Raw genomic sequence first — 57,671 nt, 5'->3', positions numbered from 1 at the left:
AGGTCTCCGCCGGCGGCTTGGTGGTGCGCAAGATCGGCGGTCGGCTCGAGGTCGCCATCATCGCCCGCTACAACCGCGGTGGCCGGCTGGAGTGGTGCCTGCCCAAGGGCCACCCGGAAGGCGTGGAGTCGCACGGTGAGGCGGCCATCCGTGAGGTCGAGGAGGAGACCGGCATCGCCGGAGACATCCTGGCCTCCCTCGGGGCCATCGACTACTGGTTCACGGTGTCCAGCCACCGGGTGCACAAGACCGTGCACCACTTCCTGCTGCAGGCCACGGGCGGCGCGCTGACCACGGAGAACGATCCGGACCACGAGGCCGTGGATGTCGCCTGGGTGGATCTGGACGTGTTGAACGCCAAGCTGTCCTTCCCGAACGAGCGCCGGATCGTGGACCTGGCACGGGACGTGCTCCCGGATCACCTGGACGGGTTCGACGACCTGCCGGAATCCCAGCGGTGAGCAAGGACACCTCCACCGCGACGCCGGACACCCCGGGCCGCGGTCAGGGCACCGGTGCGCCGGAGACCAGCACCGCACCCGCCGCCGTCACGGACAACACCGCGAGGGCCAGTGCCATCATGGCCGCAGGCACCCTGGTCTCGCGCATCCTCGGCTTCGTCCGGACCGCACTGCTGGCCATCGCCATCGGTTCCACCGCCATGGCCGCGGACATCTTCGAGTCCGCGAACACGATCCCCAACATCATCTACATGCTGCTGGCCGGCGGCGTGTTCAACGTGGTGCTGGTCCCGCAGCTGATCAAGGCGGCCCGGGCCCCGGACCGCGGCTCCGACTACACCTCACGGCTGATCACCCTGGCCGTGCTGGTGATGGCCGGTTCCACCGTGGTCATCACCGCGGCGGCCGCGCCCATCATGGTGGCCCTGACCAGCAACTGGTCGGAACCCATGCTCGCCCTGGGGACCGCGTTCGCGCTCTTCACGTTCCCGCAGATCTTCTTCTACGGCGTGTACGCGGTGGTCGGCCAGGTCCTCAACGCCAACGGCCGCTTCGGCTCCTATATGTGGGCCCCGGTGGCCAACAACGTGGTGGCGATCGGCGTGATCGGCCTGTACCTGGTGATGTTCGGGTCCTTCCAGGCCGGTGGCGATCAGCTCGCCGAGTGGAGCACGGCCCAGACCGTGCTGCTGGCCGGCGGACACACGCTGGGCATCGTGGTGCAGGCCCTCATCCTGTTCATCCCGCTGCACAGGCTCGGGCTCGGCTTGCGGCCGAAGTTCGGCTGGAGGGGCATGGGGCTGCGGTCCACCGGCAAGCTCGCCGGTTACACCCTGGTCACCATGATGGCCGGCAACGTCATCAACCTCCTCGTGGCCCGCCTCGTCTCCGGTGCCACGGAGGCGCGGTCCTCCATCGGCGAGGCCGCTGGGGCCGGAGGGCCCTTCGAGGGACTCGACCCGGCCGCCGTCGAGGCCTCCATCCCCGGCCTCTACGCCCTGAACACGGCCCAGCTGATCACCGTGCTTCCGCACTCCGTGTTCGTGCTGTCCCTGGCCACCGTGCTGTTCAACCAGCTGACCCGTTCGCTGCATCAGAACGACGTCACCGGGGCTCTGGCCACCGTCAGCCGGGGCCTGCGCAGCTTCTCCGTGCCGATGATGTTCGCCATGGTGGCGATCCTCGTGCTCGCCGGGCCCCTCGGTCGGATCTTCGGAGGTTCCTCGGCCACGGCCACGGCCTCCGGTGTGGCGATCGGGCAATTGCTGATCCTGCTGGCCCTGGGCATGCCGTTCCGCTCAGCCCACATCTACCTGACGCGGCTCTTCTACGCCTCGGAGAACGCCCGGATCCCCATGTTCGTCCAGGTCGGCATCGCCCTGTGCACGCTCGTCATCGCCTACGTGGCCTCGGTCTTCATGCCGATGTGGTCCATGGCCTACCTGATGGTCTCGGTGTTCACCTTCCTGCACATGGTCCAGTTCGTCTGGATGCACCTCCTGGTCCGCCGTCACTACGGGGACTACGGGTCCGGCCACGTGCTGGACACCTACATCCGCACCGGGGTGGCCGCCCTGGCGGCCGGTGCCGCCGGCGCCCTGGTCCTCTGGTTGATGGGCGGTTATTCGGGGGGGTTCCCCTGGATCTCCATCGTCACCTCACTGGTGAGCTGTGCGGTGGTCGGGGTGGTGATGGCGGTGGTGTACTTCCTGCTGCTGCGGGCCATGCGCGTGCCTGAACTCACCGACTTCCTGGGCCCTCTGGCCCGCCGGATTCCCGGTCTGGCCCGGTAATTTCCTGCGGCACCGTTCGGCGGTTCACCGCAGGACAGCGTGCTGACAGCCGTAGCATGGTCCCGACCGCACCCCGGCCCATCCGTGGCCTGCCATTGCCCGCAGTGGCATCTTCAGGCACCCCGTCCACCCGGACGGCCACCACGAATCCACGGATCCGGGCCACTGACCTGGAGGAACACCGTGACACAGCCCATTGAAGAGGGGATGGTCCTCGGAGGCCGCTACCTCATCACCGGACATGTGCTGACGTCCGCCGATCAGGACATGGTGCTGGACGGCCGGGACCAGGTGCTGAATCGGGATGTCTCCATCCTGGTCGCTTCCGCGGCACACGCCTCCCAAGTGGCCGCCTCGGCCCGTGAACTCGCGACCGGTGAGCGCCAGGGCACCGTCCAGGTCCTCGACCTCGGCCTCAGCGAGGGCCGCACCTACCTCATCGCCGGCGGCAACCCCTCCGCGGAGGACCTCCTGAGCATGACCAGTGAGCAGCAGGTCTATGTGGAGCCGTTCTACACCGACACCCTCGGGTCCGAGATCTTCGGTGAGGCCCGCACGTATGAGCCCCAGGTCTACGAGGACGACGAGGAGTACTACGAGGACCTGGATGACGGCCTCGTGGAGGAGGAGACGGAGAAGCGCCGTCCCAAGTTCCTCCGGGGCATCTCCGATCGGCTGAGTCAGCGGCTCGGCTCCGAGGACGCCGCCCAGGACGCCGTGGCCGGAGGATCCGGTGGCACAGGGGCCGGCGCAGCCGGGGTGGCCGGCGCCGCGGGTATCGCCGGTGCGGGTGCCGCCCGGAACGCCCAAGGGCACGACGCCGGCTCCCCTGAGGAGCCGGAACCGTACCGTGCCGCTGTGCTCCGGGAGGACGAACAGCCCCTGCCTGAGTCGGTCAGCGACGACGACTGGACGGGTACCCAGGACGAGGTGACCGTGGATCGTGATCGCGCCACGGCGCAGAAACCCGCGCCCGCCGCTGAGCCGGTCGTTGAATCGGCCGATGAGCCGGTCATTGAAACAGACCAGGAACCGGTCGTTGAAACGCACGAGGAACCGGCCTCCGAACAGGACTCCGAACAGGAGGCCGAGCAGGAGGCCGAGCAGACCCTGGAGCCGGTCGCTCCGCAGGACGAGGCGACGGACCAAGCCACAGACCAAGGCCCCGAGACAGACGAGACCCCCACCTCCGCCGTCGCCTCCCCGGCGATCGGCCGGCACAGCCCCCGGCCGGAGAAGGACCAGCAGCAGCGGGCAGCCGATCGGCCCAAGGTGACCCTCTGGGAGGACGACGAGCCGGAGCGGGAACGTGACCGCGCCGTGAGCGCGGGGCTGGCCGCAGGTGCGGTGGCTGGCGGGGTCGGCGGGGCTGCAGCCGTGGCGCACCCGGGTGGCTTCGATCCTGAGGAACCCGCATATGAGGACCTCGACGAGGACGCGGAGTTCGGCGACGACTACGACGAAGAGGACGAGGAGGACAAGCCGACCGGCTCACGCTGGCTGGTCGGCGGCATCCTGGTCCTCCTCCTGATCCTGGGCGCGGTGTTCGCCTTCAACATCCTGGGCAACAACCGCAGCCCGGAGGCCGGAGGGGAGTCCTCCGGTGGTGAATCCGGAGCCCAGTCCGGGAGTGCCTCACAGGACTCGGCCCCGGACTCGGAGCTTCCGGACCCCGTCATCGTCGGCGCCACCCGCTTGGTCCCGGATGACCCGGCCTTGAGCGCGGAAACCGACAACACCCTGCCCAACGCCGTGGACGGCAACCCCGCCACCGCCTGGCAGACCTACTCCTTCGCCCAGCCGTCCTTCGGCGGTTACGCCTCCAACCTGGCACTGGTCATCGAACTGGAGGAGCCCAGCGCGGTGTCCCAGGTGGACATCACCCAGAACAACGGCAGCGGCGGTTCATTCTCGGTCCTGCTCAGTGACAGCCCGAGCCTGGACGGAGCACGCCAGATCGCGGAAGGTTCCTTCACAGGACCCGAGGTCAGCGTGCCGGTTCCGGCCGACGAAGGCGGTCCGGCGGAGGCCCAGTACGTCATCCTCAACTTCACCGAGCTCCCACAGCTGTCCAACGCCTCAGGCAACCTGCCCTACGGCTTGCGCATCGCGGAAGTCGCCGTCGAGTAGTCCTCATAGTCGGCGCCCTCCGGCCCTGCAGATCCGTCTGGCGGAACGACCGGGGTAAACGCCCGGCATACCCACCTAGGATGGGGTCTGCGCCAGCCGGGCTGGTGCAGACCGGCGGGACGGTCCAGGGGGGCCGTGCCCACCACGGACCGCCACCTGGGTGGAGTGCGCTTGGAATAGGTTCCTCCCAGGGGGTGTTCCATCCATCAGAGTCCCCATTGCCTACCGTGAAGGAATCACTGTGACCGAGGCTGTAGAGTCCACCGACGCCGTCCGGGACGTCGTCATCATCGGATCTGGTCCTGCGGGTTACACCGCTGCCATCTACGCTGCGCGGGCCAGCCTGAACCCACTCGTGGTCGCCGGATCCGTCACGGCCGGTGGCGAGTTGATGAACACCACGGACGTGGAGAACTTCCCCGGATTCCCGGAGGGCATCCTCGGGCCCGAGCTCATGTCCCAGTTGGAGCAACAGGCCACCCGCTTCGGTGCCGAGGTGCAGTACGAGGACGTCACCGAGGTGGATCTGAAGGCCTCCCCGAAGGTCGTCACCTTGGGCAACGGCTCCGTGTATCGGGCCCACTCCGTGATCCTGTCCACCGGTTCGGCCTACCGTGAGCTCGGTGTGGAGGGCGAGAAGCGCTTCTCCGGCCACGGCGTGAGCTGGTGTGCCACGTGCGACGGCTTCTTCTTCCGGGACCAGAACATCGCCGTGGTCGGTGGCGGTGACTCCGCCATGGAAGAGGCCCTGTTCCTGACCAAATTCGCCTCGACGGTGACCGTGATCCACCGGCGTGATGAACTCCGTGCCTCCAAGACCATGGCGAACCGGGCCCTGGCGCATGAGAAGATCCGGTTCGTCTGGGACACCGAGGTGACCGGGCTCGAGGGCGGAGAGAAGCTCAAGACCCTGAACCTGCGGAACCTGAAGACCGGGGAGGAGTCCAGCATGGATGTCACCGGCCTGTTCGTGGCCGTGGGATCCGATCCCCGGACCGCGCTCGTCAAGGACCAGCTGAACCTGAATCCAGACGGGACCATCCATGTGGAGCACCCCAGCAGCCGGACCTCCCTCCCCGGTGTCTTCGCCGCGGGAGATGTCACCGACCCCACCTACCGCCAGGCGATCACGGCCGCTGGCAGCGGCTGCATCGCCGCGCAGGACGTGGAGCACTACCTTGCGGACGTGAAGGAGTTGGCGGCCAGCGCCGTCTAGACCTTTCCGTCCGTACCATCCCTTCCAATCCCATCAGGAGGAACCATGAGCACCATTGACGTCACCGACCAGGACTTCCAGGAAAAGGTCCTGAATTCGGACAAGCCCGTCCTCGTCGACTTCTGGGCCGAGTGGTGTGGCCCCTGCCGCATGCTCAGCCCGATCCTGGAGGAGATGGCCACCGAGCACTCTGAGAAGATCACCGTGGCCAAGCTCAACGTGGATGACAACCCGCAGGCCGCGTCCACCTATGGAATCACCAGCATCCCCGCGGTCATGGTGTTCCAGGGCGGTCAGAAGGTCGCCACCTCGATCGGCGCCAAGCCGAAGCAGGTCCTTGAGACGGAGTTCGCCGAATACCTCAAGTGAGTGAACGCCGCTGACACTGGCGGAAAAGTACGGCCCCGGTCCTGATGGACCGGGGCCGTACTTTGTCTTATACCTGTCAGAGTGCTCGAGCGTCATGATCTAATAGACAGTAGAGGCTAACTATCATTCGATTCTGACTGACCGATCAGGTCCATAATCCGGTTGAGATCGTCCACGGAGGCAAAGTCGATGGCGATCTTGCCCTTGCGGGCGCCGAGGGTGATCTTCACGGACGTGTCGAGTCGGTCGGTCAGAGAGTTGGCCAGGTAGTCCAATCGCTCGTGTCGATCAGCTCTCTTGGCCCTCGACTGAGGCTTCACCTGACGCACCCCGTCCTGCAACGACACCAACTCTTCCGTGGCACGCACGGAGAGGCCCTCCGACACGACCTTCTGGGCCAGCCGCTCCATCTCCGCCGGATCCACCAGGGACAGCAGTGCACGAGCATGACCCGCAGACAGGACACTCGAGGCCACCCGACGCTGCACCAACGGGGGCAGCTTCAACAGTCGAAGCGTGTTGGTGATCTGCGGTCGCGAACGCCCGATCCGGGAGGAGAGCTCCTCCTGTGTGCAGTTGAAGTCCTCCAAGAGCTGCTCGTAGGCGGCAGCCTCCTCCAGCGGATTGAGCTGACTGCGGTGCAGGTTCTCCAGCAGGGCATCGCGGAGGAGATCCGTATCCGCCGTATGACGCACGATGGCCGGGATCTCGTCCAGTCCCGCCGCCTGGGCCGCTCGCCACCGACGCTCACCCATCACCAGTTCGAATGGAGAAGGCCCCTCCACCTCACGGACGACGATGGGCTGAAGCACACCGACCTGACGGATGGAGGCCACCAGCTCGTCCATGTCACCCTCGTCGAAGACGTCGCGGGGCTGCCGCGGATTCGGATGGATCTCCGCAACCGGGATCAGCCGGAGTTCGGCGTCCCCAGCAGATCCCATCGACTTGCCCCTCTGGGGGGTCAGACGACGGTCCGTCGCAGCGTCAGATGCCCCATCGGTCGAGGCGCGACCCTCGGAGTGCTCTACTTGGGACTCTGAAACAACCTGGGTTGATTGAGCTCCAAGGTCGGTGCCCGGCGTAGGAGTCCTACTACCCGCCTGGGAGGCCTTGCCGCGAGCCTGGAGGGGAGGCATGGTTGCCCGTTGGCGCGTCCTCCGAGCCCCTCCATCCGCCCCCAGGAGGTCGACGTCCTCCCCGCCCCTCCGGTCCGGAAAGAAGACATCCACGGGCCGGCGTGTTTCACGTGGAACTGCACGGGTCTCCTCCGCGGGTGACCGCCCGCTCAGGTATCGACTCGTCAGATCGGGCTGGCCCTGCTGTCCACGCCCGTCTCCCGCTGGAGCGGGGGTGTCTTCAGACGAAGACGAGTCCGCGTCTGGTGATTCCTGGGACTGCTCGGCGTCAAGTGAGATCTCCACGGGGTGGCTACTGTCCGACGTACTCGGCTTCTGACTCGTCTCCAAACCGGGCGCTTCGTCTCCGGCTGATCGCACACTGCCGGTTGAGTCCGGCCTTCCGGCGCCGAGTACCTCGTCCGTCCCCTGGTCTTCAGAGACCTCTCCACTGCGCGCCGCGTTGTCCGAGTCCTCCACGGGAGCGGTGCTCTGGATCAGGGCCTCAAGCCCGCGACCCAATCCACGTCGGTTCTTCTTCACACAGACTCCTCACTCGATGCCAGACAACGTCCACCATTCTACTGTTGTTTCACGTGAAACCGCAGTCGCATCTCCATACCCAACGGATACGAACCCGGCCAGAGGCCTCGCTAACACGCACTCTTGTTCGAGCGTTACACCTCGTGGTCCGTGCCATCAAATGCAACTGTTGCCCGGTGCTATCAGTGCTAGATGGAGCCGTACATCATGACATCAGGGCTAGCCGAAGGACGAGGCCTTGTTCAGATGTGAATGTCATCCCTGACCTCTGCAGGCCTTGTGCTTGATCGTGCTCCAACATCAAGGGCGGGATTGCGCGAGGCCGTTTTCTCCCTCGGCGTCGTTTCACGTGAAACGGCCGACGTTCCACGTGAAACATGGAGGGTCCCACGTAAAGCAGCGGTGTTCCACGTGGAACGGGGTCTTCCTCACGTATAGCGGTGCTGGTCCACATGGACCGGGGTGTGCCTCACGAAAGCGGGAGCGTTCCACGTGAAACTCATGGCCCTGCATCGGTAAAGAGGACCCTCGGTCAACGGCGGGGGGCAACACCGTACCGAACGGAGCCAATCTCAGGCGTCGGCGCATGGACCCAGGTGTTCGACGGGAAGCCATCTATCAGCCCCGGCCAGATATGTCCCTTCGAACAGAGCGAAGGCGGTTCCACGTGAAACACGAGGAGACAGCGTCCTGCCCACAGCACGGCCAACGACCACCGTCCCACAACGACAGATGGCACGGAGCCGAAGAGCATCAGTCACTCTCGGACGAGCAAACGCGGTATACCCCTGCTCGCCATGCGGCTAAGAGGGTGAGCCCCAAAAGGCGGGTGCGCACTACAGCCGGTGTGTCTCAAAGGCCGGCGCGCCCGGAAGGCCGACCGCACCAGGTCATTCCCGGCCGGTCAGGAGCAATGTGAATCTGCGTGAAGAGTTAGGAACTAACCATGACGTCAAGAGGACTAGTGACATGCATTTTCAGGCCGGGTGCTGTCTCATCGCCCAGGCACTGCATGATGGATCCCACCCCGGAAGGTCAGCCCTGTCCCGGACTGCATATTCCGGCCTGTACAGGGCGGCAGCAACGCGCCGTAGTCGCGATATCGGTTGCTTCGAGGCCTGATGGTCCACAACCACCAGCGAGGCTCCGCATACGCTCTTGCGATCACGTCAGGCTCTCAACCTGCTGCGGTCACGGATGTTCCACGTGAAACACTTCCGAGACATGACATCGTCGGCGGCCGATCGTCATGTGGTCCGTCGTCGCCACTCCGGTTGGACCCGCTAGGGACAACCGAAGCGTGCCGACGTGCATATCGGCTCCATATTGACTGTTGGCTCGCCGTCATGGTCGGTAGGGGGAATCTGAGGCCCCCGAGGATGAACAGCCGGGTCAAGTTCCTCAGAGGCGGGCTCGTCGCTGTATGGATTGGGGTAATCACGCTTGGAAAGGTTGAGCCACAACAGAAGTGAGCACATTTGCAACCAGTCGACGGGTTCAGATCCCTATGGCTTCTAGGGATCTCCGCCCAGGACAGGGTCGAGGGTAGGGCAGGCATAGTCAATCACCGTCCACCCAGGGCTGCGGCATCCTCGCAACCGCCGACCCTCGGTCGAGTACCAACCTGTTCCCAACTCGCGTGGCCCATACACGGAGTTGAACCCTGACCTCATGTTTCACGTGAAACAGGGCCTGGGTCACCGCTCGGAAACTCACCCACCGCACCGATGCGCCGTCACCGGTAGAGGACCCCGACCAGGCCCCGCGGAAGTGCACCGAGCAGGCCAACCAGATCAGTCACGCGCCCCATAGGGAGGAATACAGCTACGACCTCACCGCTTCACGTGAAACGCTTCCAGCGCCGGGCTGTAGCCGTATAGACCAATGACCCGTCGGACAACCATCCCGGGTTGTTTTAGTGATTCGCCCGTCAGCGGCCCTTGGCGTGTCCGCGGTCCGCGATCTCGGTCGCAGCCTCACGGTACGAGAGGGCCCCGGTGGACTGAGGATCGTATGTCAGCACGGTCTGCTGGAAACTCGGGGCCTCAGAGATCCTCACGTTCCGGGGAATCACCACGTTCAGGACCTCCTCCGGGAAGTGCTCACGCACTTCGTCCGCCACCTGGGTGGACAGGTTCGTCCGCCCGTCATACATGGTGAGCAGGATGGTCGACACCTCGAGGGTGGAGTTCAGATGCTTCTGGATCATCTGGATGTTGTTCAGGAGCTGGGAGAGCCCCTCCAAGGCGTAATACTCGGTCTGGATCGGGATCAGAACTTCGTTAGCGGCCACGAAGGCATTGACCGTCAACAGGCCCAGGCTCGGTGGGCAATCGATGAACACATAGTCGATCCGCGGCAGACCTTGGGTCTCCCGGTAGGCGAAGTACTCCTTGAGGGCGCGAGACAGTCGCTGCTCCCGTGCCACCAGTGAAACCAGTTCGATCTCTGCACCCGCCAGGTCGATGGTGGCCGGAGCCACCACCAGTCCATCCACGTCCGGGCAGGGCTTGACCACATCAGCCATGGGGAACTCGTCGATCAGGACGTCGTAGACACTGTCCACATCCGAGTTGTGGGGGATCGCCAGGGCGGTGGAGGCATTGCCCTGCGGATCGATGTCCACCACCAAGACCTGCATCCCGGCCCGCGCCAGAGCGGCTGCGAGGTTCACCGTGGTGGTGGTCTTCCCGACGCCCCCCTTCTGATTGGACACCGTGATGATGCGTGTCTTCTCAGGTGGCGGCAGCCTGCGCCCCTTCAGCTTGTCCCGCCGTCGGTTCTCCTGGGCCAGTTCACGCGCGAGCGGGGTCTCCATCTCGTCCACCACGGACGCATCCACGGCGGTACCGGTTTCCCGTGAAACATCCGACTCATTGGTCAAGAGAACAACCTCCCGAGGTTGATAGACGGCGAGACAATCCTGAAGCCGTGGGATACAACCACTCCAGCCTACTGGTCAGCGTCGGGGCCCGACGCGCACCCGGACCACGGTGGTCGGTTCAGCGAGCAGATCCTGGCCCACCGTCTCGATCACCGGTGTCGAAGCCTTGACCTTCTTCAGGACCTTCGCGGCGGCAGCGATCTCGTTGCCGGCGCTCTTGCCCTTGATGGCCAACAGCTCACCGGATCCCTGCAACAGTGGAATGGTCAGGGGGATGAGGGACTTCAGGGCCGAGACGGCCCGTGCCGTCACGATATCGACCGCGATGTTGCCCACGACCTGCTCGGAGCGGGCCCGCACCACATCAACGTTCTCCAAACCGAGGTCCTCCACCACCATGTCCAGCCAAGCGACCCGTCGTTCCAGCGGCTCGATGAGGATGAACTGACTGTCGGGCCGGGCCAAGGCCAAGGCCAGGCCGGGGAGTCCGGCACCGGAGCCGACGTCGGCGACCAGCGCCCCCTCCGGGAGGAGGTCTCCGACCACGGCGCAGTTCAACACGTGCCGCTCCCAGAGTCGAGGCACCTCGCGGGGGCCCAGCAGACCCCATTCGATCCCCGTGGAGGACAGATGCTCCACAAAGCGGACGGCCAGGCCAAGACGATCCCCGAACAGCTCTTCAGCCGCAGTGCGCAACCCACCCTCCAGCGCCGGCGGCTCCTGGTGCTCGTGCGGCACAGACGACGCCTCTGGGGAGACCGGCTGCCCCTGATCCTCGGGACCCCCACCGGGGACGTGATCACTCACCGGAGGAGACCACCACGTGACGGCGAGGGCCTTCGCCCTCCGACTCACTGACCATCCCTGCTGCGGCGATGACGTCATGCACGACCTTGCGCTCGTAGGCGCCCATGGCCGCGAGGTGCACCGGGTCTCCGCTCTCTCGCACTGACTCGATGGCGTCCTGGGCCACCTTCTCCAGTTCCTTGGCGCGGTTGGCCCGGTGTCCGGCGACGTCCAGGACGAGCCGTGACCGAACACCCGTGGATGAAAGAACCGTGAGGCGGACGAGTTCCTGCAGGGCTTCCAGTCCCTGGCCGTCCCGGCCCACGAGGTCGCGGAGGCGGTCGTCGCCCTCCTCCGCGATGACGGAGACATAGGTGCGGCCGTTGCGGACCTCGATGTCGATGTCGCCGTCCAGGTCGGAGATGTCCAGCAGTTCCTCGACGTAGTCGGCGGCGATATCCCCCTCCTCCTCGAGGCGGCGGGCGGTCGAGGAGGACTCGTCCGCAGCCATGGCCTCAGTATCGGTGGCGGGGAGGCTGGCCGCAGCTTCGTCCACAGTTTCAGGGGTGTTGTCCCCAGAGTTATCCACAGCGGGATCCACCACCGCTTCAGCGGCCTGGGCGGCGTCCGGAAGGGTGGTCTCTACCGGATCCGGGGTGTCATCGGACGGCACGGCTGATGCATCGGTCACGGCTATCTCCTCTTCTTGGTCTTACGCTTGGGCTGGTGGCGCTGACCAGTCTGCTGCGGTTTGGCGGCCTCTGCCTCAGCCTTGGCTGCGGCCTCCTGTGCGGCCTTGCCCACGGGGGGCAGTCCCTTGACGGCACGACGCTCGTTCAGCTCACGCTCGGCCTGGGACCCCGGGGTGGGGTTGTTGCGGATGATCCACATCTGCTGGCCCACGGCCCAGAAGTTGGTGGCGGTCCAGTAGATCAGCACACCGATGGGGAAGTTGATGCCACCGATGCCGAAGACGAGCGGGAGGATGTAGAGCATGAACTTCTGCGACTGGGCGAACGGCCCGGTCATGGCAGCCTCGGACATGTTCTTGCTCATCAGCATCTTCTGCATGAAGAACTGCGAGCCGGACATCAGGACGATCATGATGATCGCCACGATGAGGACCGCCACTTCCAAGTTCTCGCCGGTGGACCCCAGGAACGTGGACTGCATGGGAGCGCCGAGGAAGATGGCCTCGCCGAAGGAACGCACCTGTTCCACCGACAGCGCGGCCTCACCCTCACCACGCTCAGCGGCGCCCCCCGCCTCGGTGAGGATCCGGAACAGGGCGAAGAAGAACGGCATCTGCACGAGCATCGGCAGACAGGCGGCGAAGGGGCTGGTCCCATGTTCCTTGAACAGGGCCTGCTGCTCCATGGCCATGGCCTGACGGGACAGCTGGTCCGTCTTGCCCTTGTACTTGGCCTGAAGCTTCTTGATGTCCGGCTGCAAGGCCTGCATGGCCCGCTGCGACTTGATCTGCTTGACGAACAGGGGGATCAGCGCGCTGCGCACGATGATCACCAGCAGGATGATGGAGAGCGTCCAGGTGAACCCGCTATCGGGGTCCATGCCGATCCAGCCCAGTCCGGTGTGTGCTGCGCCCAGGATCCAGGACATCACCCACTTGAAGGGCCAGAGAATGATTTCGAGGAAGTCCATGGTCTCCTACTGTTCCGCCGGAGGATCCGGTGGGATGACGGGATGGTTTAGGTCAATGATCTTGGGTTGGCGCCCCGGCGGCCAAATCCTGCGGCCCGGCGGGACCGCGTCCACGCCACCCCTCGACCACGGATGGCAGCGGGCCAGCCGGTGCGCGGTGAGGAATGAACCCTTCACCGCGCCGTGCACGTGCACGGCCTCGAGGCCGTAGGCCGAACAGGACGGGAAGAACCGGCAGACCGGACCGTAGATCGGCGAGATCACGGCGCGGTAGGCCATGAGCATCCAGGCCAACAGCGTAGAGGGCAACGCCCGCACCATGTTCCACTGGATGGCCCCGGGCTGCGTGATGAAGGGAGACTGTTCGGTCATGCCGGCGTTCCGGTCTTCCCGGGACGACGCCGGCCGGCAGCCTTCCGCAGGGCGCCCACCATCGCGGAGTCCACGTCCTTCTTCAAGTCATCCCAGGCAGCAGTTGCCGACGGCGGGAGGGCTCGGATGACGACGGTCCCGGCGGGGTGCCCCGCCAGGGGACCGCTGAGCTGCTCGGCCACGGCGGCCCGGAGCCGGCGCTTGACGCGGTTGCGGACCACGGCATTGCCCACGGCCTTGGAGACGACGAAACCCACGCGCACCGGTCCTGCGGAGGACTCGATACCCGTGGGTTCGGGGAGGTGTGCGGACACGACAAGGTTCCGGCGCCCTGTCCGGGCACCGGAACGCAGTGTCTGGGAAAAATCCGCGGGGGTGCGTACCCGTTTCGCGCGGGGCAGCACGCCTATCGTCCGCTCAGGCTGATCGGCCAGAGCCGGATCAGGCGGACAGTTCCGTGCGGCCCTTGGTCCGGCGGGTGGCCAGGATGGCGCGACCGGCGCGGGTACGCATCCGGGCGCGGAAACCGTGCTTCTTGGCCCGGCGGCGGTTATTCGGCTGAAAAGTCCGCTTGCTCACTTTGATCTCTCCACAACGTGTGTATGCGCCCGGACCCGTTGTACCTGGGGGAAGAACCGGTAGACGCTCTGACTAGGACTTCCTCGCGCTCGGACACCGGTCCACTTCCAGGTGGGCCTGATGGTGTCCGCCGGTTGACTGTGCCCTGTGGATGGTCCGCACGGGGCGGACGTTTCAGAGCACGGTTGAACAACCCCGCGGGGACCTATCAAGTTTAGGGATACAGCCCCATCGCGGTCAAATTACCCGCTCCCGCACCCGGGGACCCCGACCCGCTAGCCACCCCGCACCCTCGGCAGGTACTCTGCCCAAAGTTATCCACTGCCTGTGAATAACTTTGTGGATTGTCGGTAGACTCGGCTCGAACGCCAACGGAAGGACCCCAGCCCCCCATGGTTGCAGATGAGGCCGTCAGCAGCTCGTGGCGCAAAGTGGTCCGCACCCTGGAGGAAGACCACCGGGTGACCCCCCGCCAGTTCGGGCACGTCGGCCTCGCCCAGCCTCAGGGACTGATCGGCAGCACCCTCCTGCTCGCCGTGCCGAACGAACTGACGCGTGAAGTCCTGCAGACACATCTCAAGGACCCCTTGGCCGAGGCGCTCCAGAACGTGTTCCGCACCGAGATCCTGTGCGCCTACTCCATCGACTCATCCCTGCTGTCCCCCCTGGTGGAGGATTCGCCGCTGCCCCCCACCCCGGCAGCTCCCCTCCGTGAGGCGCCCCGAGCCGGCTCGGCCGCCTCGCCACACGCCCCGGCACCGTCGTCCGCTCCCGCTCCGGCGCCGCCGTCGACCTCGGACGAGACCAGTCGACTCAACCCCCGCTACCACTTCGAGACCTTCGTCATCGGCTCCTCGAACCGCTTCGCCCATGCTGCGGCCAATGCCGTGGCCGAGGCGCCCGCGAAGGCGTACAACCCGCTGTTCATCTATGGGGACTCCGGTCTGGGCAAGACCCACCTCCTGCATGCGATCGGCCACTACGCCCGGCACCTCTACCCAGGACTGCGCGTGCGGTATGTGAACTCGGAGGAGTTCACCAATGACTTCATCAACTCGATCCGCCATGACGAGGGTGCCAGCTTCAAACAGCTGTACCGCAACGTGGACATCCTGCTCATCGACGACATCCAGTTCCTGGCGGACAAGGAAGCCACGATTGAGGAGTTCTTCCACACCTTCAACACGCTCTACAACAACAACAAGCAGGTCGTGATCACCTCCGACCTGCCCCCCAAGCAGCTCTCCGGATTCGAGGAGCGCTTGCGGTCTCGCTTCGAGTGGGGCCTGATCACGGACATCCAGCCACCAGACCTGGAGACCCGGATCGCCATCCTGCGGAAGAAGGCCGAGGCCGAGGGGCTCACGGCGCCCCCCGAGGTCCTGGAGTACATCGGCTCGAACATCTCCACCAACATCCGTGAGTTGGAGGGTGCGCTCATCCGGGTCACCGCATTCGCCTCACTCAACAAGCAGCCCGTGGACATCCAGCTGGCGGAACAGGTGCTCCGGGATCTCATCACCCATGAGAACGCCCACGAGATCACGGCGCCGACCATCCTCAATGAGACCGCGGCCTACTTCAACCTGACCATGGAGGAACTCACCTCCAAGTCACGGACCCGGACCCTCGTGACGGCCCGCCAGATCGCCATGTACCTGTTACGTGAGCTGACGGAGATGTCCCTACCCAAGATCGGGCAGGAACTGGGCGGCCGCGACCACACCACGGTGATCCACGCCGACCGCAAGATCCGTGAGTTGATGGCCGAGCGCCGCACGATCTACAACCAGGTCACCGAACTCACCAACCGGATCAAGCACCAGCAACGCGCCCGCTGAGAACCAGGTCCCGCTCCCAACCTGACTCGTGCCATTTCCCTATGGCGCAGATTCTTCGACCAGCTTCACGAACCGGCTCTGTTCGAACGAGTAGTGACAGACCACCCGCCGCTCCCTGCCCTTGGCATCGGCAGCCATCGTCCTGATCGATTCCTTGGCCAGCCGGCCGCGGAGTGGTTCCCGTGCTCCGGGAAATCCAGCGTGGTCGTAGGGGCCGCGGTGATCCGCGAGACCACCCAGCACTGCGGAAGCCACCCATCAGTGCCCCACCCGAAGCAGTCACCAGCAACGCGCCCGCTGAGAACCGGGTCCCGCTCCCAAGGTTGAGCCTTAACGGCAAGGTCCCTCCACAGCGAGAACCCCGGCATCAGGGCCAGCAGTCCTCGTTGTCCACAGTCATCCACAGATATCCACAGGCCGCGGAGGGCCGTTTTGCAGAGCAACCCACAGCTGTGGATAACCCTGTGGACAGTTAAGTGGACCACCCGGGCGATTCTCTGGATAACTACAGGCTTCCCTGTGAATTCACGAAAAGTCGTTCTTCAGTTGTGCACCGACCATGCACAGGGCCGACGGGCGGCGTCCACCGAGAGGTCCACAGGCACAATGGCTGAAACACACGGCTGGATCGGGTTATCCACAGTATCCACAGGACTTACTAACACTACTAACCCCTGTTAAGAATGAATCCCAAGAACATTCACCCTTCAGCCCTCCCCGGTCCACCCCGCAGGTAGCCGAACAGCGCAGGACAACCTCAGGACTCCATCAGCCCGGTCGCAGCATCAACCACATCGAAGGCTCAAATACCAACATTCGTCCCTCCGGCGAGTCACGGTAAGCTGACACAGCACCCGGCATCGGCGTGTGTACGAAGGATGCCCGGCGGGGGTATCCCCAAGACGTTGACCACCATCACCTGCCGTCTACGAGAAAGGCGGAAACTTCTGTGAAGTTCACCGTTGAGCGAGACATCCTGACGGACGCCGTCTCCTGGACCGCACGCTCCCTGTCCCCTCGCCCCCCGGTGCCGGTGCTGTCTGGTCTGCTGATCACCGCCGAGGACCAGCTCGTCTCCATCGCCGGTTTCGACTACGAGACATCGGCCCAGCTGGAGATCGAGGCGGACATCGAGACGCCCGGGAAGATCCTGGTCTCCGGACGCCTGCTCAATGACATCGTCCGTTCCCTGCCGGCAGCTCCCGTCACCGTGGAGACGGACGGTACGAAGGTCATCCTGACCTGCCGCAATTCCCGTTTCGCGCTGGCCACCATGCCGGTCGAGGAATACCCGACCCTGCCGGAGATGCCCGAGACCGCCGGCATCGTGGACGGCGACGCCTTCGCCCATGCCGTGGCCCAGGTGACGGTGGCCGCCTCCCGGGATGACACCCTGCCGATCCTGACCGCCGTGAAGTTGGAGATCGAGGGCGATCGCATCACCTTCCTGGCCACGGACCGCTACCGGCTGGCCATGAAGGAACTGAACTGGTCCCCCGCCGACCCGTCGATCTCCACGTCCCTGCTGGTCAAGTCCAAGACGCTGAACGAGGTCGCCAAGTCCTTGGCCGGCGGCGGCGAGTTGCAGCTGCGCCTGCCCCAGGAGTCCGCCACCTCCGACCTGGTCGGCTTCGCCTCCGGGGGACGCCGCACCACGAGTCTGCTGGTGGACGGCGAGTACCCGAAGATCCGGGCCCTGTTCCCCGAGACCAGCCCCATCCACGCGGTGGTGCCGACGGCCCCGCTGGTCGAGGCGGTCAAGCGGGTGGCCCTGGTCGCCGAACGCAACACCGCCGTGCGCATGGTCTTCTCCGAGGGACAGGTCACCCTGGATGCCGGTGCCGGCGACGACGCCTCCGCCAATGAGTCCCTGGACGCCGAGCTTGAGGGTGAGGAGATCACCGTGGCGTTCAACCCCTCCTACCTGGGTGAGGGCCTCAACGTCATCGACTCCCCCTACGTCCGGTTCTCCTTCACCACGGCACCCAAGCCGGCCCTGATGACGGCTCAGCAGGAGCCGGACGCCCCCGAGCAGGACGACTACCGGTACCTGGTGATGCCGGTGCGCTTGGCGAACTGACCCGTCTGCCCCCGGACGCCAGCGCCTCTCCCCGTGTATCTATCCCACCTCTCCCTGACCCAGTACCGCTCCTATGTCCAGGCCGATCTCGCCCTGGTGCCGGGGCCCAATGTGCTGGTGGGATCCAACGGGGCCGGCAAGACCAACATCGTCGAGGCGGTCGGCTACCTGGCCACCCAGGCCTCGCACCGGGTCTCCCATGACACCCCACTCGTGCACTTCGGCGCTTCGCAGGCCATCATCCGGGGGCGTATCCACCGCGGAGAGCGCACCGTGTCCCTCGAGGTCGAGATCAATCCGGGGAAGTCCAACCGGGCGGCGGTCAACCGCGGTGCACCGCAGCGGGCACGCGACGGGCTGGGGCTGCTGCGCTCCGTGCTGTTCGCCCCCGAAGACCTGGCCCTGATCACCGGGGACCCCTCCGTCAGACGCCGGTTCCTGGACGATCTGGTGGTGCAGTTGCGGCCGGCCCTCGGAGATGCCCGCAGCGACTACGACCGGGTCCTGAAGCAGCGGAACGCCCTGCTGAAGAACGCCAAGCTCTCCGGGAAGTGGACCGAGGACCATGGCCACACCCTGGCGGTCTGGGATGAGCACCTCGCCCGGGCCGGCGCCAGAGTCCTCAACGGCCGCCTGCACGTGCTGCAGATGCTGGCCGGACCCCTCACCGAGTCCTACACCGCCTTGGCCGAGGGGCGGAAGACGGCCGGATTCAGCTACGAATCCACCGTGCCCCTGGCGGCCGGCCAACACCAGGAGGTCCCGGACGAGCAGATGTTGCACGCGGCGCTCCTCGCCGAGCTCGAGTCCCATCGCAAGCCGGAGCGCGATCGGGGGGTCACCCTGGTGGGACCGCACCGGGATGACCTGGCCCTCACCCTGGGCCCGGCACCCGTCAAGGGCTATGCCTCCCACGGCGAGACCTGGTCCATGGCACTGTCCCTCAAACTGGCCAGCTACCAGGTCCTGGTCGCCGATGACCCGGACCCGGATGCCCGTCCCGTGCTGATCCTGGACGATGTGTTCGCCGAGCTGGACGCCGATCGTCGAAGCCGTCTGGCCGCCTTGACCGCAGGGGCTGAGCAACTTCTGGTGACCGCGGCCGTCGCAGGGGACATCCCCCAGGAGCTGGACGGTCCCTGGATCGGGGTGGTCCTCGGCGATGAGGGCAGCGAGATCGAGCCATGAGCCGCGAACCATGACCAGCGATGAGGGCACTCAGCCGGAGCGCGAGGGGTCACCGGACGGCATCGAGGATGAGCCCGATGCCGCCGTCGTGGCACTGAACCGGGTGCGGCAGGCGGCTGAGTCCCGGGGTGAGGTGCGCCGGCGGCGCCCCGCCCCCAACAGTCGCGGTACTGCCGGGACCACTGCGAGACCCGGGAGTCTCGGCGGGTCCGGCCGGGGCCGGCGTCGTGATCTGGATGCCCGGGACCCGCGGATGGTGGGGGACGTGTTCGGCCGGCTTGTCACCGAACGCGGGTGGTCCTCCCCGGTGGCTGTGGGTTCCGTGCTGTCCCGGTGGGACGAGCTGGTGGGGGCGGACATCGGACTGCACTGCCGGCCGGAGAGCTTCGAGAACTCCGTGGTGACCGTGCGGTGTGACTCCACGGCTTGGGCGACCCAGCTCAAGCTGCTCACCCCGGCCCTGCTGCAGCGCTTCGAGCAGGCCCTCGGCCCGGGGATCGTCACGACCCTGCGGGTCAACGGCCCGGCCGCCCCGTCCTGGCGCAAGGGACCCCGGGTGGTGAAGGGCAGGGGACCTCGGGACACGTACGGCTGACGCTGTCCTGGAGGCGGAACCCGTCAACGGCGATTTGGCGATCTAGACCCCCGGTGGGTGAACCGGGACCGGATAGTGGCTTCTTGAGTCCACCGCAACGTCGGTTCTGTCCCTTAGAAGACCTGTTTTGTCCCCGGAGTGGCCCGAATGGGGCGGCGAAACGACGCTCCGGGGGGTAGAATGTGAAGGAAACGTGCCGAAGTGGGATATCCCCTCGCCCAGCGTGCAGGGGTCCGCGTCGGCACGCGTGTTGTGCAGTCCAGTCCCACCACCAGAGGAGCCGTAGACGCCCGTGGCCGAAGAGAACAACGGCACAGATCAGAGCGGCATTCCGCAGGATCCCGCAGTCGAGGGCTCCGAGCCGGCGCAGACAGCGGAGGTGGTGGAGGCGGACAGCGTCACCTCCACGCAGATCACCGAAGCGACCCGCAAGGTGGAGCATGAGTACGGCGCCGGGGACATCACCGTCCTCGAAGGACTGGAGGCGGTCCGCAAGCGTCCGGGCATGTACATCGGTTCCACCGGCCCACGCGGCCTGCACCACCTGGTGTACGAGGTCGTGGACAACTCCGTGGACGAGGCCTTGGCCGGTTACTGCGACACCATCCACGTGACCCTGCAGGCCGACGGCGGCGTGAAGGTCCAGGACAACGGCCGCGGCATCCCCGTGGAGATGCACCCCACCGAGGGCAGGCCCACCGTGGAGGTCGTCATGACCATCCTGCACGCCGGCGGCAAGTTCGGCGGGGGCGGCTACGCCGTCTCCGGCGGCCTGCACGGCGTGGGCATCTCCGTGGTGAATGCCCTGTCCTCCCGCGTGAAGACGGAGATCCAGCGCGAGGGCGCCGCGTGGCAGATGAACTTCGCCGACGGTGGCGTGCCGCAGGGCGAGCTGATCAGGCTCGGGGACACCGAGGAGTCGGGGACCACCCAGACGTTCTACCCGGATGCCGGGATCTTCGACACGGTCGAGTTCGACTTCGAGACCTTGCGGGCCCGCTTCCAGCAGATGGCGTTCCTGAACAAGGGCCTGCGGATCACCCTGACGGACGAGCGCGCGATCCAGACCAACGAGATCCAGCAGGACGAGATCGCCGGGGACGCCGACGGTGACGGAATCCCGGGGACTGCCGCGGACCTCGCCGTCGAGGCCGAGACGGACGCGGAGCACCACGCGGACCTGATCGGCGAGGAGATGCCCGCGCCGAAGAAGCGGATGGTGGACTACCAGTACGAGAACGGGTTGCTGGACTACGTCCAGCACCTGAACGCGAACAAGAAGGTCGAGATGGTCCACGAGGACGTCATCGCCTTCGAGACGGAGGACACGGACCGCAAGATGGCCGCCGAGGTGGCCATGCAGTGGACCACGGCCTACTCCGAGTCGGTCCACACGTACGCCAACACCATCAACACGCATGAGGGCGGCACCCACGAGGAGGGCTTCCGCGCCGCGCTGACCTCCCTGGTCAACCGCTACGCGCGGGACAAGGAGATCCTGCGGGCCAAGGATGACAACCTCTCCGGCGACGATGTCCGCGAGGGCCTGACCGCCGTGCTCTCCGTCAAGCTCTCCGAACCGCAGTTCGAGGGGCAGACCAAGACCAAGCTCGGCAACTCCGAGGCCAAGGGCTTCATCCAGAAGATCGTCACGGATCAGCTCGGCGACTGGTTCGAGCGGAACCCCGGTCCGGCGCGGGACATCATCCGGAAGTCCCAGCTGGCCTCCCAGGCCCGCTTGGCGGCCCGCAAGGCCCGGGACAACGCGCGCCGGAAGTCGCCGTTGGAATCCTTCGGGATGCCCGGAAAGCTCGCGGACTGCTCCTCGAAGAACCCCGTCGAGTGCGAGGTCTACATCGTGGAGGGCGACTCGGCCGGCGGTTCGGCCAAACAGGGCCGCAACCCCGGCACCCAGGCCATCCTCCCCTTGCGCGGCAAGATCCTGAACGTGGAACGCGCCCGCCTGGACCGGGCGCTGTCCAACGCCGAGGTCCAGGCGATGATCACCGCCTTCGGCACGGGCATCGGTGAGGAATTCGACATCACCAAGCTGCGGTACCACAAGATCGTGTTGATGGCGGATGCCGACGTGGACGGCCAGCACATCACCACGCTGCTGCTGACGGTGCTGTTCCGCTATATGCGCCCGCTGATCGAGAACGGCTTCGTGTTCCTGGCGCAGCCGCCGCTCTACCGCATCAAGTGGTCCAACGCCCCGCACGGCTACGTCTTCTCGGACGAGGAGCGGGACCAGGCGCTGGCCGCCGGCGCGGCACGCGGCTGGCGCTACCCGAAGGACAACGGCATCCAGCGGTACAAGGGCCTGGGCGAGATGGACTACCAGGAGCTGTGGGACACCACCATGGATCCGGAGCACCGGACCCTGCTGCAGGTCACCATGGACGATGCCGCCGCGGCCGACGAGGTCTTCTCCATGCTGATGGGAGAGGACGTCGAATCGCGCCGGAACTTCATCCAGCAGAACGCCAAGGACGTCCGTTTCTTGGATATCTGAGCCGACCCCTCACCCCGGCGGGCTGCCGCGGGACGGTGCCGCCCGCGCGTCGGGCCCCTCCGCCGTAGCCCGCCTCAGCCGGAATCCGGCCCCATGACCACACAGAATCGAGGACCACGTCCGTGGCTGACGAGCAGAACCCCGAGCACGAGACCGAGAACACACCGGATCCTGAGAACCCTGAAAACCCTGAGCGGCCCGACGACGGCCCGGCGGCTTCCGCGGTCGAGGGGACGGTGATCGCCCCGGCGCTCTCGGATCATGACAAGGTCGAGCAGGTGGACCTGCAGACCGAGATGAAGCGGTCCTACCTCGACTACGCCATGGCCGTGATCGTGGGCCGTGCGCTGCCGGACGTCCGGGACGGCCTCAAGCCGGTGCACCGGCGCGTGCTCTACGGCATGTATGACGGTGGTTACCGCCCCGACCGCTCCTTCAACAAGTCGGCCCGCGTGGTCGGCGAGGTGATGGGCAACTACCACCCGCACGGCGACTCGGCCATCTACGACGCCCTCGTGCGCCTGATCCAGGACTGGGTCATGCGGTACCCGCTGGCCCTGGGGCAGGGGAACTTCGGCTCCCCGGGCAATGACGGCGCGGCCGCCCAGCGTTATACCGAGACCAAGATGGCGCCGATGGCCATGGAGATGGTCAGGGACATCGCCGAGGACACGGTCGACTTCCAGGACAACTACGACGGTAAGCAGCAGGAACCCACCGTCATGCCGGCCCGGTTCCCGAACCTGCTGGTCAACGGCTCGTCCGGCATCGCCGTGGGGATGGCCACCAACATCCCCCCGCACAACCTGCGCGAGGTGATCGACGGGGTCCAGTGGTACCTCGAGAACCCGGAGGCCACCCGCGAGGAACTGCTCGAGGCCATGATGCAGCGCATCAAGGGGCCGGACTTCCCCAGTGGCGCCCAGATCCTGGGCCGCAAGGGCATCGAGGACGCCTACCGCACCGGCCGCGGCTCCATCACCATGCGTGCCGTGGTCAACGTCGAGGAGCTCCAGAACCGGACCTGTCTGGTGGTCACCGAGCTGCCGTACATGGCCAACCCGGACAACCTCGCCGCCAAGATCGCCGAGATGGTGCGGGACGGCAAGCTCACCGGCATCGCGGACATGCGGGACGAGACCTCCGGCCGCACGGGGCAGCGCCTGGTGATCGTGCTCAAGCGCGATGCCGTGCCCAAGGTCGTGCTGAACAACCTGTACAAGCACACCCAGCTGCAGGAGAACTTCTCCGCGAACATGCTGGCCCTGGTGGACGGGGTGCCGCGCACCCTGTCCCTGGACGGATTCGTGCACCACTGGGTGATGCACCAGATCGAGGTCATCGTCCGGCGTACCGCCTTCCGCAAGAGGAAGGCCGAGGAGCGTGCGCACATCCTGCTGGGGCTGCTCAAGGCCTTGGACATGCTGGACGAGGTCATCGCCACGATCCGCGCCTCCGCCAGCGCAGATGCGGCCCGTGAGGCTCTGATCGCCCTGCTGGACATCGATGATGAGCAGGCCAAGGCGATCCTCAACATGCAGCTGCGTCAACTGGCCGCCCTGGAGCGTCAGGGGATCCAGGACGAGTACAACGAGCTGCAGGCGAAGATCGCCGAGTACAACAAGATCCTGGAATCCCCGGAGCGCCAACGCGAGGTGGTCTCGGTGGAGCTGGCCGAGATCGGGCAGAAGTACGGGGATGACCGCCGCTCCGAGATCATGTACGGCTATGACGGGGACATGTCCATGGAGGACCTCATCCCCGAGGAGGAGATGGTGGTCACCATCACCCGCGGCGGCTACATCAAGCGCACGCGGATCGACAACTACCGCGCGCAGAACCGCGGGGGCAAGGGCGTGCGGGGTGCCACCCTGCGCGAGGACGACGTGGTGGAACACTTCTTCACCACCTCCACCCACCACTGGATCCTGTTCTTCACCAACCTCGGCCGGGTCTACCGCATCAAGACCTATGAGCTGCAGGAGGCCGGCCGGGATGCCAAGGGCCAGCACGTGGCCAACCTGATGGCCTTCCAACCCGAGGAGCGGATCGCCCAGGTGCTTCCGCTGGCTGACTTCGGACGCGCACCGTACCTGGCCCTGGCCACCCGATCCGGGCTCGTCAAGAAGACCCTCCTCGCCGACTACGACACCAACCGCAGTGCCGGGGTGATCGCCATCCGGCTGCGCGAAGGCGACGAGGTGGTCTCCGCCCAGCTGGTCTCGGAGGAGGACGACCTGATCCTGATCTCCAAGAACGGGCAGTCCCTGCGGTTCAACGCCACCAACGAGGCCCTGCGCCCCATGGGACGTGCGACCTCCGGGGTGACCGGCATGAAGTTCCGCCCGGGTGACGAGCTGCTGACGGCGGACGTGGTCCGAGAGGACGCCTTCGTCTTCACGGTCACGGACGGTGGCTACGCCAAGCGCTCCTCGGTGAACGAGTACCGAGTGCAGAACCGCGGCGGCCTGGGGATCAAGGTCGGCAACTTCGTGGAGGACCGCGGCGAGCTCGTCGGAGGCCTCGTGGTGGAGGAGGGTGACGAGGTCCTGGTGGTGATGAACTCCGGCAAGGTGGTCCGCTCCGCTGTCACCGGTGTCCCGGCCAAGGGCCGCAACACCATGGGCGTGATCTTCGCCAAGCCGGACAAGAAGGATCGGATCATCGCGGTCACCCTCAACAACGAGAAACAGCTCAACGGCGCGGACGCTGAGAATGAGGACGGCCTTGAAGGGGATGTTACCGAGGGTGAAGTACCCTTGGACTCTGAGACGGCCGCCCCCGCCAGCGCGGAGGGGACCGACACGACCGTGACAGCCACCGAATCCGCACCGGTCGAATCCGATCCGGATGCGGAGATTGACGGAGGACAGTAGTGAGCACATCCGGAACACCCCGCTCCGGAGGCCAGCGCCCGGCCGGCGGTTCCGCGGCCCAGGGAGCCGCGCCCCGCGGACCGCAGCAGCGAACCTCGAGTCAGGGCGCCCGTCAGGGCAGCCCACGCTCGCAGGCCCCCCGTCCCGCGGGAGCCGGACCGGCCAGGCCCCAGCGGCCGGCCCAGCGGCCCAGCCAGCAGGGGCTCGTCCGCCCGGCGCCCAAGGCCAAGGTCCGCAAGGCCCGGCTCCTGGTCTCCAAGGTGGATCCCTGGTCGGTGCTGAAGATGGCCTTCCTGTTGTCCGTGGCCTTGGGGATCGTGACGGTGGTGGGAGCCGTGGTGCTCTGGACCGTCATGGACCTCACGGGGATCTTCGACCAGGTCAACGACCTGCTGGCCCAGGTACTCGGCTCCGAGGGTGGCTCCTTCACCGTCCAGCAGTTGATCTCGCTGGGTCAGGTGGCGTCCTTCGCCACCATCATCGCCGTGGTCAACGTGGTGCTGCTGACGGCCCTGAGCATGCTCGCGTCCGTGCTGTACAACATCTCCTCCACCCTCGTGGGTGGCATCGGCGTCACGCTCACCGACGACTGAGTCCGGCACGGTGAGGACAGTACGAACCGGTTCGTACTGTCCTCACCACGCCTCGCCACGAGGGGTGGGACGGATTCGTCCGTCTCCGACGGAGGCCGATCGGAGCTCGATTTTGACGGTCGGCCGGGCTGGGGTAATGTTGATTCTCGTTCCGAGGAAGCGATGACATCGCGTTTCTCGAGACATCAGGGCGTATAGCTCAGGCGGTTAGAGCGCTTCGCTGATAACGAAGAGGTCCCAAGTTCAAGTCTTGGTACGCCCACCCACGCAGTTCCCCCATCCGGCCGTGCGGCCGGGGAAGGTGGCACCATGAAGCCGGTAGTCCGTCTGGCCGTCGTGGCAGCCGGCATCGCCGCTGTGCTGGGAGTCCGCTCGTGGCGTGAGAACGAGCGCGGCAAGCAGGTCTGGAGCTCGGCCACGGATGCGCTGGACAGTCCGGGTGCCGCAGGCGAGGATCCAGCGGAAACTGATAACTGAAGACCCCTCGGGGGCATGGCGCAATTGGTAGCGCACCTGCTTTGCAAGCAGGGGGTTAGGGGTTCGAGTCCCCTTGCCTCCACCGAACGAAAGGGCCCGGGACACCGTGAGGTGTCCCGGGCCCTTTCGCGTGCCGACGGTGCCGGTGGTCACCGCGCCGAGAGCGGCCGAGAGGCAAGGGGCCGTCAGCTCCGAGGAGGGCTGACGGCCCACACGCTCACTCTGCGGACTTCGGGGTGGGGATGCCCTGGACCTTCTCCTCGGCGCCGTCCACGCTGTCCACGGTGGCGTTGCCAGCCGCGACGCTGGGGGCCGGGGTTCCGGCCGTGGCGGCGGGGGCTGCCGGGACGGAGGGGGCCTTGGCGGCCAGGTCGGGATCGGTGCCGGTGCTGGCCGCCGGTGCGGTGACCGGCTGCTTCGGCAGAGGTGCCGGGGCAGGGGTCTTCCAGGGATCCTCGACCGGCTTGGTCAGCTGCCAGACGGCGACGGCGGCCGCACCGGCGGCCACGACGATGCCGGCGACGAGCCAGCCCTTGCCGCCCTTGTTCGCCTTCTTGGCCTGCTTCTTCAACTGCTTCTCAGCGGCCGAGGCGTACTGCTCGGCGGCCTTCCGCAGCTTCTTGACGGCCTTCTTGTCACCGGTGATGTTGATCAGCGCGTTCTCGACGGCCGGGGAGATCTTGGCACCATGGGCGGCCTTGGAGGCCTGGCCCGCGACGCCGGCGAGTCGGGCTGAGGCGGCGGGGAGGTATTCACCCTCCACCTTGCTGCGGGCCTGATCGAAGGCCGGTGACAGCCGATCGAGCTGGGCCTGGACCTGTGGTGAGACTTTATCCACGGCATCGGACCAGGCGGAGTTGGCCTGGGCCAGACCGGCCTTGACCTGCGGGCTCAACTTCTCCACGGTCTCCGCCATCTGGTGGGAGGCCCGCTCACCGGCCATCCGGCCCTGGACCTTGCCCTCACCCAGACCACGTTCCGCCCAGGCCAGTGCGGCCTCGACCTTCGGTGCGGCCCAATGGGCGGCGTGGTCCACTCCGGCGTTGAAGCGGTCCTCAATGCTCGGAACAGTCGTCTTCTTGCTCATCTGAACCTCCATGACGTGCGGCTGTGCACTGGTTTGTGCCGGCATCCCACCGGTCAGCCGGTCCTGTCTCTAGCCTACGGGTTCGACGCCCGCACGGCACGGTGGTCATGGGCGCTGTGATTCGGCCCTGCGCGAAGTCACCGCCTCGACTGCCGCTGTGCGGGTCCGGGGGCCACCGGTGATGGAAGAATGGCGTTCATGACAGCCATTGCAACCCACATTGCCACCATCAAGACCACTGCCGGGGACATCCTCGTTGAGCTCTACGGCAACCACGCGCCCAAGACCGTGAAGAACTTCGTCGGCCTGTCCACCGGCGAGCAGGAATGGAAGCACCCGGAGACCGGTGAGACCCACAACGGCACCCCGCTGTACCAGGGGACCGTCTTCCACCGCATCATCAAGGACTTCATGATCCAGGGCGGCGATCCGCTGGGTCAGGGCTTCGGTGGCCCCGGCTACCAGTTCGATGACGAGATCAGCCCCGATCTGGACTTCTCGAGCCCCTACAAGCTGGCCATGGCCAACGCCGGTCTGCAGAACGGCCGCGGCACCAACGGTTCCCAGTTCTTCATCACCACGGTTCCGACCACGTGGCTGCAGGGCAAGCACACCATCTTCGGCGAGGTGAAGGATGAGGACTCGAAGAAGGTCGTCGACGCCCTGAACGCCGTTGCCACGGATGGCCGGGACAAGCCCCTCGAGGCCGTCTCCGTCGAGTCCATCGAGATCAAGGAAGCCTGAGTCTCCTTGTCCCACCAGACCTCGGGCGGTCCGGATGGCGGGGCAGGCCGGCAGTTGCCGGTCTGCCCCCGGCATCCGGACCGCCCTTCGTTCATCCGCTGCCAGCGGTGCGGACACCCCGCCTGCCCTGAATGCCAGCGGCCGGCCGCCGTCGGGATCCATTGTGTGGACTGTGCGGCCGGGCGCGGCCCGGCAGAGCCCGGCGGCACCAGCCGTTCCGCAGCCCAGGACGGGATGCCCGACGACGGCCGGGCCGGGTTCCGGCCCGGCGTCACCCCGGCAGGTGGACCCCAGACCGGATGGAGCCGACCCGCCCCACCTCAACGCAGGCCGCACGCGGGCCGGGCGTCCCTGGGTGGGCAGCCGTGGGTGACGTGGACCATGATCGGGCTGTGCGTGGTGATGTACGCCCTGCAGTGGATCACCTCGGGGCAGCGGGTGGGCATCACCGAGCAGTTCTTCTACGCGGGCGTCTTCACCTCCGCCGTGGAGGTGGAGCCGTGGCGCATGCTGACCTCGGCCTTCCTGCATTCCCTGGGCAACCCGCTGCACATCGTGTTGAACCTGTACACGTTGTGGCTCATGGGCCGCATCCTGGAACCCGTCCTCGGGTGGCCCCGCTTCCTGGCGCTCTACCTGATCTCCGCGTTCGGTGGTTCGGTGGCGGTGCTGTTGCTGTCCAACCCGTACATTCCGGTGGTGGGCGCCTCAGGGGCCGTGTACGGGCTCTTCGCGGCCCTGTTCATCGTGATGCGCAAGACCGGTGGCAAGGTGACGGGGATCGCGGCGCTGATCGGCGTGAACCTCGTGATCTCCTTCGTCCCCGGCGCCAACATCTCCTGGCAGGGCCACGTGGGCGGACTGATCACGGGCGCGGCGGTGGCGGCCGTGCTCGCGTACCTGCCCCGGCGCCCCCACGGGCCGGGATGGTCCGTCCGGGTGACCGGACGGGCCGCCACCGTCCAATGGGTGGCCCTGGCCGCCATCCTGGTGGTGCTGGTGGTCCTGGCGTTGATCGGCATGGGGCGGTTGAGTGAGCCCGCCCTCATCCAGTACTCGTTGACCAGGTAGCGGCGGACTCTCGTCGGATCCCAGACCGACATATGGCAGACGGATCCGAGAGATCTCCCTGCTGACACGGACCCGTGGGGCCCGCCCTGACCGGCCGGCCCCACGGGTCCTCTGCGTTGAGGACCCATGGACACGGAGTTGATGCGTCGGTCCGTGAACCAGCGTCCTGCTCCGTACTTATCCACAGGGTTATCCACGGATGTGGATGGAATGACACCGTTGTCATTCGGTCGCAGAGTTATCCACAGGGGTTATCCACACTGTGGATGAATCACACCAGTGTTGTTCACACTGTGGATAGCGATGTGGATAATAAACCCCCATGTCAACCGGGGAATTGACGTGCACGGTCGGGCTGGGGATAACTCGGGCGTTTTGCGGGGGTCTCGCCGGGGGTCTTCCACAATGGAGAGGGAGCGAGGAGGATCGAGCCATGGTTGACGGCGGAGACGTATCCACAGGTCGGCAGGGCGATTCCACAGGTTCCTCCCGCGACCTGGCGGACCAATTGCGATGGCACTGGGAGCAACAGCTCTCCCGGCGGCTGGAGGGCATGACCGACGAGGAGTACCACTGGGAGCCGGCACGGGGCTCCTGGGGACTCCGGCAGCGCGGGAACCCTGGACCGGACCACCCCGGGGCGGTTCAGGCCGGTAGCGGTGAATGGCTGCTGGACTTCGCCTTCCCCGAGCCGGACCCGGCGCCGGTCACCACGATCGCCTGGCGGATGGCACATGTGCTGGTGGGAGTCCTCGGCGTCCGCCTGGCCAGTCACTTCGGGGGCCCAGCCATGGACTACTTCACGTATGACTACCCCGGCACGGCAGAGGACGCCTACGGCCGGTTGGCGGACGCCGTCCGGGACTGGTGCGATGCCGTGGAGGGGCTGGACCCCTCAGCCCTGGGCGCGCCGGTGGGCGAGGCCGAAGGGCCGTGGGCGGAGCACTCGATGCTCGAACTGGTGCTGCACATCAACCGTGAGGTCATCCACCACGGTGCGGAGATGTGCCTGCTGCGGGACCTGTTCCGCGCCGAACGGATGTGAGGGCGGGGCAGGGGCCGGCGGCCGGGTGGCGGCGGGTCGGCCGGAGGCCTAGCGCCAGCGGGTGGTCATCAGGAAGCCGACGCAGGCGATGCCGAAGCCGATGCCGATGTTCCAGCCACCCGCCTGCGGGATGGGTGCGACACCCATGGTGAGGTAGTAGATGACGATCCAGATCAGGCCGACGATCATCAGACCGAACATGATGACCTTGTACCAGGTGGGCAGCGGCCCGGGTTCCTGCTCCTGAGCACGGCGTTCAGCCCGCTGCTGGGCTCGACCGGCCCTCGCGGCCTGGGTGTTGTTCTGGCCGGTCTTGCGGGACTTGGACTCGGGCACGTCGATTCCTGTTCACGATCGGTCGGTCACCTCGCCGCACCGGAACCGGCCACGGCGTAGTCTGCTTCTGACGAAGACATCCGGGCCAGTCTAGCGGCGAACACCGCCCCACCAGCCGGACCACCCCGGTCGGGAGGTGCCACGCGCCACCCGGGCCCGGTCCAGACCACTGATGCTCCCCGACCACCTCCAGACATGATGGGACCTTCCGCATGACCTCCCCGACCGCCACAAACCCCTCGGCCGCCCGGATCCTCGTGGTGGACAACTACGACAGCTTCGTCTATACGCTCGTGGGCTACCTGCGGGAGCTCGGGGCGGACACCCTCGTGGTCCGCAATGACGCCGTGAGCCTCGAGGAGGCGGCCGAGCTGGCGGTCGAACGGGACGGGATCCTGCTCTCACCGGGGCCGGGAACCCCGGCCGACGCCGGCGTCAGTGTGGCCCTGGTCCGGTGGGCCGCCGCGCAGTCCAAGCCGCTCTACGGTGTCTGCCTGGGCCATCAGGCGATCTCCGAGGCCTACGGGGCCACCGTGACGCATTCCCAGGAGCTGATGCACGGTAAGACCTCCCGCGTGTTGCACGCGGCCCATCCCATGTTCGCCGGCGTGCCGGACCCCTTCACGGCCACCCGGTATCATTCCCTGGCGGCTGTCCGCGCCACGGTCCCCCAGGAGCTGGAGATCACCGCCGAGACGGAGGGTGGGATCGTCATGGGGGTGGCCCATCGGACGGCACCGTTGTGGGGCGTGCAGTTCCACCCCGAATCCGTGCTCACGGAAGGTGGCTACCGGATGCTGGGCAACTGGCTGGAGTCCCTCGGTATGGTCGGCGCGGCCGCCCGGGCGGACACGCTCTCGCCGCTGGTCGGCTGACCGGGGTCCGCTAACCGTTCGGGCCGCGCCCGTTGTTGCTGCCGTTGCCCGGCCCGTTGCCGTTGCCGTTGTTCCGGCCCGGCCCGGGTGCGGCCGCAGCCGTCTCACTCGGGGACTCCGAGGCGCTCTCGGACTCGCTCGGTGAGGGCGAGTCGGACGGGGACGGCGAGTCGGACGGGCTGGGGGATTCACTCGATGGCGGCGGGCTGGGGTCTGCGGGGGCTTCCGCCACCTCGACGGTGACCGAGGAACCCTGGGGTACCTCCGTGCCCTCAGCCTGTTCCTGAGCGACGACAGTCCCCGGCTCGATCGGTGCCTCGCGCTCAACCCTGGACATCGTCATGCTCAATCCGAGCTCGTCCAGGGCGGCCTTGGCCTCCTCCTGGGTGCTGCCGACGAGGTTGGGAACCGTCACGTTGCCGGAGGACATCTGCAGCTCGACGGAGGATCCGGCACGCACGGTGGCCCCGAGCTCGGGGGAGGTCCCGACCAGCCGGTCCCGAGGTACATCGGCGGAGGGGACGTAGCGCACGGAGGAGATGGACAGGCCCAGACCCTCGAGGGTGTCCCGGGCCGTGGCCTCGGACTGTCCGGCCAGGTCCGTGGGGATCTGGATCTGTTCCGGTCCCATGGAGATGAAGAGGGTGATCTCCTGACCCTTCTGGGCGGTGGCCCCCTCCGCCGGTTCGGTACCGACGGCCAGGTCCCGGGGGACCTCGCTGTCATGCACCTGCTCCAGGATGGGACGGAGTTCAGCGGAGGTCAGGGCGTTCTGCGCCTCGATCTGGGTCAGGCTCGCCACGGGGGGAACCGTGACCTGGTTGGCCTCGAGATTGCGGCGGTTCAGCTCGTCCATGAGGAACCATCCACCGGCCACGGCGCCCAGGGCAAGGATTACCACGAGGATCGGCACCCAGATTCGGTGGCCCCGGCGCTTCGTGGGGGTGCGGCCGAGGGGGGGTGCCCCGCCCAGATCCAGCGGATGCCCGGTGGTCTCGGCCGCCTCGGACGGGGTGGCAGCGGTGGGGGTGTCCCGGCGGCCCGGCCCGGCGGAGGCCGAGTGGTACTCCTCGGCAGGTCCGCTCCCGACGGCGGCCATCGCCTGGGTCGGTGCCGTCGGGTCCTGCACCGCAGAGGTCACGGAGGCCATGGCCTCGGTGGGGTGGTCCGCGTCGGCACCGGTCAGTCCGGCCCCGATCGCTCCGGCCGCCGCCGAGGCCGCACTCGTAGGCCGGGGTGCGTGGCCGGCGTCGGGGTTCTCCAGGGACCGCGCCAGGGCAGCCCGGAACTCGAGTCCGGACTGGAAACGTTCCACGCGGTCCTTGGCCAGGGAACAGGCGACCACGGCGTCGAGGGAGGCAGATACCAAGGGGTTGAGGGTGGAGGGGGTGGGCGGTTCTTCGTTGGCGTGCTGATTGGCCACGGCCACGGAGGAATCCCCCACGAAGGGTGGCCGGCCCGTCAGGAGTTCGAAGAGCAGGCAACCGGCAGAGTACAGGTCCGAACGAGAATCGACAGACTCGCCGCGGGCCTGCTCCGGGGACAGGTACTGGGCGGTGCCGACCACGGCCTGGGTCTGCGTCATCGTGGCGGCCGAGTCGGCGAGGGCCCGGGCGATGCCGAAATCCATGACCTTCACCGCGCCGGAGGTGGTGACCATGATGTTGGCGGGCTTGATGTCCCGGTGGACGATTCCCTGCTCATGGCTGTAGTTCAAGGCGGTCAGGACCTCAGAAGTCCACTCGACAGCCTGTTCCACGGTGATCTCGCCATGGTCCAGCAGGTATCGCAAGGTGCGGCCGTCTACGAACTCCATGACGATGAAGGGGCAGACGACACCCTGGTAGGCACCATCCTCGAACTCTTCCTCACCCGTGTCGAAGACGGAGACGATGTTGGGGTGGTTCAGTGCGGCGGACGACTGGGCCTCGCGGTGGAAGCGGGACTGGAACTGCGGATCACGGGCCAGAACCGGTCGCATCAGCTTGATGGCCACCTTGCGGCCGAGCTTCTGGTCCCGTCCCTGATGCACATCGGCCATGCCACCCTGGCCTATGAGCTCACCGACCTCATACCGGCCGTTGAGGATGCGTTGATGCGGCACTGTGGTTCGTCCTGTTCTCGCCATAGCCATAGGTCCTTGGATGGAACGCCCGTCAGCCTACGCCGCGGGGGCTCCATCCGGGGCGACCGGCTCGACCGTGCCGTCGTCCGGGGCACTCTGCGGCGTCGAGGGCTCCGGGTCTGTGCTGCTCGGGGCGGCGGACGAGGCGGGCGGGGTGGTCGGTGCCGGTTCGGTGGAGGACGGCGGTGGCGTCGTCTCCGCCGGGGTGGACGGGGGTGGGGTGGTGGGTTCCGGGCCCGCAGAGTACGTGACGATGATCCTTGAGCCCACCGGGACCTCGCCCGTCGGCGAGAGATCGAGCACGTTGCCGGCCGTGGAGTCATCCTGGACTTCCGTGGGAACCACGGTCATGCCCAGGCCTTCGAGTTGGCGCGTGACCTGATCGATGTTCTGGCCCTGGTAGGCCGCGGCCTGGATCGAGACCAGCTCCGGCCCGGCCTCGGAGGGGCTGGCCGACTCGGTGGTGGGTTCCGAGCTGCTGGGCGAGGCGGAGGCTGACTCCGAGGCGGACTCCGTGGTCGAGGAGCTCTGCGAGGCGGGAGGCGCCGAGGACTCCTCCTCACCGCCACCGGTCAACATCGGTCCCAGCCAGATGCCGAGGACGACGAACACGATCAAGGCCAGCAGGCCGATCATCGGCCACGTCCACGGGCTGCGCCGCTTGCGCCCGGCCGTGCGGTCCAGCTGGTCGTTGTACCCGGGCTCCGCGTCCGGCGAGCCGAACGCCCCGGTGCCGGTGCCGGCGTCGGGATGCTCAGTGGCGGAGATGGCACCGGCGGCACCGGATGTTCCCGCCGCACCCGTCACGGGCAGCGCGGAGGTCCCGGTTCGTTCAGCCCCGGACGCGCCGCTGATGACCTCGGTGGCGTGGGTCTGGGACATCCCCGAGTAGTCGACCGCCTGAGTCACGGCCTGGGTGGGGGCCCCCTGCGCGGCGGAGGCCGCGGCGGCGGCGCCACCGGTGAGGAACGGGATCATGCCGGGCACCGCGGCGGCGGCGGAGGCGGTGTCCTGACGGCGCAGCGCCTCGGCGGCCTCGGCCAGGGCGGTGGCGTTGGCGGGCCGCTCGTGGGCCTCCTTGGCGAGCATGGACATGATCAGGGCGCGCACCGGCTCGGGGATGGATTCCGTCAGCGGTGGCGGCGGGTCGTTGACCTGGGCCAGGGCGATGGCGATCTGCGACTCACCCGAGAAGGGGCGGTGCCCCACCAGGCACTCGTAGCCGATGACGCCGAGCGAGTAGATGTCCGAGGACCCGGTCGCCTGCTGGCCGGTGGCCTGCTCCGGGGCCAGGTACTGCGCCGTCCCCATGACCTGGCCCGTGGCCGTCAGCGGCACCTGGTCCGCGAGCCGGGCGATCCCGAAGTCGGTGACCTTGACGCGGCCATGGGGGGTGATCAGCAGATTGCCCGGCTTGATGTCACGGTGCACCAGCCCCTGGGAGTGGGCGGCCGAGAGGGCCCGGGCGGTCTGCGCCATGATATTCAGGGTGCGGTCCGGAGAGAGGACCTTCTCCTTGTCCAGGATCGCCGAGAGCGGCGGTCCGGGCACGAGTTCCATGACGAGGTAGCCGGAGCCGTCCTCTTCGCCGTAGTCGAAGACGTTGGCGATGCCCGGGTGGTTCAGCAGTGCGGTGTGCTGGGCCTCCGCCCGGAATCGGCGCAGGAAGTTCGGATCCCCGGTGTACTCCTCCTTGAGGATCTTCACCGCCGTCTGCCGTCCGAGGACCTTATCCTTGGCCTTCCAGACCTCACCCATTCCGCCGATGGCGATGCGTTCGGTGAGCTGGTACCTGCCGCCCAGCGTGATACCCGATGTCGGCCTCACTGTGTGACCACCGCCTCCATGATTTCCTTCAGGTTGGTCGACGTCAGCGCGCTGCCTTGGTCGAAGTCGATGTTCTGGTACACGATCGTGACGGCCACCTGGGGATCGTCCGCGGGCGCGAACCCGGTGATCCAGGAGTTGACCAGGTCGTTGTCCGCGCCCAACTGGGCGGTGCCGGTCTTGGCGGCGATGTCCACGGTCGCGGACTTCGCACGGTAGGCCGTGCCGCCGTCCAGGGGACCGCGCATCAGCTCGGTCATCTGCTCGGCGATCTCCGGGGTGGTGGAGCGCTTGAAGACCTCCGGCTGCACATCCTCCAGCAGGGTCAGGTCGGAGCCACGGATCGTGTCGATCAGTTGCGGTTTCATCAGCGTCCCGTCGTTGGCGATCGCGGCGGCCACCATGTTCATCTGCAGGGCGGTCGCCTTGACATCCCGCTGGCCGATCGATGACTGCGCCAGAGCGGCATCGTCCAGGTCGCTCGGGAACTGCGAGGCCGTCACCGACAGGGGGATCTCGAAGGACTGGTTGAAGCCGAAGTTCTCGGCCGTCTGGCGGATCCGGTCCTGGCCCAGCTCCATGGCGGCGGTGGCGAAGGGGGTGTTGCAGGACTGCGCGAAGATCTCCGCGAGGCTCGCCCGGTTCATGTTCCCGCACAGCCCACCGCCGAAGTTGCCCAGCTGGGTGCTCGAGTTCGGCAGGGTGATCGAGTCCGGGACGTCCAGCACCTGGTCCGGCTGGTAGTCACCGGATTCGAGCATGGCCACCGTGTCGATCAGCTTGAAGGTGGAGCCCGGCGCCGGCAGGGAGGCGGTGGGCCGGTTGACGTAGGGGCTCAGCCCGGGCACGGCCTGCAACTCCTCCATGTTGGCCGCGGCCGCCGCCCCGCTGTGCGTGGCCAGCAGGTTGGTGTCGTAACTGGGCTTGGAGGCCATCGCCAGGATCTCCCCCGTGCTCGGGTCGGTGATGACGGCGGAGGCCTGCACTCCGTCCGGCAACACGGAGTAGGCGAGTTCCTGCATGGTCGGATCGATCGTCAGCTCCACCTGGGCGCCCTCCATCTGGGTGCCGGAGAACAGCTGGATGAGGCGGTCCACGAACTGCCCGTCTGAGGAGCCGGCGAGGGACCGGTTGAGCTTGTCCTCCAGGCCGGTGGCGCCGAAGGTCAACGAGTAGAAGCCGGTCAGGCCAGAGTAGAGATGGGTGTCGTGGTAGACCCGTTGGTAGTTGAAGTCGTCATTGGACTCCACCGATTCGGCGATCGGGTTGCCGTCCACCAGGATCGGCCCGCGGGCGGATCCGAACTCCTGGTAGAGCTGGCGGGAGTTGAAGTCGTTGTTCTTCAGCGCGTCCGCGGCGACGACCTGGATGATGGAGATGGCCACGATCAGCACCATGAACATGGCGATGATCACGACCCACGTGTTGCGGATGGCCTGGTTCATGTGGTGACACCTCGCGCGGGCGTGGTCAGGGGGACCCCGGCTGTACGGTCCTGGTGACCGGATCCGGAGCCGGAGGCGTTGACCATGGGCCCGACGGACACCGGCTTGCGGGCGGACTGGGACACCATCAGCACGAGGGCCACCACGATCCAGTTGGCCAGCAGCGAGGAGCCGCCGGCGGCCATGAACGGGGTGGTGAGGCCGGTCAGCGGGATGACCATCGTGACCCCGCCGATCACCACGAAGCACTGCATGGCCATGGTGAAGGCGAGCCCGGCGGCCAGCAGCTTGCCGAAGGCGTCCCGGGTGCCCAGGGCGGCTCGCAGCATGCGGGTGACCAGCAGGACGAAGAGCATGAGGATGGCGGAGAGCCCGATGAAACCGAGCTCCTCACCGAAGGAGGCGATGATCATGTCCGAGTTGGCGTAGGCCACGATGTCTGGCCTGCCCCCGCCGAGTCCGGTGCCGACGAGTCCGCCCGAGGCGAGTCCGAAGAGCCCCTGGACGATCTGGTAGCTACCCGCGCCCCGGTTGTAGACCTCCGGATCGAAGGCGTTGAGCCAGGCGTCCACCCGGAGGCCCACGTGGGAGATCGTGTTCACGGCCAGCAACCCGCCCACGGCCACCAGGACCAGGCCGAGGATGATCCAGGACACCCGGGAGGTGGCCAGGTAGATCATGGCCATGAACAGGCCGAAGAACAGGATGGCGGAACCGAGGTCCCGCTGGAAGACCAGCACGCCCATCGAGATCAGCCAGGCGATGATCAGCGGCCCCATGTCCCGGAAGCGCGGGAAGGTCACCGGACCGAGCTTCTTACCGGCCAACAGGATCAGGTCCCGGTTGGCCGAGAGGTAGCCCGCGAAGAAGATGGCCAGGGTGATCTTGGCGACCTCACCGGGCTGGAAGGTGCCGAGGCCGAGGTTGATCCAGATCCTCGCCCCGTTGATCGTCAGGCCTAGGCCCGGGACGAGGGGCAACAGCAGCAGGATACCCGAGGCGGCCAGGAACAGGTAGGGCCAGCGCCGCAGCACGCGGTGGTCCTTGAGCAGCCACAGCAGGGCGATGGCCGCTCCCATCGCCACCACGGTCCACATCAGCTGGCGGCCGGCGGCATCGTCCCCCTCCGCCACATCGAGGCGGTGGATCATGGCGATGCCCAAGCCGTTGAGCGTGACGACGATCGGCAGGATATAGGGGTCCGCGTAGCGCGCGCGCAGGCGCAGCACGAGGTGGAAGACCAGGGCCATGATGGCCAGCACCGCCCCCTGCACCCAGTAGTCGGAGGTGATGGGGCGGTCCATGCCGAGGCCGGCGAGCAGGCTGGCGCCGATACCGATGCACAGTGCCAGGAGCAGCAGCACCAGTTCGGTGTTGCGCCGGGGGCGGGGGAGCGTTGGATCCTGGGGCATCAGCGATCACCTCCTGTGGTGCTGGTTGGCGGTGTGGCGGTGGCAGACCCCGAGGGTGATGCCGAGTCCGACGGCGAGCCGCCGGGGGACGTGGACGGGGTGGGCGAGTCGCTCGGGGACGGCATGGGATCCGGGGCCAGGGAATTCTCCAGCTGTTCCACGATCTGCTGGGCGTGTTCCAGGTCCCGGGCCGGCAGTCCGGATTCGACACGTTGGCGGGAGTAGGCCGGCAGCTGCTCCAGGGATATCTCGGTCTCCGTGTCCAGGTGTGCCAGCTCGATCGGACCGAGCCGTTGGGAGACGCCGTTGAAGATGGCCACCCGGCCGTCCTGCGCCCCCACGAAGTACTGGGTCTGCGTCCAGAGATACCCCCACAGCAGCAGGACCGCAAAGATCAGGGCCAGCAGGGCGGTGAAGACGGGGATGAACACGGAACGACGTCGGCGCGGCCGGTCCCCGTACCGGGTCTCCTCCCGGCCCCCCGGGCCCGAGGGGGACTCCGCGGAGGTGCCGTCCGCCACCCCGAGGTGTCCCCCGACGGCGTCCGCGGGAGCAGGGTCCGCCGAGTCGGCTGTGCCGGCGGTGGCGGCGGTGGCGGCCACGGGACCCACGGGAGGGCGGGTGCCCTCGGCCTGTTCGCCCAGGGAGGGGGCACCGGTGAGCAGTGCAGCCGCCCTCTTCTGGGTGCTGCGCCGGGTGACGATCGGGATCTTGCCGGTCTGGGTGGCCAGGTCGGCAGCCCCCACCAGGACGTGGGGGCGGGACTCGAGGTCCTCACGCAACAGGGAGGCGGAGACGGGCCCGGCTGGCGTGGGGGTGGCCGCCGCGAGGGCCTGCGGGGAGAGCTGCGCCGGGCTGCGGGCCCCGGCCTCGTCCTCGCTGGTCTCGTGGACTTCGAGCACCACCACGGTGACGTTGTCCGGTGCTCCACCGGAGAGCGTCAGCTCGACGAGCTCGTCCGCCACCGTCTGGAGGTCGGTGCGGTGGCGTAGTTTCTGCTCGATCACGCGAGGTGGCACCACGGCCGTCAGACCGTCCGAGCAGAGCAGCCAGCGCTCACCGGGGGCGGCATCCAGCGCATAGATGTCCAGTTCAGGCGAGGCGTCCACATCGCCGAGGACTCGCATGAGCACGTTCTTGTGGGGGTGGGACTCCGCCTCGGAGGGGTCCAGGCGTCCCTCGTCCACCAGTCGCTGGACGAAGGTGTGGTCGATGCTGATCTGCTCGAACGCATCGTCCTTGAACCGGTAGGCCCGCGAGTCGCCGATGTGGGCCACATGGACGGTCTCCCCGGCCAGGAGCAGGGCCGTGCAGGTGGTCCCCATCCCGGCCAGCTTGGGGCTGGCATGCACCAGGTCGTTGAGGATCAGGTTCGCGTTCTGGATCTCGTCCGGCAACACGGTGGCGGGGCTGGCATAGCCGCTGGCGTCCAGGGGGGCCAGGTCCAGCACGGTGGAGGCGCTGGCCACGTCACCGCCCACATGTCCGCCCATGCCGTCGGCGACGACGGCCAGATGCCGGCCGGCGTAGGCGGAGTCGTCGTTCTTCGACCTGACGCTGCCCACATCGGATCGCGCGGCGAAGCGGAGGACCAATGGCATGGAGCTCAGGACCTCAGTTCCAGCACGGTCTTGCCGATGCGGATGGCGGTGCCCGGGTCAACGGCCACCGTGCGGGTGAGCTGGGCGCCGGAGACGTAGGTGCCGTTGGTGGAACCCAGGTCCTCGAGGAACCACCGGGACCCCTGGGGGAACAGCCGGGCGTGCCGGCCGGAGACATAGTCATCGTCCAACACCAGGTCCGCCTCCTGGGCGCGGCCCAGCAACAGGGGCACGCCGTGCAGATCGACCACGGAACCCTTCAGCGGCCCCTCGGTGACGTGCAGCTGGGTCGGCAGCGGGCGGGTCTGTTGTTGGCCCGTGGTGTTCCCAGCGGATCCCACTGAGCCCGGCGCGGCGGTTCCGGAGGTCCCGCCGGCGGCGACCGGGGCCGGGGCGGCGGAGGTGCCCCGGGGGCGGACCTTGTTGCGTGCCCCCACCATGAGGTCGCGCCCCTGGGAGGAGACGATCGAGATGATCAGGATCCACAGCACCAACAGCAGGCCCAGCCGTAGTGCGGCAACGGCGAGTTCGCTCACTCAGTGACCTCCCTGATGAGGTGTCTGACGGGCGGGAAGCATCCGGAAGACCATGGAGACCCGGCCCATCCGAATGCGGTCACCGTCCCGCAGCACCGTGGAACCGTCCACCTTGCGGTCGTTGACGTGGAAGCCGTTGGTGGAGCCGAGGTCGACCGCCATGACGGTCGCCCCCCGGGTGATGATCTCCAGGTGGCGGCGCGAGACACCCGTGTCCTCCACCAGGATGTCCGCGTCGGCCGCCCGGCCCAGCACGATCGAGTCCGCATTGAGCCCGTACTTGCGGCCATCGATCTCCAGGACCGGCTGCAGTGACACCTCCGGCCGTGCGGGCTGGGACGGTTCGGCGGGGCGTTGCGGTGAGGGGCTGGAGGACGGCCGCCGCACCTCTGGTCGCGGGGACGGCGGCGGAACGGGGTGCGGGACGGGCGCTGCGGCAGGGACCGGGGCGTTGCGGTCGACCGGGGCCTGGTCCACCGCGGCAGCCGAGCCGGTCCCGGTCGGTGCCGGGCCGGCGTCGCGCGTGGGGGTCGAACCGCCGGTCTTGTCGGAGAGGGAGTCGATGCTCAGCTTGCCGGCACGCAGTTCCGAGTCCTCCACGAAGGTGACCCGGACGGGACCGTGCAGGGTGTACCCCTGGTCCCGGGCGTGCCGGATGGCCTCGTCGCAGAGTTCCTCCGCCAAGGCGGAGCCCCACTTGCGGGCCTGCTCGAAGTCCGTCGTGGAGAACCGGATCGTGAAGACATTGGGCACGAACGTGCGGCCCTCGGAGAGGACCATGGACTCGTCGTCCATGGTCAGTCTCAGGGCATTGGCGATCTCCACGGGCTTGACTGCCCGGGAGCCGCCGGCCGAGAAGGCTGACTGCACAGCCTTCTCCAGGCCGCGCTCGAGGTTATCCAGAAGACCCACGAGGGGTAGTCCTTTCCGCAGATGTCTTTGACGATAGTACGCGGGACGCATGAGCAATCTGTGAGGAGCAGGCCGTTGACGGGTTGCAATGCGGTGTCGAACGGTGTCGATGGGGCGGCGGGAGCGGCGTGCACGGCCCCGATTTGGGAATCGGGCCGAGATCGGGATAAGCTAGATCCTGCTGTTCTGACCGGTACGAAGGATTCCATACAGGCCCTTTCGACCGGGAAGTACAGACCAAGACCTCGCGCGAGTGGCGGAATTGGCAGACGCGCTGGCTTCAGGTGCCAGTGTTCGAAAGAACGTGGGGGTTCAAGTCCCCCCTCGCGCACGCGAGTTGTCCACGAAGGCCCCGGATCACTGATCCGGGGCCTTCTGTCATTCCTGGGGAACGCTGCACATCTCAGCATGCAGTGACCATGCGAATGTCATGCGAACTTCCGGCATGTCGGGGCCACAGCGAGGACGACACCCGGAAATTCGCATGACGACTGCGGACGGGCGGCCATGGCTGAGCTGGCAGGCCACAGCGATTCTGCCGAGTCACAGCGATAATCCGTGTGGCCCGGCAGGATCACTGCGGCCGGCGGTGTACACCGTCTCAGTCCGTGGCCCGCGGCATCGGCTTGGCGAAGCGGTCCAGGAAGGGACCGTTGAGGGGCCGGTGCTCCCTCCAGTGGGTCTCGACCGCCTGCTCGTAGTAGCCCACCAGGGCCTCGGTGGCCGCCCGCCAAGAGTGCCGCTCGGCCTCGGCACGGGCCGCGACGGCCATCGCCGCACGCCGCCCGGTATCGGTGAGCAACAGCGTCAGGCGGTCCACCCAACCGCCCACGTCCTCGGCGTCGACCAGGAAGCCGGTGCCGCCGTCGTCGATCACGAAGGGGATGCCCCCCGCGCGGGCGCCCACCACCGGCACGCCCGAGGCCATGGACTCCAGGGCCACCAGCCCCAGCGTCTCGGTGACGGAGGGAAAGGCGAAGACGTCCGCGCTGGCGTAGGCCGCGGCCAGGTCGGTTCCGGACAGATACCCGGTGAACACGGTGTGCCCGGGGTCGAAGCGCTTCTTCAGGTCCTCCAGGTACGGCCCGGAGCCCACCATGGCCAGCCGCGCCCCGGGTACGCGCTCACGCAGCCGCTGCATCACCTCCACCAGCCGGTCCAGACCCTTCTCCCGGCTCATCCGGCCCACGTAGGCGACCAGCGGGGCGTGGGGATGACCATCCGTCAGCGTGGCCCGCATCCCGCCGCTCCACGTCGCAGGGTGGTACGCCACCGTGTCCACCGCCTTGGGCCAGAGCTCCACCCGTTCGATGCCGACCTGCCGGGCTCGGTCCACCATGGGACCGGAGGTGCACAGGTTGACCTCGGCCTTGTTGTGCAGGAATTGGGTCCAGGACTCGATCGGATGCCGGGCCCAGCCGACCCGGAGGGATTCCGTGTACTGGGGTACGTCGGTGTGGAAGCTGGCCAGCAGGGGCAGGTCGCGCCGGCCGGCCGAGAGCACGCCGTAGGCGGACAGCCAGATCGGGTTGACGGTGTGCACCACATGCGGGTGGAAGGACTCCATCCTGCGGGCGATGGCCGGGGTGGGGACCCCGACCTTCAGCTCCGGGTAGAGGAACCGCAGCGAGAAGCTACGCACCCTCACGACCTCGTGACCGGCATACTCCGCCGGGGGATCACCGGGGGCGAAGACCAACACCTCGTGGCCCAGCTCGCCCAGCTGTTCCAGGGTGCGCACCACCCGGGTCACCACGCCGTCGATCTTCGGCAGGAAGACCTCGGTGAACAGGGCGATGCGCATGCGGCGCCTAGGAGACCGGCGAGACCGGCGAGACCGGAGCAGCTGCGGGGGCTGGAGGGATCGAAGTGGCTGGCGCGACTGGCGAGTCCGACGGGGCCGACGAGTCCGACGGGGCCGACGCCGGCACGCCGGCCTGCTGCTCGGCCGTCCACAGCGAGGTGGCCGGCACCTTGGACAGGTCCGCACGGTCCTTGTACTTCCCGGCGATCTGTTCGACCTCCAGCAACAGCCCCTCGGACAGGGTGGTCGGGTTCAGGCCCAGGTCCAAGAACGCGTCGTTGACCACGTGCAACTCGTTCTCCGCGGACTCCTTGCGCGGGTTCGGCACCATCGCCACCTCGGCCCCGGTGATCCGGCCGATCAGGTGGGCCAGGTCCCGGACGCGGTGGGTCTCGGTCATCTGGTTGAAGATCTTGACCCGGTCGCCGGCGGCCGGCGGGTTCTCCAGGGCGATCTGGATGCAGCGGACCATGTCCTGCAGGTGGATGAACGCGCGGGTCTGCCCACCGGTGCCGTGCACCGTCAACGGGTAACCCACGGCGGCCTGCATGAGGAAGCGGTTGAGCACGGTGCCGTAGTCCCCGTCATAGTCGAACCGGTTGATCAGCCGCTCATCACGCTGGGTCTGCTCGGTGTGGGTGCCCCAGATGATGCCCTGGTGCAGGTCGGTGATCCGCAGCGAGTCGTTCTTCACGTAGTAGGCGAAGAGATGCTGGTCCAGGACTTTGGTCAGGTGGTAGATCGAGCCCGGGTTGCTCGGGTACAGGATCTGCTGCTCGATCCGGTGCGGCTCTACCGAGACGCCCGCGCGGCTGCCCGCTGCGTCCGCAGGATCGCCGGTGGCCGTGACCTCGACGTCCAGGTAGCCCTCCGGGATCTTCAGCCCCGCGGTCCCGTAACCGTAGACGCCCATGGTGCCGAGGTGGACCAGGTGGATGTCATGGCCGGACTCCACGGTGGCGGCCAGCACGTTGTGGGTGGCATTGACGTTGTTGTCCACGGTGTAGCGCTTGTTCCGGGGGGACTTCATGGAATAGGGGGCGGCGCGCTGCTCGGCGAAGTGGACCACCGCGTCCGGCCGCTCGGAGCGGAAGAACCCCACGAGACCCTCGTAGTCCTGGGCCACGTCCAAAAAGGTGAAGCCGATCTGCCGGCCGGAGACCTCCTTCCAGGCGGCCCGGCGCTCGGACAGCGAGCGGATCGGCGTCAGCGACTCGGCCTCGAGTTCCCCGTCGATCACCCGGCGGGAGAAGTTGTCCACGATGATCACGTCATGGCCCTGGTCCGAGAGGTGCAGCGCGGTGGGCCAGCCGCAGAAGCCGTCGCCGCCGAGGATCACGATCTTCACAAGGTCTCCCATTGCTGGTTGGGTGAGGAAGGGTTGCGCCGAGCCTATCCAAGGTCGGCGGCGGCATGGTGCCGAGCCGTTCACCCGGAGTTCATCCCCGGACCGGGAATAGAATCCACCGGGGTATAGTTCTATTGAATGTTCAACCAAATCTGGTGGAACGGACGGACTGCGGTCCGGACGCCACCTGCTATCTATGAGGAGACCTCACATGACCGCAATGACCCCCGGTACCTGGAACCTGGACGCCACCCACACCGACGTTGACTTCACCGTCCGTCACGCCGGCATCTCCAAGGTGCGCGGCACCTTCAACGCCGTCGAGGGCGCCCTCGTCGTCGGCGAGGACCACAACGCCTCCTCCGTGAAGGTCACCATCGATGCCAACTCCATCGACACCGGCCAGCCGGACCGCGATGGCCACATCAAGTCGGCCGACTTCTTCGAGACCGAGGCCCACCCGAACATGATCTTCGAGTCCACCGAGGTGCGCGGCGACGCCGCCGGCGAGTTCACCCTGGTCGGCCAGCTCACCATCAAGGGTGTCTCCCAGCCGGTCGAGCTGAAGGCCGAGTTCGGTGGCCAGACCATCGATGCCTTCGGCATGACCCGTGCGGGCTTCGAGGCCACCGGTGAGATCTCCCGCAAGGAGTTCAACATCAACTGGAACGCGCCGCTGCAGGCCGCTGCCGGTGGCGTGCTCGTCTCCGACACCGTCAAGATCCAGATCGACGCCTCCTTCGTGCTGCCCGCCGAAGAGGGCGCCCAGGCCTGAGCCTGACCCCACCTCCTGCGCAACTGCAGGTCAGAAGAGGCCCGTTGTCCCGGATTCTCCCGGGAGGACGGGCCTCTTTCGGCTTCCGGATGAGCCACCGCATCTGGGCGAATCGGCCCGGGGATCAGGCGGTGGCGTCGTTCGCCTCGTGTTGGGCGAGACCCTGGTCCACGCCCGGCCGGTCCGGGAACATCAGGTTGTAGGTCAGTCCGGCGATCGCCGCGCCCACGAGCGGGGCCACCAGGAACAGCCACACCTGGCCCAGTGCCTCGCCGCCGGCGAACCAGGCCACGCCCAGGGAGCGGGCGGGGTTGACCGAGGTGTTGGAGACCGGGATGGCGATCAGGTGGATCAGCGTCAGGGACAGCCCGATCGCCAGGGGACCGAAGCCCACCGGGGCCCGCCGGTCCGTCACGCCCAGGATCACGTACAGGAACACGGCGGTCAGGACGATCTCGATGATCAGCACGGACAGCAACGAGTAGCCGTCCGGGGAGCGTTCGCCGTAGCCGTTGGTGGCGAAACCGGACTCCACGGCGCTGAACCCCTCCTTGCCGGAGGCGATGGCCAGCAGCACGGCCCCGGCCACCGTGGCGCCCAGGATCTGGATGAGGATGTAAGGGCCCACGTCGGACCACCTGGTCCGGCCCGCCAGGGCCGTGCCGAGCGTGACGGCCGGGTTGAAGTGGCCGCCGGAGACGTGACCCACGGCGTAGGCCATGACGAGCACCGTCAGGCCAAAGGCCAGGGCCACTCCGAGGTAGCCGACGCCCATGTTGACGCCCGCCCCCTCATCCAGGACCTGGGCGGCGAGGACGGCGGTGCCACAACCGCCGAACACGAGGACGAAGGTGCCGATGAACTCGGCGAGCCAGCGGGCGGTGGTGCTGTGCGGGGATGCAGATGACATGCGGACCTCCGGTGTGATGACGGGGCGCCACCGCCCGCCCGCCGAGCGGCAGGAGGTGCGGCTGGTCGCTGCAGTCCAGTATCACCACTGGCGCAGGCCGGGGGCACCCCTAGACTGGCTGAGACGACCACCAGCCGATGCACCGCGCCACGGGGCGCGGCACTCAGGAGGACCGACATGGCCGCAAAGACCCCTCATCAGAACACCACCTTCGCCCTGCCGGAGAAGGAGGGTTCCGCCGGCGGCGTGAACCTCGGGCACGGATATCTGGCGACCCCGGAGGCCGGCTCCGGGCCCGGCGTGATCGTGATCCAGGAGTGGTGGGGCCTGACGGACCACGTGCGGGACGTCTGCGACCGCCTCGCCGCCGAGGGCTTCACCGCCCTGGCCCCGGACCTCTACGGCGGCTGGGTGGCCCATGACGGGGACGAGGCCGGTCAGATGATGCAGAACCTCCCCGCCGAGGCCGGTGCCCACCAGCTGGCCGGTGCCGTGGACTACCTGCTGACCCTGGACTCGGTGACCTCGAAGACCGTGGGCACCGTGGGCTTCTGCATGGGTGGCGGCTTCGTGCTGGCGCTCGCCGCCGAGCAGGGCGAGAAGGTCTCCGCGGCCGTGCCCTTCTACGGCGTGGGCCAGGCCGTGCCGGACTCCTACGCCGGGGTGAAGGCCGCCATCCAGGGCCACTATGCCGAGCAGGACTCCATGTTCCCGCCCGAGGACGCCCGCGCCCAGGAGCAGCAGATCCGCGAGGAGTCCGGCACCGAGGTCGAGTACTTCTTCTACGACGCCCCGCATGCCTTCCACAATGACGAGAACCCTCAGGGCAACTACCGCCCCGAGGAGGCCTCGCTCGCCTGGTCCCGCACCGTTCAGTTCCTGAAGGACAAGGTCAAGTAACCGCCCGTGGCCCCTGCTGACGCGGCCCCCTCCGGGGTGTCCGGCCCCGGTGCCCCGGTCCCGGACACCCTTTTCCTCTCCACCGTCCCCGGTGCCTCGCCCTCCAAGTGGGTCGAGCGCTTCACCTCGCGTGAGCGCCGGGTCCGGCTGGTGAATCACGACGTCGGCGCGCAGGCGGCCTTCCTGGCCCCCGGGCCCGGGGGCTCGGCACCGCGCGGAATCCCGCAGCTGGGCTACCTGCGCTGGCGCCTCGACTCCTCCCCGGAGGCCCTGTTGGCGTCCTCCGGCGTGGACCCGGAGGACGTCCACGTGGTCCGGTTCTACGAGGAGGATCCCGTGGTCTGCGTGGGCGAGGACCACCTGCTGGCCGCATGGGACGTCGAGGACGACGGCCCGGTTCCCGCGGCCGAGCTGGACCCGGCGGAGCTGATGGACCCGGAGCGCTTTGCCCCGCCACCCCCCGCCGACCCGCTCGAGACCCCCGAGGTCCCCGGGTCCGCGGAACGGATGGCCGTGGAGATCGTGGCCAGCGGTGCCGGCCACGTGGTGCTGCCCGCCTCCGTGGCCCGCATGTTCGGGCGTAAGGACGTGGTGGTGCTACCCCTGGTCCGGGACGCCGTCCACCCCGGCTGGGGCGTGGGCCTGGCCTGGCTGCGGGCCGTGGACTCCCAGCTCGTGCAGGACTTCATCGGCGCCGCGAAGGGCCGGCGCCCCAGCTCCTCCCGGAACGACCACCTGCGGGACGCCCCCTCCGGGACGACGCCGGCCGGCCGACCCCGGGCGGGATCCAGCACCCCGCGCTCGGGGCAGGCGGCAGCATCAGGCTCCGCCCGCGCGTCGGGCCCCTCCGGCAGGACCGGCCGCGGTGCCCGGGGTGGAAAGGGCACCCCGGGCGGCAAGGGGTCCAAGGGCGGCCGGCGCCGCTAGCTAGCCCAGACGCCCCGGCTCGGAGGACTCATACGAACTCTCTTGCTCCAGGGGGACGGGCTCGGTGCCGCGCCAACGGGCGATGACCGTCATCAGGTGGTACACCACCAGCACGGCGGCCGTACCCAGGGCGATGCCGCCGAACTTCATCCCCCCGAAGTCCAGGGTCGGGTCCGCGATGGCCACGATCAGACCGGCGCCGGCGGCCATCAGGTTGATGGTGTTGGAGAAGTCCACCCGGTTCTGCACCCAGATGCGCACACCCATCACGCCGATCATGCCGTAGAGGATGATCCCGGCCCCGCCCGCGACCCCGGCGGGGATGGTGTTGATCAGCGCACCGAACGTGGGGAAGAAGGCCAGGGCCAGGGCGAAGAACCCGGCGACCCAGTAGGCGGCCGTGGAGTAGACGCGGGAGGAGGCCATGACCCCGATGTTCTCGGCGTAGGTGGTGGTGCCCACGCCGCCGCCGAGCCCGGAGAGGGTGGTGGACAGGCCGTCGGCCATCAGGGCCCGGCCGTTGGAGGCGTCCAGGTTGCGGTTCGTCATCAGCCCGACCGTCTTCACGTGGCCGATGTTCTCCGCCACGAGCACCAGCACCACGGGCAGGAAGAGGAACAGCACGTCCCAGTGGAACTCGGGGGCGTGGAACGGGGGCAGGCCGAACAACCCGGCCTCCCCGACGGGGGAGAAGTCGATCTGGCCCTGGGCCAAGGCCACGAGGTAGCCGACCACGATCCCCAACAGGATGGACAGTCGGCCCAGCAACCCCTTGAACAACACGGCCGTCACCACGATGGCCAACGCCGTGGCGAAGGTGGTCAGCGGGACCTCGACCATGGCCTCCGTGGTGGAGCCGGCCAGGTTCAGCCCGATCAGCGCCACGATGGTGCCCATCACGACCGGCGGCATCAGGGCGTGGATCCACCCGGTGCCGGCCTTCTGCACGATCAGGCCCACGAGGAACAGGGCCACCCCGGTGACGAGCACCCCGCCCAGGGCCCCGCCGATCCCGTGCTGGTTCATGGCCGCCCCGATGGGGGCGATGAAGGCGAACGAGCTGCCGAGGTAGGAGGGCACCCGGCCGGCCGTGATGATCAGGAACAGCAGCGTGCCGATACCGGAGAAGAACAGGGAGGCCGTCACCGGGAATCCCGTGATGGTGGGCACCAGCACCGTGGCACCGAACATGGCCATCACGTGCTGGACGCCCACGCCGATCGTCTGAGGCCAGGCGAGGCGTTCGTCCGGGGCCACCACCTCCCCCGGCGAGATGCGCCGCCCGTCGCCGTGCAGAGACCAGGTGAGGCCGAGCCGGGAGGCGAGCGGCCGGCGTCGCGCCCTCGGGTTTTCACGGCCTGACGGGCGGGGATGGTGCGCGGAAGAGGGCATCGGAATCCTTTGGGACAGGGGAAGTCAACTGAGCGGTAGGGTACCGTTGATTTGTGACTGATTTTGTGGGTGTCATCGGCGAGGCGCTCGTCGACGTCGTCCTTTCCGACACCGCGACGCCGCGGGCCCACGTGGGCGGCAGCCCCCTCAATGTGGCCGTGGGACTCGCCCGTCTCGGCGAGAACGTGTTCTTCACCGGCCGCTACGGCTGCGACGAGTACGGGACCATGGTCCGCGAACACCTGCAGCGCAACGGCGTGGTCTCGGTGCTGGCGCCGGACGAGCTGCCGACCTCCGTGGCGACGGCCCGTCTCGACCCCACCGGCGTGGCGCACTACGACTTCGACCTGGACTGGTCCCTGCCCGAGACCTCCGAGATCGCCCGGTTGGTCCGGGGCGTCCTGGAACAGGGCGGCCAGAGACGCGCACTGCGGCACCTGCACACCGGGTCCATCGCGACGATGCTCGAACCGGGTGCCTCCACCGTCATGGAGTTGCTGGCCACGCTGGAGCCGGACGTCACCCTGAGCTATGACCCCAACTGCCGGCCCTCGATCGTCCCGGACCGTGCCACCGCCCGGCGCCGGGCCGAGGAGTCGGTGGCGCTCGCGGACATCGTGCACGCCTCCGATGAGGACCTCGCCTGGTTGTACCCGGAGCGTTCCCTCGAGGACGTGATCGTCGAATGGCAGCGGATCGAGCCGGCCATGGTGGTGGTGACCCGCGGGGAGGCCTCCCTGCTGTGTGCCACCGCAGCCGGGCTGAGCGAACATCCCGTAACCCCGGTGGAGGTCGCGGACACCGTGGGTGCCGGTGATTCCTTCACGGCGGCCCTGCTGGTGGCCCTGAAGGACCGGGGGCTGCTGGGGGCGGAGAACCGGGAGCGGCTGCGGGGGATCAGCGCCGAGGACACCACCTCGGTGCTCGCCTATGCGGCCCGGGCGGCCGGGATCACCTCCTCCCGACTGGGCGCCGATCCGCCCACCCGGGACGAACTCGGCTGAGAGTGCATCTGAACCTGCATCTGAACCCGCAGCTGAACCCGGCCCGCCGCCGGCTGGAGGGCCGCACAGCCTAGAATGGCTGTATGCTCCGCCCAGATCCGTCCTTCGTTCCGGCACCGCCGGCCCTGGCCGGTCCGGCCCGCCGACCCCGCATGATCGCCAGCGACCTGGACGGCACCATCATCGGCTACGACCACACCCGCACCGGATTCATCACGGGACGGACGGTGGAGGCCTTCCAGGCGGCGCACGACGCCGGCATCCAGGTGGTCTTCGTGACCGGCCGGCCGATCCGCTGGCTGACCCCCCTGACCGAGGCCTTGGGCCACGCCGGCCCCGTGATCTGTTCCAACGGCGCCGTGGTCTACGACCTGGTCCGGGATGAGGTGGTCGAATCCCTGCCCATGGACTTCGAGACGATGTTGCAGGCACGCGACATGATCGCCGTCCTGGACCCCTCCGCGTCCTTCGGCGTGGAGACCGTGGAGGGATTCCTCCTGGAGGAGGCCTTCCTGGAGCGGAGCGCCCTGAACGGCCCGCCCCCGGAGCTCGCCGCGGGGATCCGCGTGGGCACCCGCATCCAGGAGGTGCTGCCCGAGGACCCCTCGGTGGTGAAGTTCCTGGCCAAGACCCGGTCCAGTGAGCCGGACGCCTTCCTGGCCGAGGTGCGCCACCTGTTGGGCGACCTGCTCGCCGTCACCCACTCCGCTCCGGGCGTGGCACTGGTGGAGATGTCCCGGCCGGACGTCAACAAGGCCACCACCCTGGCGGGCTTCGCCGCGGAGCTCGGGATCTCGGCCCAGGAGGTGGTGGCGTTCGGGGACATGCCCAATGACCTGGAGATGATCTCGTGGGCCGGCACCGGTTATTCCGTGGCCTCCGGGCACCCCACCCTGCTGGCCGCCGCCGACGCCGTGGCCGGGGCCTGTGACGACGACGGCGTGGCCCAGGAGATCGAGCGCCTGCTGACCTTGGACTGAACCCGGGCCGGCGGGCCGGGACGGCCCAGTGCGGGCCGGCGCGGCGGACCCGGTCAGTACCGTGAGGCCTACCGCTCGTGCGTGTAGGCCACGTAGACGTCACACGGCGCCTGCGAGGCCACGTCCCGGGCGATGCTGCCCAGCATCCGCGCCATCCCCTGGACCCTCTTGTTGCCGACCACGACCACGTCCGCCTTCAGCCGCTCGGCGGCCTGGACGAGGGCGTCGCCCGGCTTGCCCTCGGCGGCCGCGGTGCGGATGGTGAGACCGGGGAAGTCACCCTGGAGCTTCTGGGCCACGGACCGGGCGATCTTGAGCGCCTCTTCCTCATTGCTGTAGTGGAACTTCTCCGGCCCACTCTCGAACGTGGTGGATTCGTAGCGGCCGTAGGCGCAGATCAGGTGCAGGGTGGCACCCAGTCCGGTGGCCAGTTCGGCGGCCTTGCGAGCGGCTGCAGCCGCCGTCTCGCTGGCGTCCACTCCGGTGATGATGGTTGAGGTCATGGTGCGACTCCTTCGACGGGCCCGTCCCTGATATGGGGTAGGGCGGAGTCTACCCAATCACGGGCCGCCCCTGCCCGGCGCCGGGGGTGCTGGCGTTAGGGTGGCACCGTGAAGCGTTCCAGCCTGCCTCCGTACCTGAAGGACTCACGGCCCGGCCGTCGCCGGTGGCCCCTGGCCTTCGCACACCGCGGCGCAGACACGGCCCGGGAGAACACCCTGACGGCCTTCCGCAACGCCGTGGAGCGGGGCTACGGATACCTCGAACTCGATGTGCGCACCACCTCCGATGGCGTGCTGATGGTCTTCCACGACGAGTCCCTGGACCGCAACACCACCGGGACCGGGCGGCTCTCCGATCACACGGCGGACGAACTCAGCCGGCTGCGGGTGATCGATCCGGCCGGCACCGCGCGCCCCGCGGCGGTGGGCACGGCCGGGCCGGACCCGCTCGAGGGCGAGCACCTGTTGCGCTTCGAGGACCTGCTCACCGCCTGGCCGGACGTACGCCTGAACGTGGACCTCAAGGATGACGCCGCGGCGGAGGCCATTGTGCCGGTCATCGCCCGCCATGACGCCTGGGACCGGGTGCTGATCGCCTCCTTCCATGATGCCCGACGACGGCGCTTCACCCGGGCGGCCGGGCGGCGGATCGCGATGTCCGGGGGATGGCTGGCCATCGCGGCCCTCGTGGCCGCGGCACCACTGGGGCTGACCCGGTTCGTGGGGCGCCGGCTGGCCCACGTGGACTGTGTCCAGGTCCCCGTGAAGCAGGGTCCGATCACCGTGGTGACGCAGACGTTCGTCTCGCGATGCCAGGCGGCCGGCCTGCAGGTCCACGTCTGGGTGGTGGACGACCCGGCGGAGATGGAGCGTCTGCTGGCCCTGGGCGTGGACGGGTTGATGACAGACGACGCCGAGGCCCTGGCCTCCGTGATGGAGGCGCGCGGCTACTGGCCACAGCGGGGGGAGGGGTGACCTGCACAGCTGCGAGGTATGGGCCGGCGGCCGATACCGTGGTCGCATGACTCAGCCTTCGTCCCAGATTCCCGACTTCATCGCGGACCAGACCCTGACCCCCGGACGCCTCGGGGCAGGCTCCGACCCGGGGGACGAGGTCCTCGACCCGGTCGCGGAGGTGCCTGTCCCCTCGGGCCCCGCGGTGGCGACCGGCACGGAGGAGGCGGGCGCCGCCGTCGTGCGCATGCGGCAGGCCGCCACCCTGCGCCTGGCCCACCCCCGGCGCTTCCGGGCCGCCCAGCTCAAAGGCCTGCGCCGGCTGCTGGAGGAGGAGGCCGCGGCGATCTGCGCGGCGCTCGCCGCGGACCTGGGCAAGCCCGCCACCGAGGCCATGCTCACCGAGGTCCAGCCCACCCGCGCCGAGGTGGACCACGCGCTGCTCTACCTCACGGACTGGATGGAGCCGCAGTCCGCCAAGGTCCCGCTCAGCTTCCGGCCCGCCGCCGCCAAGATCGAGGCGCGGCCGCTGGGGGCGGTGCTGGTCATCGCCCCGTGGAACTACCCCTTCATGCTGCTGATGGCCCCGCTGGTGGCGGCCATGGCCGCCGGCAACACCGTGGTGCTCAAGCCCAGCGAGAAGGCCCCGGCCACCTCCGCGCTGATCGGACGCCTCATCCCCCAGTACCTGGACCCGCGGGCCGTCGCGGTGGTGCAGGGCGGGGCGGACGCCGTGCAGGCGCTGCTGGCCGAGAAGTTCGACCACATCTTCTACACCGGCGGGGAGCGCGTGGGCCGGATCGTCTACGAGGCCGCCGCGAAGCAGCTCACCCCCGTCACCTTGGAGCTGGGTGGCAAGTCCCCCTGCGTGGTGGCGGACGGGCGGAACTGGCCCGCGATCGCCCGGCGGATCGCCTTCGGCAAGTTCACCAACGCCGGCCAGACCTGCGTGGCCCCGGACTACGTGCTGGCGGTGGGCGAGGAGAGCCAGCGTCAGCTGGAGAAGCACCTGCCCCAGGTCATCGCGGAGTTCTACGGGGCGGACCCGCAGCAGTCCCCGGACTACGGGCGGATGGTCACCACGGAGCACCTGGAGCGCACCGTGGCCTTACTCGAGGAGGCCCTGGCCGGTGGTGACGGGCGCGCCCCGGCGCGGCTCGTGCACGGTGGCCGGGCCGATGTCTCCGATCGGTTCCTGGAGCCGACCGTGCTGGCGGACGTGCCCGCCGACAGCGCCCTGATGGCCGAGGAGATCTTCGGACCCGTCCTGCCCATCATCCGGGTGGACACCTTCGAGGAGGCGGTGGAGTTCATCACCGCCCGCCCCCACCCGCTGGCCGCCTACCTGTTCACCGACAAGCACCGGTACCACCGGGCGTTCGAGGAGCGGATCACCGCCGGGGGCATGGCCTTCGACGTGGCCCTGCTGCAGGTGGGACTGACCACGCTGCCCTTCGGCGGGGTGGGGCCCTCCGGCATGGGGAACTATCACGGGCGGGCCGGCTTCGAGACGTTCTCCCAGCTGCGCTCGGCCCTGACCAAGACGGACCAGGTGGACACCCTGCGCATGGTCTACCCGCCCTACACGTGGGCCAAGCGCCAGGCCCTCAAACGCCTGCTCTGAGGGGTGGGGTCAGGCGATGACCGCGTCCACGATGGCCTTGGCCTCCGCCTGGACCTGGGCGAGGTGCTCGGCACCGAGGAAGGACTCGGCGTAGATCTTGTAGACGTCCTCGGTGCCGGAGGGGCGGGCGGCGAACCAGGCGTTCTGCGTGGTGACCTTCAGACCGCCGATCGCCGCGCCGTTGCCCGGGGCCTCCGTCATCTTCGCGGTGATCGGCTCCCCGGCCAGCGTCTCCGCCGTGACGTCCGCCGGGGACATCCGCTTCAGCTGGGCCTTCTGCTCCGTGGTGGCGGCGGCATCGATCCGGGCGTAGACCGGATCGCCGTACTGCTGGACCAACTCCGCGTAGTACTGCGAGGGGGACTTGCCCGTCACCGCTCGGATCTCCGCGGCCAGCAGGCACAACAGCAGCCCGTCCTTGTCGGTGGACCAGGCGCTGCCGTCGAAGCAGACGAACGAGGCGCCGGCGGACTCCTCCCCGCCGAACACCCCCGTGCCCTCCAGCAGGCCGGGCACGAACCACTTGAAGCCCACCGGCACCTCCACGAGGTCCCGGCCCAGGCCCGCGGCGACCCGGTCGATCATCGAGGAGGAGACCAGGGTCTTCCCGACGCCGGCCCCGGCCGGCCAGCCGTGCCGGTGCCGGTACAGGTAGTCGATGGCCACGGACAGGAAGTGGTTCGGGTTCATCAGCCCGCCGTCCGGCGTCACGATCCCGTGGCGGTCGGCGTCCGCGTCGTTGCCCGTCGCGATGTCGAAGGGCGCCTCGCCATCCGCCCCGGGCCGCATCCGCTCGATCAGGGAGGCCATGGCGTTCGGGGAGGAGCAGTCCATCCGGATCTTGCCGTCCCAGTCCAGGGTCATGAACCCCCACTGCGGGTCCACCTCCGGGTTCACCACGGTCAGGTCCAGGCCGTGACGGGTGCCGATCTCCCCCCAGTACCCCACGGAGGCCCCGCCCATGGGGTCGGCGCCGATGCGCACCCTGGCCTGCCGGATGGCGTCCAGATCGATGACCTTCGGCAGATCGGAGACGTAGCGGTCCAGGAAGTCGAAGGTGCCCAAGGCCTCGTGGGCCAGCGCCTCGGCCAGCGGGATGCGCACCACGTCCGCCAGCCCGCCGGCCAGCAACTCGTTGGCGCGGTCCGCGATCCAGTCGGTGGCCTCGGTGTCCGCGGGTCCGCCGTGGGGCGGGTTGTACTTGAATCCCCCATCTGCGGGCGGGTTGTGGGAGGGTGTGATGACGATCCCGTCGGCCTGCCCTGCGGCGGCCGTGGCCTCCGCGTTCAGGGACAGGATGGCGTGGGAGATCGCCGGGGTGGGGGTGTATCCGTCCCGGGAGTCGATCAGGGTGTGCACCCCGTTGCCCATCAGCACCTCGAGCGCGGTGTCCTGTGCGGGAGCCGAGAGCGCGTGGGTGTCCCGGCCCATCAGCAGGGGTCCGGTCACGCCCTGCGCCGCCCGGTATTCCACGATGGCCTGCGTGATGGCCGCGATGTGGTCCTCGTTGAACGAGGTCTTCAGGGAGGACCCCCGGTGGCCGGAGGTGCCGAAGGAGACCCGCTGGGCCGGATCAGCCGGATCCGGGTGCCTCTGGGTGTAGGCCTCGAGCAGTGCGGGCACGTCCACCAGGTCCTGTGGCATCGCCCGGGTGCCGGCCCGCTCGGCGGCGGGCAGGACGGACTCGGCGGCGGCGGTGTGCTCGGGGGTGGAGGCATTCTCAGCGGTCATGGCTCCACTGTTCCACGTCCGGCAGACCGACGGTAGATTCCCGCTGAACTGAGAAGCAGGCCCGTCACGAGGCGTCCGGAGACCCCTCCTCCGCGCTGGTCACCGTGCGGATCAGCTCATCCAGCTCGGGATCCCGACGCCGCTCCGCCTCGTCACAGCGTAGTGATCCCTCCCCGCAGCTCACCGCCCACTGGAATCCGTCCCGTGCCGCGCTGCGCCCCCGCCGCAACCGGCGCTCAGAAGGTGCCCGCTCCTCCTCCGGATCGGGGTGGTTCCGGGCCTCTTCCGACCTCGGGTTGCCCTCGGTCGAGGTCGAGTCGTCCCCGGTGCGGCGTGCGATCCGGTGCGCCGCGCGCGCGGCCGCGTGGCCGTCGTCGGGAATCTCCGCCGTCCACCGCCGCAGCAGACCGGCGATGCCCCCGGAACGTTCCACGATCACCGTGAACACCGCGGACCGCGCCTCCGGGACCGGCGCGGTGCGGTCTGGCGGACCGGTGGGTGCTTCCATGGCGCCAGCCTAGGCAGGCGGTGGGGTGCCTGTCAGCACCCCGACCTGTTGCCAGGCCCGGCGCACCGCCTGCGCCACCTCGTCCCCGAACCGGTCCCGGCCGGCCGCCACGGTGGCCTCGGCGAACCCCGCGAAGTCGATGTCCGAAGGGATCGACTCCCCGGTGACCACGTCGAACCAGATCTGGCCGGCCCGCTCCCAGGCGTGACCGCCGAGGGCCACGGCGGTCAGATGGAAGGCCTTGTTGGGGATGCCGGAGTTCACGTGCACGCCCCCGTAGTCCGCCTCGGTGACCACGAAGTCATCCATATGGGCCGGCTGCGGGTCCCGGCCCAGTCGGGGGTCATCGTAGGCGGTGCCCGGCTCGGCCATGGACCGCAGCCCGCGGGCCTGGACCCCGGGCCCGAAGACCTCGGCGCCGATCAGCCACGAGGCGCCCTCCGCCGACTGCCGCCGGGCGAACTGGTCCACGAGCGCCCCGAGCACGTCCGAGAAGGACTCGTTCAGCGCCCCGGGCTGTCCCTCGTAGTCCAGGTCCGTGGAGTACTGCATGAGCCCATGGCCCAACTCGTGGCCGATCACGGACAGGGACGGCGTGAACCCGGTGAAGATCACCCCGTCCCCGTCCCCGAAGACCATCTGCGTGCCGTCCCAGAAGGCGTTGTCATAGCGGTGCCCGAAGTGCACCGTGGCCAGCAGTCCGAGCCCGGTCCCGTCCAGTGAGGACTGCCGGTAGATCTGCTCGAGGAAGGTGTGCACCGAGCCGATCCCGTCATAGGCCTCGTTGACGGCCGGATCCGGGACCGGCGGTTGCCCCTCGGCCCGGACGGTGAGGCCGGGCAGCTCCTCGGTGTTCTGCGCATCGGAGACGGTCCGGTCCAGAGTCCCGCTCGGGGCGCTGATCGCCTGACGTGGCACCAGGCGCCGGTGACGGGCCTCGCGGACCTGTTCATCCAACTCCAGCACGCGGCCCAGATCCGGGCCGCGGATGCCCTCGGTCTGGGCCAGGGTCTGTCCCGTGAGGCGCAGTTCCTCCAGCATGTACGGCGGTACCGCGCAGCGGCGCGGCGGAGCGGGCACGACGTCGGCCGGCATCGGGCGCCTTCGGCCCGCCTGCCCCGCGCCCTGCCCCGCGCCCTGCCCCGCGGCCTGCCTCGCGGCCTGCCTCGCGGCTCGCTTGCGGGCCTCTGCCTCACGGTATGACGTCATCGAACCCC

Annotated in this window: 49 protein-coding genes and 3 tRNA genes (1 of these 52 only partly in view); 27 read left to right on the top strand and 25 right to left on the bottom strand. The window is 68.0% G+C overall.

The window, feature by feature from the left end; genetic code table 11:
* From ACSU1G_RS07705 to trxA, 5 genes are all read left to right on the top strand, one after another.
* Nucleotides 1–461: the 3' portion of an NUDIX hydrolase gene (locus tag ACSU1G_RS07705; protein WP_439279322.1), read on the top strand. The gene continues 139 nt to the left of window position 1, outside the view; the window shows 461 of its 600 coding nt (coding positions 140–600); the start codon falls outside the window, past its left edge; the stop codon is at nt 459–461.
* A complete protein-coding gene (murJ, locus tag ACSU1G_RS07700) occupies nt 458–2,254 on the top strand; it encodes a murein biosynthesis integral membrane protein MurJ (RefSeq protein WP_439279321.1) in 1,797 nt (598 codons plus the stop codon). Before ACSU1G_RS07705 ends, murJ begins: the two co-directional genes overlap by 4 nt.
* 183 nt (nt 2,255–2,437) lie before the next feature.
* Nucleotides 2,438–4,384 (top strand): hypothetical protein, encoded by a 1,947-nt coding sequence (locus ACSU1G_RS07695; protein WP_439279320.1) that lies wholly within the window; start codon nt 2,438–2,440, stop codon nt 4,382–4,384.
* Between the two features lie 241 nt (nt 4,385–4,625).
* Nucleotides 4,626–5,600: a thioredoxin-disulfide reductase gene (gene trxB, locus ACSU1G_RS07690; protein WP_439279319.1), complete on the top strand. Its 975-nt coding sequence runs from the start codon at nt 4,626–4,628 to the stop codon at nt 5,598–5,600.
* Nucleotides 5,601–5,645: 45 nt separating this feature from the next.
* A complete protein-coding gene (trxA, locus tag ACSU1G_RS07685) occupies nt 5,646–5,969 on the top strand; it encodes a thioredoxin (RefSeq protein ID WP_439279318.1) in 324 nt (107 codons plus the stop codon).
* Between the two features lie 116 nt (nt 5,970–6,085).
* On the opposite strand, the gene ACSU1G_RS07680 is transcribed toward trxA, so the two are convergent.
* The 8 genes from ACSU1G_RS07680 to rpmH all read right to left on the bottom strand — a co-directional run bounded on the left by ACSU1G_RS07680 (nt 6,086) and on the right by rpmH (nt 13,913).
* Nucleotides 6,086–7,261 carry a ParB/RepB/Spo0J family partition protein gene (locus tag ACSU1G_RS07680; protein WP_439279420.1) on the bottom strand — a complete coding sequence of 392 codons (1,176 nt, stop codon included), beginning with the start codon at nt 7,259–7,261 and terminating at the stop codon, nt 6,086–6,088.
* Between the two features lie 2,299 nt (nt 7,262–9,560).
* Nucleotides 9,561–10,448 (bottom strand): ParA family protein, encoded by an 888-nt coding sequence (locus ACSU1G_RS07675; protein WP_439279419.1) that lies wholly within the window; start codon nt 10,446–10,448, stop codon nt 9,561–9,563.
* A 141-nt stretch (nt 10,449–10,589) separates the two neighbouring features.
* Nucleotides 10,590–11,321 carry a 16S rRNA (guanine(527)-N(7))-methyltransferase RsmG gene (gene rsmG, locus ACSU1G_RS07670; protein WP_439279317.1) on the bottom strand — a complete coding sequence of 244 codons (732 nt, stop codon included), beginning with the start codon at nt 11,319–11,321 and terminating at the stop codon, nt 10,590–10,592.
* Nucleotides 11,314–11,811: a protein jag gene (locus tag ACSU1G_RS07665; protein ID WP_439279418.1), complete on the bottom strand. Its 498-nt coding sequence runs from the start codon at nt 11,809–11,811 to the stop codon at nt 11,314–11,316. The genes rsmG and ACSU1G_RS07665 overlap by 8 nt, the downstream gene beginning before the upstream one ends.
* Before the next feature lie 182 nt (nt 11,812–11,993).
* A complete protein-coding gene (gene yidC / locus ACSU1G_RS07660) occupies nt 11,994–12,962 on the bottom strand; it encodes a membrane protein insertase YidC (protein WP_439279316.1) in 969 nt (322 codons plus the stop codon).
* A gap of 6 nt (nt 12,963–12,968) precedes the next feature.
* Entirely contained in the window at nt 12,969–13,334 is a 366-nt protein-coding gene (gene yidD / locus ACSU1G_RS07655; RefSeq protein ID WP_439279315.1) for a membrane protein insertion efficiency factor YidD, read from the bottom strand.
* Entirely contained in the window at nt 13,331–13,738 is a 408-nt protein-coding gene (gene rnpA / locus ACSU1G_RS07650; RefSeq protein ID WP_439279314.1) for a ribonuclease P protein component, read from the bottom strand. Before rnpA ends, yidD begins: the two co-directional genes overlap by 4 nt.
* 37 nt (nt 13,739–13,775) lie before the next feature.
* Nucleotides 13,776–13,913 carry a 50S ribosomal protein L34 gene (gene rpmH, locus ACSU1G_RS07645; RefSeq protein WP_115932474.1) on the bottom strand — a complete coding sequence of 46 codons (138 nt, stop codon included), beginning with the start codon at nt 13,911–13,913 and terminating at the stop codon, nt 13,776–13,778.
* A 392-nt stretch (nt 13,914–14,305) separates the two neighbouring features.
* Between rpmH and dnaA the strand changes: the two genes are divergently transcribed.
* The 10 genes from dnaA to ACSU1G_RS07595 all read left to right on the top strand — a co-directional run bounded on the left by dnaA (nt 14,306) and on the right by ACSU1G_RS07595 (nt 26,160).
* Entirely contained in the window at nt 14,306–15,754 is a 1,449-nt protein-coding gene (gene dnaA / locus ACSU1G_RS07640; protein ID WP_439279313.1) for a chromosomal replication initiator protein DnaA, read from the top strand.
* Between the two features lie 949 nt (nt 15,755–16,703).
* The gene (gene dnaN / locus ACSU1G_RS07635; protein ID WP_439279312.1) at nt 16,704–17,834 is read left to right on the top strand and encodes a DNA polymerase III subunit beta; all 1,131 of its coding nucleotides are present in this window, start codon (nt 16,704–16,706) and stop codon (nt 17,832–17,834) included.
* A gap of 33 nt (nt 17,835–17,867) precedes the next feature.
* Nucleotides 17,868–19,022: a DNA replication/repair protein RecF gene (recF, locus tag ACSU1G_RS07630; RefSeq protein ID WP_439279311.1), complete on the top strand. Its 1,155-nt coding sequence runs from the start codon at nt 17,868–17,870 to the stop codon at nt 19,020–19,022.
* A gap of 10 nt (nt 19,023–19,032) precedes the next feature.
* On the top strand, nt 19,033–19,617 hold the full coding sequence (locus tag ACSU1G_RS07625) for a DUF721 domain-containing protein (RefSeq protein WP_439279310.1): 585 nt from the start codon (nt 19,033–19,035) through the stop codon (nt 19,615–19,617).
* A gap of 412 nt (nt 19,618–20,029) precedes the next feature.
* Entirely contained in the window at nt 20,030–22,132 is a 2,103-nt protein-coding gene (gyrB, locus tag ACSU1G_RS07620; RefSeq protein WP_439279417.1) for a DNA topoisomerase (ATP-hydrolyzing) subunit B, read from the top strand.
* A gap of 236 nt (nt 22,133–22,368) precedes the next feature.
* Nucleotides 22,369–25,008: a DNA gyrase subunit A gene (gene gyrA / locus ACSU1G_RS07615; protein WP_439279416.1), complete on the top strand. Its 2,640-nt coding sequence runs from the start codon at nt 22,369–22,371 to the stop codon at nt 25,006–25,008.
* Entirely contained in the window at nt 25,008–25,601 is a 594-nt protein-coding gene (locus tag ACSU1G_RS07610; RefSeq protein WP_439279309.1) for a DUF3566 domain-containing protein, read from the top strand. The genes gyrA and ACSU1G_RS07610 overlap by 1 nt, the downstream gene beginning before the upstream one ends.
* A 188-nt stretch (nt 25,602–25,789) precedes the next feature.
* A tRNA-Ile gene (locus ACSU1G_RS07605) sits at nt 25,790–25,863 on the top strand.
* Between the two features lie 47 nt (nt 25,864–25,910).
* The gene (locus ACSU1G_RS07600) at nt 25,911–26,078 is read left to right on the top strand and encodes a hypothetical protein (RefSeq protein ID WP_439279308.1); all 168 of its coding nucleotides are present in this window, start codon (nt 25,911–25,913) and stop codon (nt 26,076–26,078) included.
* Between the two features lie 9 nt (nt 26,079–26,087).
* Nucleotides 26,088–26,160: transfer RNA gene (locus ACSU1G_RS07595), tRNA-Ala, on the top strand.
* A 135-nt stretch (nt 26,161–26,295) separates the two neighbouring features.
* Here ACSU1G_RS07595 and ACSU1G_RS07590 read toward each other — a convergent pair.
* The gene (locus ACSU1G_RS07590; protein ID WP_439279307.1) at nt 26,296–27,165 is read right to left on the bottom strand and encodes a hypothetical protein; all 870 of its coding nucleotides are present in this window, start codon (nt 27,163–27,165) and stop codon (nt 26,296–26,298) included.
* A 198-nt stretch (nt 27,166–27,363) separates the two neighbouring features.
* On the opposite strand from ACSU1G_RS07590, the gene ACSU1G_RS07585 reads away from it, so the two are divergent.
* The 3 genes from ACSU1G_RS07585 to ACSU1G_RS07575 all read left to right on the top strand — a co-directional run bounded on the left by ACSU1G_RS07585 (nt 27,364) and on the right by ACSU1G_RS07575 (nt 30,025).
* Nucleotides 27,364–27,909, top strand: a complete 546-nt coding sequence (locus ACSU1G_RS07585; RefSeq protein ID WP_439279306.1) for a peptidylprolyl isomerase — start codon at nt 27,364–27,366, stop codon at nt 27,907–27,909.
* 6 nt (nt 27,910–27,915) lie between these two features.
* Nucleotides 27,916–28,980 carry a rhomboid family intramembrane serine protease gene (locus ACSU1G_RS07580; protein WP_439279305.1) on the top strand — a complete coding sequence of 355 codons (1,065 nt, stop codon included), beginning with the start codon at nt 27,916–27,918 and terminating at the stop codon, nt 28,978–28,980.
* Between the two features lie 433 nt (nt 28,981–29,413).
* Nucleotides 29,414–30,025 carry a DinB family protein gene (locus ACSU1G_RS07575; RefSeq protein ID WP_439279304.1) on the top strand — a complete coding sequence of 204 codons (612 nt, stop codon included), beginning with the start codon at nt 29,414–29,416 and terminating at the stop codon, nt 30,023–30,025.
* A gap of 48 nt (nt 30,026–30,073) precedes the next feature.
* On the opposite strand, the gene ACSU1G_RS07570 is transcribed toward ACSU1G_RS07575, so the two are convergent.
* Nucleotides 30,074–30,361, bottom strand: coding sequence for a cell division protein CrgA (locus ACSU1G_RS07570; protein ID WP_439279303.1), 288 nt, complete (start codon nt 30,359–30,361; stop codon nt 30,074–30,076).
* Between the two features lie 212 nt (nt 30,362–30,573).
* Here ACSU1G_RS07570 and ACSU1G_RS07565 point away from each other — a divergent pair, with 212 nt between their 5' ends.
* The gene (locus tag ACSU1G_RS07565) at nt 30,574–31,236 is read left to right on the top strand and encodes an anthranilate synthase component II (RefSeq protein ID WP_439279302.1); all 663 of its coding nucleotides are present in this window, start codon (nt 30,574–30,576) and stop codon (nt 31,234–31,236) included.
* 10 nt (nt 31,237–31,246) lie between these two features.
* Here the strand turns inward: ACSU1G_RS07565 and pknB are convergent, their stop codons facing one another.
* The 7 genes from pknB to ACSU1G_RS07530 are packed head-to-tail and all read right to left on the bottom strand — an operon-like array spanning nt 31,247 to nt 41,094.
* On the bottom strand, nt 31,247–33,364 hold the full coding sequence (gene pknB, locus ACSU1G_RS07560; protein ID WP_439279301.1) for a Stk1 family PASTA domain-containing Ser/Thr kinase: 2,118 nt from the start codon (nt 33,362–33,364) through the stop codon (nt 31,247–31,249).
* Between the two features lie 33 nt (nt 33,365–33,397).
* Nucleotides 33,398–35,188: a protein kinase domain-containing protein gene (locus tag ACSU1G_RS07555; protein WP_439279300.1), complete on the bottom strand. Its 1,791-nt coding sequence runs from the start codon at nt 35,186–35,188 to the stop codon at nt 33,398–33,400.
* Entirely contained in the window at nt 35,185–36,633 is a 1,449-nt protein-coding gene (locus ACSU1G_RS07550) for a penicillin-binding transpeptidase domain-containing protein (RefSeq protein WP_439279299.1), read from the bottom strand. The genes ACSU1G_RS07555 and ACSU1G_RS07550 overlap by 4 nt, the downstream gene beginning before the upstream one ends.
* The gene (locus ACSU1G_RS07545) at nt 36,630–38,045 is read right to left on the bottom strand and encodes an FtsW/RodA/SpoVE family cell cycle protein (RefSeq protein WP_439279298.1); all 1,416 of its coding nucleotides are present in this window, start codon (nt 38,043–38,045) and stop codon (nt 36,630–36,632) included. The genes ACSU1G_RS07550 and ACSU1G_RS07545 overlap by 4 nt, the downstream gene beginning before the upstream one ends.
* A complete protein-coding gene (locus ACSU1G_RS07540; protein ID WP_439279297.1) occupies nt 38,045–39,646 on the bottom strand; it encodes a BofC C-terminal domain-containing protein in 1,602 nt (533 codons plus the stop codon). The genes ACSU1G_RS07545 and ACSU1G_RS07540 overlap by 1 nt, the downstream gene beginning before the upstream one ends.
* Before the next feature lie 5 nt (nt 39,647–39,651).
* Entirely contained in the window at nt 39,652–40,182 is a 531-nt protein-coding gene (locus ACSU1G_RS07535; protein ID WP_439279296.1) for an FHA domain-containing protein FhaB/FipA, read from the bottom strand.
* The gene (locus ACSU1G_RS07530) at nt 40,183–41,094 is read right to left on the bottom strand and encodes an FhaA domain-containing protein (protein WP_439279295.1); all 912 of its coding nucleotides are present in this window, start codon (nt 41,092–41,094) and stop codon (nt 40,183–40,185) included.
* A 247-nt stretch (nt 41,095–41,341) separates the two neighbouring features.
* Here ACSU1G_RS07530 and ACSU1G_RS07525 point away from each other — a divergent pair.
* Nucleotides 41,342–41,425, top strand: a tRNA-Leu gene (locus ACSU1G_RS07525).
* Nucleotides 41,426–41,695: 270 nt separating this feature from the next.
* On the opposite strand, the gene ACSU1G_RS07520 is transcribed toward ACSU1G_RS07525, so the two are convergent.
* Nucleotides 41,696–42,898 carry a glycosyltransferase family 4 protein gene (locus ACSU1G_RS07520; protein WP_439279294.1) on the bottom strand — a complete coding sequence of 401 codons (1,203 nt, stop codon included), beginning with the start codon at nt 42,896–42,898 and terminating at the stop codon, nt 41,696–41,698.
* Nucleotides 42,899–42,905: 7 nt separating this feature from the next.
* Nucleotides 42,906–44,246, bottom strand: a complete 1,341-nt coding sequence (locus ACSU1G_RS07515) for an NAD-dependent epimerase/dehydratase family protein (RefSeq protein WP_439279293.1) — start codon at nt 44,244–44,246, stop codon at nt 42,906–42,908.
* A 211-nt stretch (nt 44,247–44,457) separates the two neighbouring features.
* On the opposite strand from ACSU1G_RS07515, the gene ACSU1G_RS07510 reads away from it, so the two are divergent.
* Entirely contained in the window at nt 44,458–45,021 is a 564-nt protein-coding gene (locus ACSU1G_RS07510; RefSeq protein WP_439279292.1) for a YceI family protein, read from the top strand.
* A 124-nt stretch (nt 45,022–45,145) separates the two neighbouring features.
* Here ACSU1G_RS07510 and aqpZ read toward each other — a convergent pair whose 3' ends face one another.
* On the bottom strand, nt 45,146–45,931 hold the full coding sequence (gene aqpZ / locus ACSU1G_RS07505) for an aquaporin Z (protein WP_439279291.1): 786 nt from the start codon (nt 45,929–45,931) through the stop codon (nt 45,146–45,148).
* A 177-nt stretch (nt 45,932–46,108) separates the two neighbouring features.
* Between aqpZ and ACSU1G_RS07500 the strand changes: the two genes are divergently transcribed.
* Together ACSU1G_RS07500 and ACSU1G_RS07495 are read left to right on the top strand one after the other, a co-directional pair.
* On the top strand, nt 46,109–46,831 hold the full coding sequence (locus ACSU1G_RS07500) for a dienelactone hydrolase family protein (protein ID WP_439279290.1): 723 nt from the start codon (nt 46,109–46,111) through the stop codon (nt 46,829–46,831).
* 6 nt (nt 46,832–46,837) lie between these two features.
* Nucleotides 46,838–47,758, top strand: coding sequence for a LysR family transcriptional regulator substrate-binding protein (locus tag ACSU1G_RS07495; protein ID WP_439279289.1), 921 nt, complete (start codon nt 46,838–46,840; stop codon nt 47,756–47,758).
* Here the strand turns inward: ACSU1G_RS07495 and ACSU1G_RS07490 are convergent, their stop codons facing one another.
* Nucleotides 47,759–49,150 (bottom strand): uracil-xanthine permease family protein, encoded by a 1,392-nt coding sequence (locus ACSU1G_RS07490; RefSeq protein WP_439279288.1) that lies wholly within the window; start codon nt 49,148–49,150, stop codon nt 47,759–47,761.
* A gap of 53 nt (nt 49,151–49,203) precedes the next feature.
* Between ACSU1G_RS07490 and ACSU1G_RS07485 the strand changes: the two genes are divergently transcribed.
* Both ACSU1G_RS07485 and ACSU1G_RS07480 read left to right on the top strand, forming a co-directional pair.
* The gene (locus ACSU1G_RS07485) at nt 49,204–50,154 is read left to right on the top strand and encodes a carbohydrate kinase family protein (RefSeq protein WP_439279287.1); all 951 of its coding nucleotides are present in this window, start codon (nt 49,204–49,206) and stop codon (nt 50,152–50,154) included.
* Between the two features lie 83 nt (nt 50,155–50,237).
* Nucleotides 50,238–51,134, top strand: coding sequence for an HAD family hydrolase (locus tag ACSU1G_RS07480; RefSeq protein WP_439279286.1), 897 nt, complete (start codon nt 50,238–50,240; stop codon nt 51,132–51,134).
* Nucleotides 51,135–51,202: 68 nt separating this feature from the next.
* On the opposite strand, the gene ACSU1G_RS07475 is transcribed toward ACSU1G_RS07480, so the two are convergent.
* Nucleotides 51,203–51,637, bottom strand: coding sequence for a universal stress protein (locus ACSU1G_RS07475; RefSeq protein ID WP_439279285.1), 435 nt, complete (start codon nt 51,635–51,637; stop codon nt 51,203–51,205).
* A 108-nt stretch (nt 51,638–51,745) separates the two neighbouring features.
* Here ACSU1G_RS07475 and ACSU1G_RS07470 point away from each other — a divergent pair, with 108 nt between their 5' ends.
* Together ACSU1G_RS07470 and ACSU1G_RS07465 are read left to right on the top strand one after the other, a co-directional pair.
* Nucleotides 51,746–52,612, top strand: a complete 867-nt coding sequence (locus ACSU1G_RS07470) for a glycerophosphodiester phosphodiesterase family protein (protein ID WP_439279284.1) — start codon at nt 51,746–51,748, stop codon at nt 52,610–52,612.
* A gap of 46 nt (nt 52,613–52,658) precedes the next feature.
* Nucleotides 52,659–54,215: an aldehyde dehydrogenase family protein gene (locus ACSU1G_RS07465; RefSeq protein ID WP_439279283.1), complete on the top strand. Its 1,557-nt coding sequence runs from the start codon at nt 52,659–52,661 to the stop codon at nt 54,213–54,215.
* Nucleotides 54,216–54,224: 9 nt separating this feature from the next.
* Here ACSU1G_RS07465 and pgm read toward each other — a convergent pair whose 3' ends face one another.
* The 3 genes from pgm to ACSU1G_RS07450 all read right to left on the bottom strand — a co-directional run bounded on the left by pgm (nt 54,225) and on the right by ACSU1G_RS07450 (nt 57,663).
* Nucleotides 54,225–55,946, bottom strand: coding sequence for a phosphoglucomutase (alpha-D-glucose-1,6-bisphosphate-dependent) (gene pgm / locus ACSU1G_RS07460; protein ID WP_439279282.1), 1,722 nt, complete (start codon nt 55,944–55,946; stop codon nt 54,225–54,227).
* Between the two features lie 64 nt (nt 55,947–56,010).
* Complete coding sequence (locus tag ACSU1G_RS07455) at nt 56,011–56,454, bottom strand: hypothetical protein (RefSeq protein ID WP_439279281.1); 444 nt, start codon at nt 56,452–56,454, stop codon at nt 56,011–56,013.
* 9 nt (nt 56,455–56,463) lie between these two features.
* Nucleotides 56,464–57,663 (bottom strand): M4 family metallopeptidase, encoded by a 1,200-nt coding sequence (locus ACSU1G_RS07450; RefSeq protein ID WP_439279280.1) that lies wholly within the window; start codon nt 57,661–57,663, stop codon nt 56,464–56,466.
* Nucleotides 57,664–57,671: the final 8 nt, after the last annotated feature.

The organism is Microbacterium sp. A93 (assembly GCF_051842835.1).
The sequence above is the reverse complement of the archived record's forward strand: the minus strand, read 5'-3'. Positions and strand labels throughout refer to the sequence as shown.

What these genes read in the sequence shown, in the direction of transcription:
- ACSU1G_RS07600 (WP_439279308.1), top strand. Translation starts at nt 25,911, where the DNA reads ATGAAGCCGGTAGTCCGTCTGGCCGTCGTGGCAGCCGGCATCGCCGCT.
- trxA (WP_439279318.1), top strand. Translation starts at nt 5,646, where the DNA reads ATGAGCACCATTGACGTCACCGACCAGGACTTCCAGGAAAAGGTCCTG.
- ACSU1G_RS07575 (WP_439279304.1), top strand. Translation starts at nt 29,414, where the DNA reads ATGGTTGACGGCGGAGACGTATCCACAGGTCGGCAGGGCGATTCCACA.
- dnaA (WP_439279313.1), top strand. Translation starts at nt 14,306, where the DNA reads ATGGTTGCAGATGAGGCCGTCAGCAGCTCGTGGCGCAAAGTGGTCCGC.
- ACSU1G_RS07465 (WP_439279283.1), top strand. Translation starts at nt 52,659, where the DNA reads ATGACTCAGCCTTCGTCCCAGATTCCCGACTTCATCGCGGACCAGACC.
- yidC (WP_439279316.1), bottom strand. Translation starts at nt 12,962, where the DNA reads ATGGACTTCCTCGAAATCATTCTCTGGCCCTTCAAGTGGGTGATGTCC.
- ACSU1G_RS07550 (WP_439279299.1), bottom strand. Translation starts at nt 36,633, where the DNA reads ATGAACCAGGCCATCCGCAACACGTGGGTCGTGATCATCGCCATGTTC.
- aqpZ (WP_439279291.1), bottom strand. Translation starts at nt 45,931, where the DNA reads ATGTCATCTGCATCCCCGCACAGCACCACCGCCCGCTGGCTCGCCGAG.
- ACSU1G_RS07665 (WP_439279418.1), bottom strand. Translation starts at nt 11,811, where the DNA reads ATGGCTGCGGACGAGTCCTCCTCGACCGCCCGCCGCCTCGAGGAGGAG.
- pknB (WP_439279301.1), bottom strand. Translation starts at nt 33,364, where the DNA reads ATGGCGAGAACAGGACGAACCACAGTGCCGCATCAACGCATCCTCAAC.
- ACSU1G_RS07590 (WP_439279307.1), bottom strand. Translation starts at nt 27,165, where the DNA reads ATGAGCAAGAAGACGACTGTTCCGAGCATTGAGGACCGCTTCAACGCC.
- ACSU1G_RS07540 (WP_439279297.1), bottom strand. Translation starts at nt 39,646, where the DNA reads ATGCCATTGGTCCTCCGCTTCGCCGCGCGATCCGATGTGGGCAGCGTC.
- ACSU1G_RS07565 (WP_439279302.1), top strand. Translation starts at nt 30,574, where the DNA reads ATGACCTCCCCGACCGCCACAAACCCCTCGGCCGCCCGGATCCTCGTG.
- ACSU1G_RS07455 (WP_439279281.1), bottom strand. Translation starts at nt 56,454, where the DNA reads ATGGAAGCACCCACCGGTCCGCCAGACCGCACCGCGCCGGTCCCGGAG.
- ACSU1G_RS07625 (WP_439279310.1), top strand. Translation starts at nt 19,033, where the DNA reads ATGACCAGCGATGAGGGCACTCAGCCGGAGCGCGAGGGGTCACCGGAC.
- ACSU1G_RS07475 (WP_439279285.1), bottom strand. Translation starts at nt 51,637, where the DNA reads ATGACCTCAACCATCATCACCGGAGTGGACGCCAGCGAGACGGCGGCT.
- ACSU1G_RS07585 (WP_439279306.1), top strand. Translation starts at nt 27,364, where the DNA reads ATGACAGCCATTGCAACCCACATTGCCACCATCAAGACCACTGCCGGG.
- ACSU1G_RS07450 (WP_439279280.1), bottom strand. Translation starts at nt 57,663, where the DNA reads ATGACGTCATACCGTGAGGCAGAGGCCCGCAAGCGAGCCGCGAGGCAG.
- ACSU1G_RS07545 (WP_439279298.1), bottom strand. Translation starts at nt 38,045, where the DNA reads ATGCCCCAGGATCCAACGCTCCCCCGCCCCCGGCGCAACACCGAACTG.
- ACSU1G_RS07500 (WP_439279290.1), top strand. Translation starts at nt 46,109, where the DNA reads ATGGCCGCAAAGACCCCTCATCAGAACACCACCTTCGCCCTGCCGGAG.
- ACSU1G_RS07675 (WP_439279419.1), bottom strand. Translation starts at nt 10,448, where the DNA reads ATGGAGACCCCGCTCGCGCGTGAACTGGCCCAGGAGAACCGACGGCGG.
- yidD (WP_439279315.1), bottom strand. Translation starts at nt 13,334, where the DNA reads ATGACCGAACAGTCTCCCTTCATCACGCAGCCCGGGGCCATCCAGTGG.
- pgm (WP_439279282.1), bottom strand. Translation starts at nt 55,946, where the DNA reads ATGACCGCTGAGAATGCCTCCACCCCCGAGCACACCGCCGCCGCCGAG.
- ACSU1G_RS07520 (WP_439279294.1), bottom strand. Translation starts at nt 42,898, where the DNA reads ATGCGCATCGCCCTGTTCACCGAGGTCTTCCTGCCGAAGATCGACGGC.
- ACSU1G_RS07510 (WP_439279292.1), top strand. Translation starts at nt 44,458, where the DNA reads ATGACCGCAATGACCCCCGGTACCTGGAACCTGGACGCCACCCACACC.
- ACSU1G_RS07490 (WP_439279288.1), bottom strand. Translation starts at nt 49,150, where the DNA reads ATGCCCTCTTCCGCGCACCATCCCCGCCCGTCAGGCCGTGAAAACCCG.
- ACSU1G_RS07480 (WP_439279286.1), top strand. Translation starts at nt 50,238, where the DNA reads ATGCTCCGCCCAGATCCGTCCTTCGTTCCGGCACCGCCGGCCCTGGCC.